Genomic DNA, 43,881 nt, shown 5'->3' on the forward strand with positions numbered 1-43,881 from the left:
TTCGTGGTGGTTGAGGTGAAATGTAGCTTAGATATGTCTTTATTTTATCGTAAGACAAGGGGTCTTGTGAACAGGAGTGTCCACAAGACCCCAACATTTATTATAGAACCAAAATTTAGAGGCAAATTTTTGAACGTGTAAATCGGTACCGTAGGGGCTGCACGCCGGGCAGCCCGCCAAAACGTCGATTATCTGCGCATTTTGCGGGGCGCCGAGCCTGCGCCCCCTACGGTTATATACAATAAGAAGAAACTGGCCGAAGGACAGGTTCTATCCAGTGGCCCGAGACTCATGACTCGAGACCCGAGACCTGAAGCAGCGGCGGATAGATACCAGATGCGGGGGCATCTGCTTTTGAAGTTGCGGCCCTTTGGGCGGCCGGGACGGGCTTGCCTGCGGCGAGCCCCTACATCGTTGGGGTCATTGATTGCAACGGAAACCACAGGAACGGGATTGTCGATGGATCCGTTCCTGGGACCACTGGCTCTATAGCCCGACAAAAACGTGGTAGGGGCGTGCCGGAGACCCGCCCTTCCCGGCCGCCTATTTTTTTTATTCAAAATCAATGAAGTCATGGGACGGAAACCCAAGATTGTGGCCATGCACGGAGGCCTGGAAACCGGTTTCTTCTATAAGGCCAATCCCAAACTGGATCTGGTCAGCGTGGGGCCCAATACTCACGCCATCCACAGCGCCGATGAATCGGTGGAACTGGAAAGTACTGCCAAGGTGGCCCGGATCATCGCCGGGACATTGACGGAATTGACGAAATAAAAAAGGGGCTGCTGCGTTCGCAACAGCCCCTTCTTCAGGTCTCGAGACTCGAGACCGAGCCGCTATGCGGCTCATGAGGCAGGGGTGTTGCACATAACGTGCAACACCCCTCTTATTTTCTATTGGCTATCTTCACCAGGCTCAGCATCACCGGCACTTCCGTCAGGACACCGACGGTGGTGGCCAGGGCGGCGGGGCTGGTGACTCCGAACAGGGCAATGGCCACGGCTACGGCCAGTTCAAAGAAGTTGGAGGCACCGATCATGCCAGCCGGGGCCGCAATGCTGTGGGGCAGGTGGAGAAGATTGCTGGCTCCATAGGCAATGGCAAAGATCAGATAGGTCTGGAGCACCAGGGGAATGGCAATCAGCAGGATATGGAAGGGATTGGAGAGAATCACCTGGGCTTGGGAACTGAAGATGATGCACAGGGTCAGCAGCAGGCCCCAGGTGGTGGCCTGATCGAATTTGTGGACAAAGACCTGGTTGAAATAGGTTTCCCCTTTCCGGCGGATCACTGTGATCCGGGTCAGGATCCCTCCCGCCAGGGGAATCACCACAAACAGGAAGATGCTCAGGAACAGCACACTGTAGGGCACCGTTACATGGGATACGCCAAGCAGATATTTGACAATGGGCACGAAGGCCACCAGGATGATCAGATCATTGGTAGCCACCTGGACCACCGTATAGGCCGGATCTCCCTTGGTCAGAGTACTCCAGACAAAGACCATGGCAGTGCAGGGAGCGGCCCCCAGGAGTACGGCTCCTGCCAGATACTGGGTAGCCAGGTCCCGGGGAATGAAAGCCTGGAACACCTGATAAAAGAAGAAGGCGGCCAGGCCGTACATGGTAAAGGGTTTGATCAGCCAGTTGGTGACCCAGGTGACAAAAAGTCCCTTGGGATGCCGGCCCACTTCCCGGATGCTCTGGAAATCCACCTTCATCATCATGGGGTAGATCATGATCCAGATCAGGATGGCAATGGGAATGGAAATCCCGTCAATCTGCATCCGGTCCAGGAACCGGGGAACCGCCGGCAGGAAATGGCCCACCAGTACACCGGCCGCCATACAAAGGAAAACCCACAGGGAAAGATACCGCTGGAACGGGCTGATGCCCGGATTTTTGACGTCCGTCATTTTGCGGCCACTCCTTTCAGCTGATCCCGGAGGGCCAGTACCTGGGCCCGGATGGTTTTCATAATGGACCGGAACTCCGGATCCGGTTTCCCGGCCGGGTCAGGGATTTCCCAGGCCAGGGCCTTCACCCCAGGCAGTACCGGACAGCGGACCCCGCAGCCCATGGTGACCACCATGTCCACCGTCGGGAGGGCTTCCAGCTTTTTGGGGAACTGGCCTTCTTTTTCCATGTCGATCCCGTACAGGTCCTGCATCAGCCGCTGAACAGAGGGATTGATCCGGTCCGCCGGGCAGGTGCCGGCAGAACGGCTGACAAACACATCTTCTGCCAGGTGACGGCCAAAGGCTTCGGCCATCTGGCTCCGGCAGGAGTTTTGGATACAGAGAAAAGCAACAACAGGTTTTCGGTTCATAGGGTTTCAAGCACCTTTCCTTTGATTTCCGACTGCTTCCAGGAAATCACCGCTGCATGGCCGCCGGAGTGGGCTGCCACCTGGTTGATCCAGGGAATCTCCCGGTCCGCTTTGGCCTTCAGCAGAGGGCTTTGGGCGGCAGTCTGGCTGAAGCAACGGTTGATGATCCACCAACGGCTGCACAGCCGGGTCCGTTTCAGATCCTCTTCCAGACGCAGGGCTTCATACACCGGAGTGGCTTCCGGCAGGGTGACGATTACTACTTCCGTCTCCGGCCCCTTCAGCCTGGGCAGCAGCTGCTGGACGGCAGGAGGGACACTGCCCCGGGTCCGGCGGATCTCCCGGTCGTAGTTTTCCGTGGATTCCAGGAGCAGCAGGGTATGGCCAGTAGGGGCGGTGTCGATGATGACGATCCGGTCCCCGGCCCGGGCAACGATTTCTGCAAAGGCCCGGAACACGGCGATTTCCTGGGTGCAGGGGGAACGGAGGTCTTCTTCGATGTAAGCCAGGTCTCCTTCCTTCAGTCCGTTTTTCCGGGCCTGGTCCAGGACTTCCTGCTGATACCGGCGGAGCTCGTCCTGTTCGTCGATCTGACACAGCTGGATCCGGTCCGTCTGTTTCAGGATTTCCTGGAGATGGCCGGCCGGGTCGGTGGTGGTCAGCAGCACCTGGTGCCCCTTCTGAGCCAGCCGGAGAGCCAGGGATGCAGCCACGGTGGTTTTCCCCACGCCGCCTTTGCCCATGGTGAAGATAACCTTCCGATGGTGCTGCTCCAGATCTTCTGCCACCTCCTGGAGGGTATGGACGGGAGCCTGCTGTTCCCGGCTGGCGGCAGGGGCAACTTCTCCCTTCAGGAGAGCCCGGACATGGTCCAGGCCGGTAACATTGTAGCTCCGGAAGGGAATCTGCCAGCAGGGCAGTTCTTTCAGACATTGGGGCATTTCTTCCAGAGCTGCCTGCTGTTTGGCAAAAAGTTCCCCGGTGACCGGGTCATCGGTTTTTTCCAGCAGTACGTTGATGATCAGCTGCTGGCTGCCGATGCCCAGTTTGGCAAGTTCCCGGGAGGCCCGGTCCGCTTCCAGCAGCGGGGGCCGGTCAGGACGGGCTACCAGGAGCAGGGTGGTGCGGCCAGGGTCCGCCAGGGTTTCCACGGCCTGCCGGTACAGGGCTTTCCGGCTTTCCAGACCGGACAGCTGTCCCAGACAGGAGGCACCATGGGTACTGGTGCTGATGAACTGGCTCCAGGCAGAAGGCAGTTGGAGCATCCGCAGGGTATGGCCGGTAGGGGCCGTATCAAAAAGGATCTTGTCATAGGCCGCTGCGGTTTCCGGATCCGTAAGGAAATCCGTAAAGGCATTGAAGGCGGCGATTTCGATGGTACAGCAGCCGGACAGCTGTTCTTCCATGTTCCGCAGGGCGGCTTCCGGCAAAAGCCCCCGGTAGGGGCCCACCACGCTTTCCCGGTAGGCGGCTGCGGCCTTTACCGGATCCAGGTTGGCTGCTTCCAGGCCGGGGACACCGGGAATGGGGGTTGGCCTTTCTTCCAGTTCCAGAGAAAAGATGTCCTGGAGATTGGAGGCCGGGTCCGTACTGACCAGCAGCACCTTCTGACCGGCATCGGCCAGGGCCACCGCTGTGGCACAGGCTGTGGAAGTCTTTCCCACCCCGCCTTTGCCGGTAAAGAACACATACTGGGTCCGGATGGCGGCAAAAGGATCATACAGTTCCATAAGGGGCCTCCTTCTTTACTGACAGCAGCTGGAAGAACCGGAACCGCAGCAGGGACTGGAATCCCCGCTGTTTTCTTTTTCTCCGCAGCAGGAGGAGGAGGATTCGGCAGCCGGTTCTTCACTGTCGCCGCAGCAGCAGGAACCGGTTTCTTCCGCTCTGCTGTCCTGTTGGGCAGAGGCTTCGTCCAACAGGGACGGATCAAAATCCAGCATCCGGGCGAATTCTTCATTGGTGGGGTAACGGCCGGCCATCCAGAGCTTTCCATCTGCCAGGATCAGGGGCAGTTCCTCCGGCCCATGGTGCTGCAGGAATTCCGCTGCCGCCGGGGTCTGAATGAATTTGAGGGGCGCATTGCTCAGATTGTACCGTTCCACCAGGATACCGTGTTTTTCCAGGGTGTCCAGTACGGCGGAAATCCGCAGCAGTTCCGGATCGATGGAGGGACCGCAAAGTCCTGTAGGGCAGCACATGGCCTGTTCAAAAATCTGTACCTGTTTTCTTTCCATAATAGCTTCCTCTCCAAAAATAAATTTATAGATTGAAATTTATCAATTTAATAACGCAAAAAATTTTACGGGCATCTGGGACAGCTGCAGTCCGCCGGCTTGAAGGACGGGGTTTCCCGGAACAGTTCCCGGATCAGGGCTTCCAGTTCCCGGGCTGTTTCCCGGTTCAGGGTATAGTAGACCCATTTGCCTTCTTTCCGGCCGATGACCAGCCCTGCGTCACACAGAATCTTCATATGATGGGAAAGGGTGGGCTGGGACAGATGGAGATTTTCCAGCAGTACGCAGGCACACCGTTCCCCGCCCTGGAGCAGTTCCAGGATGTGGAGCCGGTTTTCATCGCCCAGGGCCTTGAACAAACGGGCTTTAAAAGCAAGATTTTCCATCTGACAGCCTCCTTTCATATTGATAAATTTAAATCTGTTATCTGCAGTATAGAGCTTTTCTCCAGAAGTGTCAAGATGCAGGAAGAGGATACTGCTTCCTTGTTGCTTTTTATTCTTTTGGTCAGTATACTGTTTTCGTATAAAATCCCATGACCATAAAGTATTTGTATTGTGGCGGCCATTCTTTTATGCTATAGACAGGCAAGTACAAAACTAAAGGAGTGAAAAGTGCGGTGAAGAAGAACGTTTCCATAAAAAAGAGCCGGATCCTTATGGGGTTCCTGGCGCTGGCGGTGGCCCTGGTGGCCGGTGTCTGGCATTTTTCTCCCTGGTTCCGGACCTGGGCCCTGGGAAAAGTGGACCAGGCCCGGGGAGCGGCCATCCATTATGATCTGTTGGACCAGGTGGAGGCCCGGAACATCCGGCAGGTGATGACGGCGGATCCCTCCCGGAGCCGGGTGATCCAGTGGCAGTCGGATTATCCGGTGAAAGAAGAACCGGTGCTGGAATACCGGAAGGCCGGAGAAAGTTCCCTGACAGCCGCTTCGGTGAAAGAAGAAAAATTCACGGACGGAGGCAAGGACACCTGGATTTATACGGCCCGGCTGGAACAGCTGGAACCGGGACAGGCCTATGAGTACCGGATCCGGGCGGGAAAGAAGGCCACGGAGTGGATGCCTCTGAAAGCCTTTGCCGGCAATACCTTCAAGGCCCTGATCTTCCCGGATTCCCAGTCGGCGGATTACAGCGTGTGGAAGGCTGCCGCCCAGCCTGCCTGGCAGCGGAACCCGGACGCCAGTTTCTTTGTGAACATGGGTGACCTGGTGGACAACGGGGAAGACAGCAGCCAGTGGAACGCCTGGTTCGGGGTGGTGGAACCCATGGCGGAAAAAATCCCGGTGGCGCCTCTGATGGGGAACCATGAAACCTACGACCTGAACTGGAAGGTGCGGATGCCGGAAGGGTATCTCCACCGGTTCGCCCTGCCGGATAACGGACGGGAAAAATACCGGAACCAGTTCTATTCCTTTACCGTGGGGGATGTGCATTTTGTGGTGCTGAACACCCAGAACGAGGAACTGAAGGAATGGGAACCGGATCTGGCCCGGGACCAGGAGGCCTGGTTCCAGGAAGATATGGCACGGAACCAGGGCAAATGGAATATTGTGCTGATGCACAAGGACCCCCTCCAGTATGCCTTTGATCCGGCAACCCGGCCGGGACGGGACCGGGCGGAAGGGTTCTCTCCGGAAGGACGGGAATGGATGCCCCTCTTTGATCGGTACGGGGTGGACCTGGTGCTCAGTGCCCATCTCCATACCTATCGGAATCGGGGAAGGATCTACGATTTCCAGCGGGCAGATCACGGACCTTCTTACATCATTACCGGCGTGGCTGGAGACGTGCGGTATCCCAGCCTCTGGAAGCGCCATGCCCTGGATGTGACCCTGGCCCCCCAGCCGGAAACGGACAACTACCTGGTACTGGAAAAACAGGAAGACCAGCTCCGGATCCAGTGCTTCCTGCCCGACGGGACCCTGGTGGATACGGTGACTATTGGGAAAAGTGAAGAGTGAAGAGAATGGAGGAAATCAGGTGGCTCAATTTGACGGAAAGACCTATGACTGCCCCTTTGATTGTTTTCTGGCAGTCCTGAAGGGAAAATGGCGTACTGATCTGCTGCTGGCTCTGGCCGACCATCCCAGCCATTTCCGGGAACTCCAACGGACCCTGACGGGCATCAGCGCCAAAGTCCTTACGGAAAATCTCCGGGGCCTGGAACGGAATCATCTGGTGGAACGGCAGGAGCAGGATGATCCTGCCGGAATGGTGGAATACCGTCTTTCTTCGGAAGGAGAACAGCTCATCCAGGTTATGGAGCAGATCAACCATTGGGTGGGGCGCTGGCTGGCATAAAAAAGGCTGTTGCCTGGTGATTTTGATGTGACCCCAAAAAGTTAGACCTTAGTAACGAGATGGTTTTTACTGTCTCGTTACTTTTTTATGCTGCCTGCAAAGAAAGCCTGTATTGAACAGGACTTTTCCAGCCCAGTTTTTCCTTGATTCTTTGCTCATTATAATATTTGATGTATCGTTCAATAGCGGCTTTTAGTTCTTCGTAGCTGTAGTAGATCACTCCATAATACATTTCCTGCTTCATTAAACCGAAGAAGTTCTCCATTACAGCGTTATCATGACAGTTACCCTTTCGAGACATGCTCTGAAAAATTCGTTCTTTTTTTAGTTTCCTGGTATAGGACTTCATTTGGTATGCCCAGCCCTGATCAGAGTGAAACGTTCTTCGATATGGACAATCAGCAGTAATTTCGATTGCTTCAGCTTAAGCTTCCAGTATGCTTTCAGCCGAAGGACGTTTGGCTATTCCATAGCTGATGATTTCATCATCGAACATGTCCAGGAAAGGATCCAGATAAAGCTTGTGCAGGGTCAGATGTCCCTGTGTATCTACTTCATAATATTTGAATTCTGAAGTATCGGTCGTAATCTTCTGATGTGGGATATTCGTCTCAAAACGACGATGTATTCTATTCGGAGCAATGGTCCCTACCTTACCCCTATAGGAACTGTATTTACGGCTTTTCCGGGTAAAGGATGTTACCTGAAGGCTCAGTTTCTGCATGATACGTTGAACTTTCTTCTTGTTCACGCAAATCCCTTGATTCTTCAGCTCACCGGTCATGCGCCGATATCCATAATCTTTATGCTGGCTGCGGATTTCCTGTATTTTGTCCTCTACTTCCTGGTCTGGATTCACGCGGTCAAACCGTTTCTGCCAGTACATATAAGTCGCTTTAGGCATTTGAGTATAGGAAAGAAGGTCTTTCAATTTGAATGATCTTCGGAGACTGGAGATGATTTTCGCAACTCTCTCATTTTTGCTTCGTCCTCTAAACGCAGTCTCCTCAGTTCTTTTAAAAAAGCATTCTCTATACGGAGTTTAAGATTTTCATCCTCTAACTCCTGGACATGTTCCACACTGATGTCGACCATCGGCTGCTGAACCTGGGGATCTGTTTTTTTGGTTTTAGATTTGTTCAAAGTTATCTTCCTGCCTTTTTTATGTGACCGTAACGCTTCCGGCCCCGCAATCTTGAATTCGTTGACCCATCTGGCAATCATGGATGGATTATTGATTCCTACTTGAATTGCCAGTTCCTGATATGAGATTTCATTTGTTAAGTAAGACTCTACCACAGAAAGTTTTTCTTTGAAAGAGTATATTTTTTGAGAGCGGGATCTCTTCAGTCCATTATCTCCAAATGCCTTGTAAGCAGCAACCCACTTTAGCAGCTGGCTACTGCTTGTCATCCCATATTTACGTGAAATAGAAATACACCCTTCGTCACTGTTCAAATATTCCAGTACCATTTTTTTCTTAAATTCATAGCTGTGTTTTGCCATAAAAAACTGACCCCCAATTGTTAGATTTTTGGTCTAACAATTGGGGGTCAGCTCATTTCTCTCTCAGGCAACAGCTTTTTTTAAAACATGGTGTTGGTGTTTTCCGCTTTTTCCGGAATATCCTGGATTACGTCCCAGTGTTCCACGATCTTCCCGTTTTCGACCCGGAAGATATCTACGGCGGCCTGGCCACGGTCCTTGGCGTTCAGTTTAATGTGGTTATGGATGAATACCAAATCTCCGTCCGCCCCCAGATGCTTGATCTCTGCGGTGCTTTCCGGAAACTCTTTCAGGAAACCGGCAATGCCCTCCTTGAAGGCCTGCTTTCCATCTTTGAATCCGGGACTGTGCTGGATATAGGTATCTCCTGTCAGTTCGTCAATAACGGCTGTGTGATGCTCGTTGAAGATCTGGTCCCAGAAATAGGCAGCCAGTTCCTTGTTGTTCTTGAACTGGGGAGCAGCACCGGCCGTCCCCGATACTATCCCGCACAGCAGCAAGCCCAGGGAAAGGGTCAGTAATTTTTTTTTGAACATAATAGAACGACCTCCTTTGTCTTAAGTTAGTTTAACATAACTAAAATAAAAGAGAAAGAAGGTACTTTCAGGTAACCTTCACTTTTCATCCTAAGACGCAGGCCTTATTGTTTAATTTTTGGGGACAAGTGCAGCAGAAAAACTTTCATGATATAATAAGAAATCAAGCGAAAATGAGGGGGAAGACTCCATGAAAATGAAATTTACCAAAATGCACGGCTGCGGCAACGACTATGTTTATGTGGACTGCATGGACCGGATGCTGCCAAATCCGGGGAAAATCTCTGAATATGTGAGCCGCCGGCGGTTCGGCATCGGTTCTGATGGACTGATCTGCATCTGTCCGTCGGACAAGGCGGATTTCCGGATGCGGATGTTCAATGCGGATGCTTCCGAAGGGAAAATGTGCGGGAACGGGTCCCGATGCATTGCCAAATATGTCTATGACAAAGGGCTCACCCACAAGGATACCATCACCCTGGATACCCTGGGGGGCATCAAGACCATCCACATGACCGTGGAAAACGGGAAGGTGGTCCTGGCGGAAGTGGATATGGGTAAAGCGGAGACCCGGGTGGCCGCCATTCCCATGGACTGGCCCGGAGAAACCTGTGTGGACCAGCCGGTGACCTTCACCCGTTCGGACGGAACGGAAATCACCGTCCAAGGCACTGCCGTTTCCATGGGGAACCCCCATTTTGTCACCTTTGTGGAGGACGTGGAAACGGTACCGGTGGAAGCGGTAGGCCGGGTCATCGAGACTTCGCCTCTTTTCCCGGAGCGGACCAATGTGGAATTTGTCCAGGTGGTGGATGAAAACTATGTGAAGTTCCGGGTGTGGGAACGGGGCAGCGGGGAAACCTGGGCCTGCGGTACCGGCGCATGTGCCGTAGGGTATGCCTGCGTGGCCCTGGGCAAAGCCGGCAGACGGAATGAATTCCTGAAGGTGGAAGCCAAAGGGGGCCTGCTCCAGGTCCGTACCGGGGAAGGGGACCTGATGACCCTGAAGGGACCGGCGGTAACGGTTTATGAGGGGGAAATCGAAATTCCGGAAGAAATTTTGGAAGAAAGTTTGAAATAATTGACTTTCCTCCAGGGCTACTTTACAATAAATAAAGGTTCCTAAGAGGAATACATTCTTTTGCATTAAAGGAGAGTCAGATATGGCGTTAGTGAATGGGAATTTTGCGAAGTTAAAGGAAAGCTATCTGTTTTCGGATATTGCTGCACGGGTGAAGGCTTTTACCGAAGCCCATCCGGAAAAAAAGCTCATTAAAATGGGCATCGGGGATGTTACCCTGCCCCTGGCTCCTTCTGTGGTGGAAGCCATGACCAAGGCCGTCCAGGAAATGGGCCACAAGGAAACCTTCCGGGGCTATGGTCCCGAACAGGGTTATGAATTCCTTCACGAAGCCATTGCCAAATACTATGCCCGTCACGGGGTCCAGCTGGAAACCAAGGAAATCTTCGTCAGCGACGGGGCCAAAAGCGACTGCGGAAACATCACTGACCTGTTCGATGACAGCAATGTGATCCTGGTTCCGGATCCGGTGTACCCGGTATATGTGGACACCAACGTGATGCGGGACCGGAAGATCCTGTACATGAACGGGACTCCGGAAAACGACTTCCTGCCCATGCCGGATCCGGCTGTGAAGGCGGACATCATCTATCTGTGTTCCCCCAACAACCCCACCGGGGCTGCCTACAACAAGGAACAGCTGAAGGAATGGGTGGACTACGCTCTGAAGAACGACGCCATCATCCTGTATGATGCGGCTTACGAAGCCTTCATCACCAACCCGGATATGCCCCGGAGCATCTACACCATCCCTGGCGCCAAGGATTGCGCCATTGAATTCTGCTCCTTCTCCAAGACTGCAGGGTTCACCGGTACCCGCTGCGGCTACACGGTGGTGCCTCTCCAGCTGACCCGGAAATCTCCGGAAGGGAAGGAAATGAGCCTGAACAAAATGTGGCTCCGCCGGCAGACCACCAAGTTCAACGGTGTGAACTACATTGTCCAAAGAGGGGCGGAAGCTGCCATGTCTCCTGTGGGCGAAAAGGAATGCGGGGATATGCTGGCCTACTACCGGGAAAACGCCCGGATGATGATGGAAACCTTCGACAAGAAGGGCTACAAATACTATGGGGGCGTGTATTCTCCCTATGTATGGATGAAGTGCCCCAATGGCATGGGCAGCTGGGAATATTTTGACCACCTGCTGAACGACCTGGCCATTGTAGGGACCCCCGGTGCCGGTTTCGGCACCATGGGCGAAGGGTATCTGCGGCTCAGTGCTTTCGGTACTCACGAAGGCACCAAAGAAGCCATGGAACGGATCGAAAAAGACAATATCTGATAAAAAGAAGGGTTGGATCCAACATGAAAAAAATCATTCTGATGCTGACGGCAGTCCTGTCTCTGGGTATGGCCAGCCTGGGCTTTGCCAGCCCGGCCAGCGACCTGCTGGCTCAGGAAGAAACTACTACCAGCAATGTCATCAAACTGATCCAGGGGAAAGGCCAGCTGGCGGAAGTGTCCACCGGTTTCTCTCCGGCTCTCCAGAAGAACTTCAACGCTGCCGCACTGGACAACATGAAAAAAGGTGTAACGGAACAGCTGGGTGGCATCAGCAATCTGAAACTGGTCCGTCTGGACAAATTTGCTGACGCAGACCGTCTGGTGTATATCGGCGATGCCAAAAAGGCTCCCAATGTGCAGATGACCTTCGTGTTCAGCGTCAAAGGCAAAAAAGCCGAACTCCAGGGCCTGAACCTGATCCCTGTGGAAGTGAAACAGGTACAGAACAGCCAGAAAGAACAGGCAAAATAATAGGTGCCGCATAAGCGGCACGTGACAAAAAGGGACTGTGAAAAAATGATTTCTCATTTTTTCACAGTCCCTTTTCCTTTACCGTATCGTTTTCAGTTCTGTCCAGTACTTGTCATACAGGGTGATCCCGTCCCCCAGGTCGTGGAGCCATTCGCCCTCTTTCAGGTGGGTGATGGCGGTGTTCAGCATGGGGTCTGCCAGGTATTCTTTGGAATGGTACTTCCGGGCATTGCTGTTGGGATCGTTGTAGCCGATGGCTTCGTAGTTTTTGGCACTGACCTCCGGATCAAACAGGAAGTTGATGAATTTCTCCGCCAGTTCCTTGTGTTTGGCCCCTTTGGGAATGGCCAGGGTATCCGCCCACACCAGGGTCCCTTCCTTGGGGATCACGAACCCCAGGTTGGGGTTCTCCCGGTAGCTGAAGGAGGCATCCCCGGACCACATGGTGCCGATCCAGCCTTCTTCGGCAATGAATTTCTGCTTCAGGCTGTCCGTATCGTAAGCCAGCACATCGGGGGCCAGGGCCTTCAAATCCTGGAAAGCCTTGGCCAGCTGGGCGGGATCCGTGGAGTTGTTGGACCAGCCGTTCTTCTTCAGGGCCATGCCGAACACTTCCCGGCTGTCGTTGAGCAGGATTACCCGGCCCTTGTAGGCGGGATCCCACAGATCGTTCCAGGAGGTGGGCGGGGTTTTGATGTATTTCTTGTTGTAGACGATTCCGGTCATACCCCAGGTGTAGACCACGGAATAGTCTCCCTTAGGATCGAACTGGGGATGCTGGAGGGTGTCCATCATGTTCCGGGTATTGGGGATGGCGTCCTTATCCAGCTTTTCCAGCATGTTCAGTTTGATCATGGTGGACACCATATAGTCGGAAGGCTGGATCAGATCGTACTGGGCGCCCCCGGCCTGGAGTTTGGCCAGAAGCTCCTCGTTGTTGGCGAACACGTCGTAGTTCACCCTGCAGTTATATTTTTGTTCAAAGGCTTTGATCATGTCCGGGTCGAAATTGTCCGCCCAGCTGAAAATGTTCAGCACCTGTTTCCCGTCATCGGCGGGCTTTTTTTCACTGCTGCAGCCGGTAAGAGCAAGCACCAGGGGCACCAGACACAGGACCAGGAGCCAGGAAAGTTTTTTCACGCAGCATCAGTCCTTTCGGGAAGAATGGTAGCCCTTTTTCTGCAGCAGCTGGGAAATCACCACCAGGGAGACGGTGACCAGCATCATGCAGGTGGACAGGGCGTTGATCTGGGGAGAAATCCCCCGTTTGACCATGGCGTAAATGTACAGGGGCAGGGTGGTGGAATTGGGCCCGGCCACAAAGAAGCTGATCACGAAATCGTCGATGGACAGGGTGAAGGCCATCAGGGCACCGGCCACCACCCCGGGCAGGATCATGGGGAAGGTTATATACCGGAAGGCCTGCCAGGGAGTGGCATACAGATCGCTGGCCGCTTCTTCCAGGTCCTGCCGGCAGCCTTCCAGCCGGGCTCCCACGGTGATGATCACAAAGGAGAGGCAGAAGGTGATGTGGGCGATGATCAGGGTGGTTTTCCCCAGGGGGATCCCGGTCTGGGAGAACAGCACCAGCAGGGACAGCCCCATGACGATTTCCGGGATCAGGATGGGCAGGTACAGCAGGCTGTTGATGAGAAATTTGCATTTGTACTGGTACCGGTGGAGGGCCAGGGCCGCCAGGGTTCCCATGACGGTGGTGACCACTGTGGTGATGGAGGCGATGAGCAGGCTGTTTTCCAGGGCTTCCAGCACCCGGTCATTCTGGAGCAGGGATGCGTACCATTTCAGGGTGAACCCTGTCCACACCGCATTGATCCGGGAATCGTTGAAAGAGTACAGGGACAGGATCAGAAGGGGCAGGTACAAAAAGGCCAGGATGGCCAGGGAATAGGACAGGAGGGTGGCGTTACGCCAGCTTTTCTGCATGGGACTTCCCTCCTTTCTGGGCTTCCAGGGCTTTGTAGTACAGGGCAATCATCACCAGGGAGAGCAGCGCCAGGATAATGGACAGGGCGGATCCGAAAGGCCAGTCCCGGGCAGCCAGGAACTGGTTCTGGATCACGTTTCCCATCAGGGCGCTTTTGGCACCTCCCATAATGTCCGGCACCACGAACATCCCCAGGGAGGAAATGAACACCAGGATGGAACCAGCGGCCACCCCCGGCAGGGTGAGAGGCAGGGTGATCTTACGAAAAGCGGTGAAGGGAGCGGCCCCCAGGTCACTGGCGGCTTCCAGCAGCCGCTTGTCCATCTGTTCCAGAGAAACGTAGATGGGCAGTACCATAAAGGGCAGCAGGGCGTAGACCATTCCCAGCATCACGGCATAGTTGTTGTAGAGCAGGGTCATGGGTACCTGGATCACTCCCAGGTGGAGGAGGAAGGTGTTCACCAGCCCCTGGGCCCGGAGGATGATCACCCAGGAATAGGAACGGATCAGGAAGTTGATCCAGAAGGGGATCATTACCAGGATGATCCCGGCCTGCTGCCATTTTTTGGGCAGCACCATGGCGATGGTATAGGCCACCGGATAGCCCATGGCAAAGGTGAACAGAGTGGTGATGAGCGCCGTGGCCAGGGTGGAGACGAAAATCATCAGGTACAGAGGTTCCAGGAACCGGGTATAGTTGGTCAGGGTCCACTGGAACACCACCTGTCCGTAGGCTGTGCGGGAGGCAAAAGATACGCCCACCACGATCAAAAGGGGCAGGGCAAAGAACAGGGTCAGCCACCCCATGGCCGGCAGCACCAGCAGTTTCCCCCGCTTCATTTCGTCACCTGGACGCCGTCTTTGGCGTCCCAGCTGATGGCCACCCGGTCATCCACTTCCCATTTCCGGTATTCATCATAATATTGGTAGGCAGTGATGATTTCCCGGGTGGAATCCAGCCGGATGAACAGCTTGTCCAGGGTGCCGCAGAACTGGATCTGTTCCACCGTGCCGGTGTGGGCAGGCTGGGTTCCGGCAGCTGCGGCTTCTTCCAGGCTCCGGACATTGATGAACTGGGGCCGGACGGAAAGGAGACGGCTGTCATCCCCGGGCACCGGGAAGAAGTTGTTCTCCCCGATGAAACTGGCGGCAAACCGGCTCCGGGGATACTGGTAGATCCGGGCCGGGGGATCGTCCTGTTCGATCTTCCCGCCGTTGACGATGATGACCCGGTCGCTCATGGTGAGAGCTTCCTCCTGGTCATGGGTCACATAGATGAAGGTGATGCCCAGCCGCTGCTGGAGGTTCTTCAGTTCCAGCTGCATGGTTTTCCGGAGCTTGTAGTCCAGGGCACCCAATGGTTCGTCCAAAAGGAGCACTTTGGGGTTGTTCACCAGGGCGCGGGCAATGGCCACCCGCTGCTGCTGACCGCCGCTCATCTGCTGGGGCCGGCGGTAGCGCAGCTCTTCCAGTTGAGTCAGCTGGAGCACTTCGGACACCCGTTTCTGCTGTTCTTTCTGAGGGACTTTCTTCATCATCAGCCCGAAGCGGATATTTTCCTCCACGGTCATATGAGGGAACAGGGCATAGTGCTGGAACACCATATTCACGTTTCGTTTATAGGGAGCCAGACGGGTTACGTCTTCGTTGTCCAAAAAAATATGGCCCGCCGTAGGCGTCTCCAGACCGGCGATCATGCGCAGCATGGTGGTTTTCCCACAGCCGGAAGGGCCTAGAAGGGTCACGAATTCCCCGTCATAGATTGTCAGGTTCAGGGTAGGGATGATCAGGTTGTTTTCAAATTCCTTGGTGATTCCAACCAGACGAATCATTTCTTTCATCTTTGATTCTCACGACCTTTCTGCAGTTTGCAATCTAATAATTATAGCATGTTTCCTTTCTGAGGAATACAGGAAAAACAGGAAATTTCCCCGGAAAAAACGGGGAGAAACGGGAAAAAACTTGCGTTTTTTTCCGTTTTGTAGTAAACTATCAAGGCTGAATGTGAATTTAGCACTACCGCCCGGAGAGGTTCCCAAAAACTCCGGAAGGAGTTACCGTATTCGGCGAGTCTTGGAATGAGGGAGGTGCAGAATATGTACGCTATTATCCGTACAGGTGGCAAACAGTACCGCGTCAGCGAAGGCGATGTACTGAACGTTGAAAAACTGAACGTTGAAGAAGGCCAGGAAGTCGTTTTTGACGAAGTTCTGACTGTTGTCAACGATGGCGATGTGAAAGTAGGGGCTCCTACCGTAGCCGGCGCCAAGGTAACCGCCAAGGTTGCCAAACAGGGCAAAGCTGATAAGATCTTTGTTTTCAAATACAGAGCTAAATCCAACTATCGGAAACGTCAGGGTCATCGTCAGCCGTTCACCCAGGTTGAAATCACTTCTATCGAAGCCTAAGCCATGATTGCCGTAGACATTTACTACAACAGCCGTGGCAGAATCAGACGGTACAGGGTATCGGGGCATGCGGAGTACAGCCCGGATGGGTTCGACGAAGTGTGCTATGCTGTATCGCTGAATACTCAGGTGGCCGCCAATGGCCTCAATGAAGTCCTCCATCGGAAGGTGGACTACTCCATTGACCAGGAAGACGGCAGCCTGGCTGTAAGACTGGTGGATGAGCCTGATGCGAAGACGGATGCAGTGCTGAAGACCATGGTCTGCGGCCTGCGCCATCTGCAGAAGACCTATTCCCAGGATTATCTCATGATCAAGGAACACAGGAGGTGAACATCGTGTTCGAATTAATCCTTCAATTACACGCTCATAAGAAAGGGTCCGGTTCTACCCACAACGGCCGTGATTCCAACGCACAGCGCATGGGGACCAAAGCCCATGACGGTCAGCTGGTAACCGCAGGTTCCATCATCGTCCGTCAGCGCGGCACCCGTTTCCATATGGGCCAGAACGTTGGCATGGGCAAGGACTACACCATCTATGCGAAAGTGGCCGGCAAGGTTGCTTTTGAAAGATGGGGCAAAGGCCGCCGTACCATCAGCGTTTACCCGGTGGAAGCCGAAGCTTAAAGACCAGAAGGGCTGCCGCATTGCGGCAGCCCTTTTTTTCATGGAAGGACGGGAGAACATGGAGGAAGCCCTGCGGGAACAGGTCCGGGACTTTGCGGCCCGGGGCCTGAAAAGCCTGGAACAGGAAGACATGCCCGATGCCCGGGGAAATCTGGCATTCACCCGGGAAGCCCTCCGGGACCGGAAGGCGGCTGAAAGCAGCTGCAGCCGGGAGGAAATGGCAGTCCTGGACCGGGTGCTGAAGGAAGTGGAAGCCTTCCCCAAACTGGCGGCCAATGCCCGGGATTCCCTCCTGGACCTGGAAGGAGTCCGGTGCTTCGGGGCCGGCCGGTTCCTGATTTTCTACCGGTACAATTCCAATTACGGGCTGGTGACGGTGATCCGGCTGGCCCTGGACCGACCGGAGTGGAAGGAACTGATCCGGGACGGGAAAAAATTCCATTAAAAAAGTTTCACAAAAAAATCATAAATAAATTTGGCGATAGCCCTTATATTATGGTATAATTATTGTCCATGAAGTTTGCTAAAGCAGGATTATATAGGTTTCGCGAGTGCTCAGTGGTTGGACATCGCGTTCCCGCTCAAGTGAGGAGAGGAGCACGAAATGCTGACTGAGAGACATTGCAGGATACAAGGCTGATCAATCTTGATTGTGTTGACTGCCTTGTTTTTTTTGTGTGATAGATTTCTTGGTACTTTCTTCGAAATACCTGCCTAGAGAAAAGGAGTGAGAGACCACATGTTTAAGCCGGTACATAATGGCGACCGCATCCGGTACAGTTATGCTCGGATCAAAGAAGTCCTGAAGATGCCGCATCTGATCGACCTGCAGAGAAAATCTTATGAGTGGTTCATAAGAGAAGGGCTGCACGACGTTTTCAAGGATGTTTCTCCCATCAAGGATTTTACGGACAACCTGGAACTGAGTTTTGAAAACTTCACCATCGGGGATCCCAAATACGATATCGAAACCTGCAAGGAAAAGGATGCCACCTATGCGGCGCCTCTGAACGTGGATGTACGGCTGCTGTACAAGGACACCGGGGAAATCAAGGAATCCACCGTGTTCATGGGGGATTTCCCTCTGATGACCGATACCGGCACCTTTGTGATCAACGGGGCGGAACGTGTCATCGTCAGCCAGCTGGTCCGGTCTCCCGGTGTCTATTACGCCAAGGACATGGATCCCATGGGGAAATTCCTCTACGGGACCACGGTGATCCCCAACCGGGGCGCCTGGATCGAATATGAAACCGATCTGAACGACATTATCTACGCCCGTGTGGACCGGACCCGGAAACTGCCGGCTACGGCACTGCTCCGTGTAATGGGCCTGCCCACCAACGACGACATCATCCAGACCTTCGGGGAACATCCTTTCCTGATGGCTACCCTGGCCAAGGATACCACCAAAAACGAAGAAGATGCCCTGCTGGAAATCTACCGGAAACTGCGTCCCGGCGAACCGGCCAACCTGGAAAACGCCGCCCAGCTGATCAAGAACATCTTCTCTGACAACCGGCGGTATGACCTGGCCAATGTGGGCCGTTACAAGGTCAACAAGAAACTGGGCTGGCGCCAGCGCCTGCTGGGCAAGGAACTGACTTCTCCCATTGCCTTCGAAAATCCCGACGGAACCCGGGGCGAAGTGGTCCTGCCGGCCGGCACCATCATCGGTGACGATGAAATCGATAAAATCGAACAAAGCGGCATTTACAGCGAACCGGGCTATGCGGAAGTCTGGGTGAAATACCAGGAAAAACCGGAACGGATCATTGTGACCAAGGACATCGACGCATCCGTACGGGTGATCACTCCCGCTGATGTAATCGCCTCCTTTGCGTACCTGCTGAACGTAATCGACGGCATGGAAGGCAAGGACGACATCGACCATCTGGGCAACCGGCGTGTCCGCTGCGTAGGGGAACTGCTCCAGAACCAGTTCCGGATCGGCCTGAGCCGTATGGAACGGGTGATCCGGGAACGGATGACTCTCCAGGATGCTGATGTGATCACGCCTCAGGCTCTGATTAACATCCGTCCTGTGGTGGCCGCTGTGAAGGAATTCTTCGGCAGCAGCCAGCTGTCCCAGTTCATGGACCAGAATAACCCTCTGGCTGAACTGACCCATAAACGCCGTCTGTCCGCTCTGGGGCCCGGCGGTCTGTCCCGGGAAAGAGCCGGTTACGAAGTCCGTGACGTGCACGTTTCCCACTACGGCCGTATGTGTCCTATTGAAACCCCTGAAGGCCCCAACATCGGTCTGATCGGGTCTCTGGCCGCCTACGGGGTGGTAAACCGGTACGGCTTCATTGAAACTCCTTATCGGAAAGTGGACAAGAAGACCGGCAAGGTTACCAACGAAATCGTTTACATGACCGCCGACGAAGAAGACAACTACATCGTGGCACAGGCCAACGAACCTTTGAACGATGACGGGTCCTTCGTGAACAGCCATGTAACCTGCCGGGAACGGAACGACGTGCTGTCCATTCCTCCCACCCGGGTGGATTTCATGGACGTATCCCCGAAACAGGTTATGTCCATTGCAGCAGCCCTGATTCCTTTCCTGGAAAACGATGACGCCAACCGGGCTCTGATGGGTGCCAACATGCAGCGTCAGGCTGTGCCTCTGCTGAACCCCAAGGCTCCTGTAGTAGGGACCGGGATGGAATACAAAGTGGCCGTGGACTCCGGCGTGTGCATCCTGGCCAAACATGCCGGGACGGTGAAATACGTCAGCGGCGACAAGATCATCGTGACCCGGGCCGACGGTGCCGGCATCGATGAATACAACGTGCTGAAATTCAAACGCTCCAACCAGAGCACCTGCGTGAACCAGCGCCCCATCGTCTTCAAGGGAGACAAGGTGGAAGAAGGCCAGGTACTGGCTGACGGTCCTGCTACGGACCATGGCGAACTGGCTCTGGGCCGCAATGCCATTGCCGCCTACATGCCCTGGGAAGGCTACAACTACGAAGACGCCGTACTCCTCAGCGAAGACCTGGTGAAGGAAGATGTCTTCACCTCCATCCATATCGAAGAATACAACTGCGACGCCCGGGATACCAAACTGGGGCCTGAAGAAATCACCCGGGACATCCCCAACGTTTCTGAAGAAGCCCTGAAGGACCTGGACGAAGACGGGATCATCCGCATCGGTGCGGAAGTCCGCCCTGGGGATATCCTGGTAGGGAAAGTCACCCCCAAAGGGGAAACGGAACTGAGCGCAGAAGAACGGCTGATCCGGGCCATCTTTGCTGAAAAGGCACGGGAAGTCCGGGACAGCTCCCTGCGGGTACCCCATGGGGAATCCGGGATCATCGTCAGCGTACAGATCTTCACCCGTGAAAACGGGGATGAACTTCCCCCTGGCGTAAGCAAACAGGTCCGCGTCCATATTGTCCAGAAACGGAAGATCAGTGAAGGGGACAAGATGGCAGGCCGTCACGGGAACAAGGGTGTTGTTTCCCGGATCATGCCTCGGGAAGACATGCCGTTCCTGCCCAATGGGGAACCGGTCCAGATCGTGCTGAACCCTCTGGGCGTACCTTCCCGTATGAACATCGGGCAAATCCTGGAAGCCCATCTGGGCTGGGCTGCCTGCGCCCTGGGGATGCGGATCGAATCCGGAGACCCCAAACTGGCAGGCGAACTGAAGGAAGCCGGCTACGATGTGGATAAATACGGCATGCCGGAAACCGTGGACCATGCAGTGCCGGTGGCTGTGCCCGTGTTCGATTCCGCCCGGGAAGACGACATGGAAAAGACCCTGAAGCTGGCTGGTGTGGATCCCAGCGGGAAGACCACTCTGTACGACGGCCGTACCGGGGAACCTTTCGACAACCCGGTTACCGTAGGCTGCATCTACTACTTGAAACTCCACCATCTGGTTGCGGACAAGATCCATGCCCGTTCCACCGGTCCGTACTCCCTGGTTACCCAGCAGCCTCTGGGTGGTAAAGCCCAGTTCGGCGGCCAGAGATTCGGGGAAATGGAAGTGTGGGCCCTGGAAGCTTACGGGGCTGCCTACACTCTGCAGGAAATCCTCACTGTCAAGTCCGATGACGTGGTGGGCCGTGTAAAAGCCTACGAAGCCATCGTGAAGGGCGAAAACATCCCTGAACCGGGTGTGCCTGAATCCTTCAAGGTACTGGTGAAGGAAATGCAGAGCATCGGTCTGGATATCCAGGTACTGGATGAAGACGATGACGAAATCGATCTGGATGATGAAGACGAAGATATCGGAATGGGCGACATCGCCAGAGAGCTGGATATGGACATGGCCAACAAGGCTCCCCATACCGCAGCCAATGTAGGTGAAGAAACCCCGGCCCAGTCCAGTGAAGAAGAACTGAGCCCTGACGAAGACCAGCCGGAAGGCAGCGACTTCGACGTGATTGCCGATATCGGGAACATGAATCTGGATGATTCCCACGACAACGGCGATGACAACGGGTCTGATGCAGAGTAGGAAGGAGTGAGTGCTCTTGTTGGACGTAAATAAATTTCATTCTATGAGAATCGGTCTGGCCTCTCCGGAGAAGATCAGAGCCTGGTCCCACGGGGAAGTGACCAAACCGGAAACCATCAACTATAGAACCCTGAAACCGGAACGGGACGGCCTGTTCTGTGAACGGATCTTTGGGCCCACCAAAGACTGGGAATGCCACTGCGGCAAGTACAAACGCATCCGCTACAAGGGTGTGGTCTGCGACAAATGCGGCGTGGAAGTCACCCGTTCCAAGGTCCGCCGTGACCGGATGGGATCCATCGAACTGGCCGCTCCTGTCTCTCACATCTGGTACTTCAAAGGGATTCCCTGCCGGATGGGCGCCATCCTGGACATCGGCCAGAGAGCTCTGGAAAAAGTCCTGTACTTTGCCAGCTACATCGTCCTGGATCCAGGGGATACCAACCTGACCAAGAAACAGCTGCTTACCGAAGCGGAATACCAGGAAAAACTGGATGAATACGGTCCCACTTTCCGGGTGGGCATGGGCGCAGAAGCCATTAAGGAACTGCTCCATGAAATCAACGTGGAAGAACTGACCAAGGAACTGCGGGCAGCTCTGAAGACGGAAACCAGCCTCCAGAAAAGACGGAACATCGTCCGCCGTCTGGACGTGTGTGAAGCCTTTCTGAAGAGCGGCAACAAGCCGGAATGGATGATCATGGATGTAATCCCGGTCATCCCTCCCGACCTGCGCCCCATGGTCCAGCTGGACGGTGGCCGGTTTGCCACCAGTGACCTGAACGACCTGTACCGTCGGGTAATCAACCGGAACAACCGTCTGAAACGGCTCCAGGAACTCCAGGCTCCGGACATCATCGTCCGGAACGAAAAACGGATGCTCCAGGAAGCCGTGGATGCCCTCATCGACAACGGCCGTCGGGGCCGTGCCGTAACGGGCCCTGGCACCCGTCCTCTGAAATCCCTGTCCGATATGCTGAAAGGGAAACAGGGCCGGTTCCGTCAGAACCTGCTGGGGAAACGGGTTGACTATTCCGGCCGTAGCGTAATCGTGGTAGGGCCTGAAATGAAAATGCACCAGTGCGGTCTGCCGAAAGAAATGGCACTGGAACTGTTCAAGCCCTTTGTGATGAAGCGCCTGGTGGAAACCGGCGCCGCCACCAACATCAAGAGCGCCAAACGGATGGTGGAACGGGCTACCAACGCTGTATGGGATGTACTGGAAGACGTAATCAAAGAACATCCCGTACTGCTGAACCGTGCCCCGACCCTGCACAGACTGGGTATCCAGGCTTTCGAACCGATCCTGTCCGAAGGCCGGGCCATCAAGCTGCATCCTCTGGTCTGCACTCCTTACAACGCCGACTTCGACGGGGACCAGATGGCTGTCCATCTGCCTCTGTCTGCGGAAGCCCAGGCTGAAGCACGGGTGCTGATGATGTCCGTCAACAACATCCTGGCACCCAAAGACGGGAAACCCATTACCGTTCCTACCCAGGATATGGTACTGGGGGCCTACTACCTGACCATCTTCAAGGATGGAGCCAAAGGGGAAGGCCGCCGGTTCATCAGCTTCGACGAAGCCCGTCTGGCTTACTTCAACCATGTGATCGACCTCCAGGCCCGGATCAAGGTGAAGGTTCCCAATGCGGAAATCTTCCCGGAACCCTCCGACAAGGGCGAAAGCCTGGTTACCACCTCCATGGGCAACATCATCTACAACTCTGAACTGCCTGTGGAAATGCGGTATTACTCCAAACAGGAAGACGGCACCTGGCTCCTGGGCAAACTGATCGACAAGAAGGAACTGGGCCGTCTGGTTGCCAAGGCCCACAAGCTGTACGGCAACTTCGGTACCGCCCGGGTACTGGATATCGTCAAGAAACTGGGCTATGACAACGCCTGCAAATCCGGTCTGTCCATTGCCGCTTCCGATATCAAGATCCCGAAAGAAAAAGCTTCCATCCTGGCTGCTGCTGAAAAGCAGGTAGACAAAGTGGAAACCATCTTCAACCGCGGTCTCATGAGCGATGACGAACGGTACCGCAAGGTTATCGCCATCTGGGACAAGGCTACCGAAGACGTGGCCAATGCCCTGATGAAACACACCATGGACCCCTTCAACCCTGTATACATGATGGCCAACTCCGGTGCCCGTGGTAACGTGCAGCAAATCCGTCAGCTGGCCGGCATGCGCGGTCTGATGGCTGACCCTTCCGGCCGGATCATCGACCGACCCATCAAATCCAACTTCCGTGAAGGCCTGACCATTCTGGAATACTTCATTTCTTCCCACGGCGCCCGGAAAGGTCTGACCGATACCGCACTGCGTACCGCAGACTCCGGTTACCTGACCCGCCGTCTGGTAGACGTGGCCCAGGATGTTATCGTCCGGGAAGACGACTGCGACGTAACGGGTATGAACCTGGTTCGGGAACGGGCACGGTTCTGCAAGGCTGTCCTGGGTTCCAGCCAGCACAAGCTGAAGGATTACGTGATCGGCCGCACCCTGGCTGCCGGCGTCATGAATCCGGAAGATGACTCTCTGCTGGCGGAAGCCGACACGGTGGTCACCGAAGAAGTCTACGACCGTCTCATGGCCGCCCATATCCTGGAAATCAGCCTGTATCCGGCTGATGAGGAAAGCGGCGAAGAACCGGAAACCGTGGCCATCAACGTGCCGGAAGAAAAGGTGAAAGCCGCCTTCCGGGAACACATGACCCATCATTTCCTGGACAAACAGGTGGAAGAAGACATTGTCAACGAAAAGGACGAAGTCCTGGCCAAGGCCGGAGACAAGTTCACCGCTGACGTGATCGAAAAGATCCTGGCTGACGGGACTGTAAAGGAACTGAAGATCCGGAACAACGAAGTGGACGGCGTCTATGTGGAAGCCATCACTTCCGGGAAGAACAAGAGCACGGTACTGGAATCTCTCCGTGACCGTCTGGTGGGTCGTACCCTGGCGGAAGACATTGCTGACAAAGACGGCAAGGTCATTTACCACATCAACGACTACATCACCGAAGATATGGCTGATGTGATTGCTGATCTCCGGGAAAAAGTCAAGATCCGTTCCGTACTGACCTGCAAATCCCACTTCGGGGTGTGCCGTGCCTGCTATGGCCGGAACCTGGCTACCGCAAAGAAGGTGGAAGTGGGCGAAGCCGTCGGCACCATTGCTGCCCAGGCCATTGGCGAACCGGGTACCCAGCTGACCATGAGAACCTTCCACACCGGCGGTGTTGCCGGTGCTGACGATATCACCCAGGGTCTTCCCCGTGTAGAAGAACTGTTCGAAGCACGGAAACCGAAACACCCTGGCATCCTGACCGAAGTAGCCGGGACGGTGGAAATCCAGGAAAAGGACGATGGCCGTTTCGTGGTGATCCACAAGGAAGACGGTACGGATGAATCCTACCATATTCCGTACGGCGCTAAGATCCATGTAGCTGAAGGGGACAAAGTGGAAGTGGGCGACCGGCTCACCGAAGGGTCCCTGAACCCCCACGACATCCTGCGGATTTCCGGTCCTGCCGCCACCCGGCATTACCTGGTGCAGCAGGTCCTGGGCGTTTACAAATCCCAGGGCGTGGAAATCAACGACAAGCACGTGGAAGTCATGGTCCGTCAGATGATGCGGAAGTACAAGATCGACGAAGCCGGCGACACCAATATGCTGCCGGGCTCCGTAGTGGATATCGCTCAGTTTGAAGACGAAAACGATGAAGTCCTGGCCGAAGGGAAACAGCCGGCTACCGGCCATCCCATCCTGCTGGGGATCACCAAGGCTTCTCTGGCCACCGATTCCTTCCTGTCCGCCGCTTCCTTCCAGGAAACCACCCGGAACCTCACCGATGCCGCCATCAAAGGCAAGGTGGATCCGCTGCTGGGTCTGAAAGAAAACGTCATCATCGGGAAACTGATCCCTGCCGGGACTGGTATGCCCAAGTACCGGAACATCCAGCTGAAGATCCATCGTCCGGCAGAAGCCGCCGAGGAAACTCCCGCTGCGACCGAAGCACCTGCAGCAGACAACACTGCAGAAGCACCGGTGGAAGAATAAATAAAAATGGGGTGCTGCACATTTCGTGCAGCACCCTATTTTTAGTCGCGACCGGGGGTGTGAATCCTTTCACATCCCCTTTTATTTCATCCCCGCCAGGATCTCCTGGCGCTTTTTTTCTGTGATGGGCTCCAGGTTCCTTGTCCGGATCCACTTTTTCAGTTCCGGCAGGCTCAAGGCGTGGGCCCGGGAGGCTTCGTCCAGCTGGAACACGGGGTCTGCATAATTATCCGCTCCAATGATAAAAGTATGGATGGGTAAAAGGGGACTGTGGGCCGTTTCCAGCGATTTTGTCAGTTTTTCCCGTTCTTTCTCCAGAAGTGGCAGGGGATTGGGAATTTCGGTAATTCCAGAATTGTCTTTCAACTTCCATTGTTCGTCCCGTTCCGAACTTTGTATTCTGTATCCATGATACACTACCCGAAGCAGCAGGATGTCATGGGGAAGGAGGATACAGATGGAATCTGGTGAAAAAGTGAATGGAAAAGGAGAAACTTCAATAAAATCATCCCGAGAACCAGATTTTACAGCTTTTAACACCCGTTTTCTTCCGCCTGCAAAAGTCCGGTTCTTCTTCATCTTCCGGATCCAAAAATAGAATACCAGGACCCCGGTCAGAAGCACAAGAAAGAAAATCAGGTATTCTTTCAGGGAATGTAGCTTCCATACGGTCATATTGGGGAAAATCTGTATCACAACTTCTTCCATTTTTTCTTTCAATCCTTTCCTGTTACAAAATCATAAGGTAAAACTTGTACAGATTATAACATATGGAAAGTATACACGTCCAGAGGAAAGAAAAACTGGACAAGGGTAGGAAAATAATGGTATTATATAAACAATTCCTTTGGAAAGAATGAGAATGTTTGATATTTTGGCTCCAATGCAGTTTTTGATATACTGCATTCAGCATACAATACTTTCTTTGAAGGGGGTTGTCATTCAATGGTCGCAAAAAACGCAGCAAAACAAACTTGGGTGGACCGTTTCCTGAACACCATCGAAACGGTGTGCAACAAATTGCCGCCGCCCGCCATTCTGTTCGTGGTCTTATTTCTTATTACTGCTGTGATTGGTGCCGGATTGACCAGCACGGGCTTCAGCCTGACCAACCCGGCAACGGGGAAGGCCGTTGTTTCTCAGAATCTGTTTTCCAAGGCAGGGGTCCAGTGGCTGCTGACCAATTTGGTGAAGAACTTCACCGGATTTGCTCCTCTGGGTCTGGTAATCACCATGACCATGGCCATCGGGTTCTGTGAAGAATCCGGTCTCCTGGTGGCTCTGCTGAGACGTTCTCTGAAGAATGTGCCTCCAGGAGTGGTTCCTTATCTGATCGCTTTCCTGGGGACTTGCGGGAACATTGCATCTGATACGGCGATGATCGTGATTCCCCCTCTGGCCGCCATTGTGTACATCGGGGTCAAGAAACACCCGGTGGTAGGCATGATGGTAGGGTATGCCGGGGCACAGGCCGGGTTCACTGCCAACCTGATGGTGGCCGGGACTGACTCCCTGCTCCAGGGGCTCACCAACCAGGCCATCGATGCGTTCCTGGGCGCTCCTGGGCTGTTTGCAGTGGATGTGACCTGTAACTGGTACTTCCTGTTTGTATCCACCTTCCTCTGCGGTGCTGTCATCGGCTGGGTGTCCATCCACATCATTGAACCCCGGTTCCCTCAATATGAAGGATCCGAAGAAGAAGCGCTGCTGGAAGAAGTGACTCCCCTGGAAATCAAGGGGCTGCACAATGCCGGCCTGGCCTGCCTGCTCTACATCGCCATTGTGATTTTGGGCTTCAAGATGCAGATCCTGTCCAAGGACGGGGTGACCGTAGTGGGATCCCTGATGCTGAAAGGCCTGATCCCTCTGCTGTTCTTCCTGTTCAGCATTGCGGGCATTGTTTATGGGAAGACCACCGGAAAATTCACCACGGTGAAGAGCATCAACTCTGCCATGGTGAAGCAGATGAGCGGCATGGGCGCCTATGTGGTGTTCTGCTTCTTCTGCGGCCAGTTCCAGGGTCTGTTCAACTGGACCAAGCTGGGGACCCTGCTGGCCATCAGCGGGGCCAACTTCCTAAAGGGTGTAGGCTTTACCGGGATTCCCATGTGCATCGCCTTCATCCTGATTTCCGCGTTCGTCAACATCTTCGTGTCTTCCGGCTCTGCTAAATGGGCCATTTTCGCGCCGATTTTCGTTCCCATGTTCATGCTGCTGGGCTACCATCCTGGCTTTACCCAGCTGTTGTACCGGCTGGGTGACTCTCCGGGGAACTGCTTCACTCCCATGAGTCCCTACATCTGGATGATCCTCAGTGTGGCCCAGGAAAAATACATGCCGGACTGCGCCATCGGGACCCTGATTTCCAACATGATCCCCATTGCCGTTGTCCTGCAGATTGCCTGGATTATCTTCCTGGTGATCTGGATGACCTTGGGTGTGCCTTTTGGACCGGGCGTGGGCATTGCCCTGCCGGCCGGAGTGCTGTAAGTTTTGTGTGCCGCCTGGCGGCACACGGTCTCGGGTCTCGAGTCTCGGGCCGATGGATAGAACCCGTCCCAAACGGACGGGTTCTTTTTTATTGGGGAATACGGCAGTTGAAAGGAGGGCATCCGAACGATACTTCTCATTGTCAGTGCCAGTAAGGAATCCGGATAGAAAGGGCAGGGACGGTGCAGGCGGATGGGGCTGTTCTGTTTTGGAGATGGGGGAATACACTTTAGTATGGAAAAGAAAGAATCTGCAATTTTCTGTTAAAATCAGCAAACTATGTTCTTGCTGCAGAACCAAGGAGACTGGAACGAATTGGAGTGGAAAGTCGGAACAAAAAATGAAAAATATCCCGAGAATGTCCGTATGAAATGGACTTTTCTTCAGAAAATTATTTTAAATTCAACAATTTTGTCCTGGTTTCTGATATAATATGGGAGAAATCTTGTAATATTCTTGACAATGTCTCTGAATTTCTTTTCAGAGAACATCCGGATCCTTTTGGAAAAAGAAAAATATTGTCTCTTTCCAGTGGAACCGAAACAAAGGAGGACTCTCAATGGAAACCAAGAACGCAACAAAAAACAGTCTGTTGGACCGCTTCCTGAATACGGTAGAGCGGGTCTGCAACAAACTGCCGCCCCCGGCCATTCTGTTCTGCATCCTGTTTGTAATCACCGCCGTGGTGGGGGCCATCTGCACCCAGGCAGGCTTCGCTCTGGAAAACCCTGCTTCCCACAAAATCGTAACCTCCCAGAACTTCTTCACCACCGCCGGCATCCAGTGGCTGCTGACTACCCTGGTGAAGAACTTCACCGGATTCGCTCCTTTGGGCCTGGTAATCACCATGACCCTGGCCATCGGATTCTGTGAAGAATCCGGTATGTTGGCGGCTCTCCTCCGCCGGTGCATGAAAGGGGTGCCTCCGTCCCTGGTGCCCTTTATTGTGGCCTTCCTGGGGGTCTGCGGCAACATCGCCTCTGATACGGCCATGGTGGTAATCCCGCCCCTGGCGGCTGTGGCCTATATCGGGGTCCGGAAACATCCTGTAGTGGGGATGATGGTGGGCTTTGCCGGTGCGGAAGCCGGTTTCGGGGCCAACCTGATGATTGCCGGCACCGACTCCCTGCTCCAGGGGCTCACCAACCAGGCCATTGACGGGTTCTTCGGCAAGGCCGGGGTCTTTGCGGTGGATGTGACCTGCAACTGGTACTTTATGTTTGCCTCCACCTTCCTGTGCGCTTTTATCATCGCTCTGGTTTCCATCAAGATCGTGGAACCCCGGTTCGGGGTCTATGACGGTCCGGGAGCCGATGAGGAACTGGGAGAAGTGAAGCCCATCGAAGTGAAGGGGCTGAACCGGGCCGCTTTGGTTGTGGTGGCCTACATCCTGGTGCTGGTGGCCGGATTCTTCGCCGGAGTCCTGTCCAAGGACGGGCACACCTTCGTAGGATCCCCTCTGCTGAAAGGGCTGATTCCCCTGCTGTTCGTCATGTTCAGCCTGGCCGGGCTCACTTACGGGTTCACCACCGGGTCCTTCAAGACCATCAAGGATGTAAACAAGGCCATGGTCCATCAGATGAGCGGCATGGGCGCCTTTGTGGTGTTCTGCTTCTTCTGCGGCCAGTTCCAGGCCCTGTTCAGCTGGACCCATCTGGGGACCCTGCTGGCCATCGGTGGGGCTGACTTCCTGAAGAATGTGGGCTTTACGGGCCTGCCCATGTGCGTGCTGTTTGTATTGATTACCAGCCTGGTGAACATCTTCATGTCCTCCGGGTCCGCCAAGTGGGCCATCTTTGCCCCCATCTTCATTCCCATGTTCATGCTGCTGGGGTATCATCCCGGCTTTACCCAGCTGCTGTACCGGTTGGGGGATTCTCCCACCAACTGCTTTACCCCTATGAATCCCTATCTGTGGATGATCCTCAGTGTGGCTCAGGAAAAATACATGCCTAAGGCGGCCATCGGCACCCTGGTGTCCAACCTGATCCCCATTGCCGTCTGCCTGCAGATTGCCTGGATCATCTTCCTGATTGGCTGGATGACCCTGGGGCTGCCCATCGGGCCGGGGGTGGAAATGGCCCTGCCGGCGGGAGTGCTGTAAGAATAGAAAAAATGCTGTACCGTTGATGGGGGCTGTTGCATGCGCAACAGCCCCTTAGTCTGAAGTATGAAGTCGGAAGTCTCAGGACAGGATCCGTCTGGCTGGACGGATCCTTTTGATTCTGTAAAACCAGAATTGCAATCAATCTGAGAGATCATTTCGTCCAAAGGTTCTACACATTCAAAAAATTTGCCTGCAAATTTAACCTTCGGCTCCAGACTTCAGACTCCAGACTTGAGCCGCTATGCGGCTCTACAGCTAAGGGGGTGTTGCACGGAACGTGCGACACCCCCCTTTATTATTGACTGATTCCGGTAAACAAAGCTATAATTTAACTTTATGGAGGAAGTTATGGAACCGATCATTGAAACGAAAAATCTCACCCATACCTATGTGGATGGGCAAAATCAGGAAATGACCGCGCTCCAGGGTATCGATCTGTCCATTGCCCCCGGCGAATTTGTCGCCATTATCGGGACCAACGGCAGCGGCAAGTCCACCCTGGCCCGTCATTTCAACGGTCTCCTGACCCCTACCAGCGGACATTGTCTGGTGGGCGGTCTGGATACCGCCATAGAAGAAAATCTCTGGCCGGTGCGCCAGACGGTGGGCATGGTGTTCCAGAACCCGGACAACCAGATTGTGGCAGCCATTGTGGAGGAAGATGTGGCTTTCGGGCTGGAGAACATCGGTGTCCCCGGGCCGGAAATCCGTCCCCGGGTGGAAAAAGCCCTGGCGGCCGTGGATATGTTGGATTATGCCAAACGGGCCCCTCACCGGTTGTCCGGGGGCCAGAAACAGCGGGTGGCCATTGCCGGGGTACTGGCCCTGGAACCCCGGTGCATCGTCTTTGACGAGCCCACCGCCATGCTGGATCCCAAGGGACGGAAGGAAATCGTCTCCACGGTGCTGAAGCTGAACAAAGAAAAGCATATCACCATTGTGTACATTACCCATAAAATGGAAGAGGCCATCCTGGCCGACCGGATCATCGCCATGGAAAAAGGGAAGATCGTCCTGGAAGGGACACCCAAGGAAGTATTCACCCAGGTGGACCGGATCCGGGGCCTGGGGCTGGAATGCCCCCTGGCGGCGGAAGTGGCGGATGCCCTGGACAAACAGGGCCACCGGCTGCCGCCCATCATTACCCATAAGGAGTTGTGTGAAGCATTATGTCCATCCAAGTAGACCATATCTCCTATACCTATATGACCCATACCAGCCTGGAAAAGAAGGCCCTGGATGATGTGAGCTTCACCCTGGAAAAAGGGGAGTTCGTGGCTCTCATCGGCCATACCGGCAGCGGCAAATCCACCCTGGCGGAGCATCTCAACGGACTGCTCCATCCCATGGCGGGGAAGGTGCTGGTGGACGGGGTGGACCTGGCGGCAAAGACTCCGGAAGCCAAGACGGCCCGGAACCGGGTGGGCATGGTGTTCCAGTATCCGGAACACCAGCTGTTTGCGGAAACCATCTACGAAGACATCGCTTTCGGGCCCCGGAACCAGGGAAAGTCCGAACCGGAGGTGGAAGAAGCGGTGCGCAGCGCCATGGAATTCGTAGACCTGGATTTCGACACCTTCGCCCAGCGGTCACCCTTCCAGCTTTCCGGGGGGCAGATGCGCCGGGTGGCCATTGCCGGGGTGGTGGCCATGGAACCGGATTACCTGATCATGGACGAACCCAGTGCCGGGCTGGATCCCATCAGCCGGGACAGCATCTTCGGCCAGTTGCGGAAAATCTTCGAGAAACGGAAAATGGGGGTGCTGCTGATCACCCACAGCATGGAAGAAGCCGCCCAGTACGCCAGCCGGCTCCTGGTCATGAGTGACAGCCGTCTCCAGCTGGACGGTCCGGCCCGGGAGCTGTTCACCCATGAACGGGAAAAACTGGAATCCCTTTCCGTGGACGTGCCGGAAAGCGTGAAACTGGCGGAAGAACTCCGGAACCAGGGCCTGCCCATTGAAGGGACGCCCCTCACCAAAGAAGAACTGATCCGGGCCATTGACAAAGCAAAGGGGTGGAAAACATGCTGACAGACATTACCCTGGGACAGTACTATCCCGGGAATTCCTGCATCCACCGGCTGGATCCCCGGACCAAGATCCTGGCGGTGCTGTTCTATATGGTCATGGTGTTCCTGGCCAATTCGCCCCTTTCCTACGGGATCCTCATCGGGTTCATCGTGCTGGGGGCTGCCCTGGCAAAACTGCCGGCAGGACTGCTGCTCCGGTCCATCAAGCCCCTGTGGATCATCATCCTGCTGACTATGGTGATCCATTTTGTCACGGATCCGGGGGAAGCCCTGTGGCACTGGAAGTTCATCACCGTCACCAGAGAAGGGATCGTGCTGGGGGTGAAGATGTCCCTGCGGCTGGTCCTGCTGCTCCTGGTGTCTTCCCTGATGACCTTCACCACGTCTCCCATTGTGCTGACCGACGGCATTGAATCCCTGCTCCGTCCCTTCAAAAAAATCGGGGTGCCGGCCCACGAACTGGCCATGATGATGACCATCGCCCTCCGGTTCATTCCCACCCTGCTGGAGGAAACAGACCGGATCATGAAGGCCCAGATGTCCCGGGGGGCGGATTTTTCCTCCGGGAACATCATGAAGCGGGCCAAAAACATGCTGCCCATCCTGATTCCCCTGTTCATCTCCTCCTTCCGCCGGGCGGACGAACTGGCTCTGGCCATGGAAGCCCGGTGCTACCGGGGCGGGGAAGGACGGACCCGGATGCATGAACTGGTCTACGGCAAAGCCGATGCCCTGACCGGGCTGGTGATGCTGGCCCTGTTTGCCCTGCTGGCCTTCCTGCGCTGGGGGATCCCCGCATGATCCGGACCATTAAAGCCACAGTGGCCTATGACGGAACCCGTTACCAGGGGTTCCAGCGGCAGAAAAACGGGGTGGGGGTCCAGCAGGTGCTGGAAAAGGCCCTGACGGAAGTGCTGAAGGAACCCATCCTGATCAAGGCCGCCGGACGGACCGATGCAGGGGTCCACGCCCTGGGCCAGGTGATTTCCTTTGCCACCAGTTCCCGGATCCCGCCGGAAAACTACCGCCGGGCACTGGAACCCCATCTGCCGCCGGACATTGCTATCCGGGAAGCGGAAGTGGTCCGGGATGATTTCCACGCCCGGTTCGACGCGGTGGACAAGACCTACCAGTATAAAATCTATTATTCCCCCCTGCCGGATCCAACCCAGCGGAACACCACCTGGGAGATCCGGGAGAAACTGGATGTGGAGGCCATGAACCGGGCGGCGGCCCTGCTCCTGGGAAAGCATGACTTCACCTCCTTCAAGAACCAGGGAAGCCAGGATACCTCGCCGGTGCGGACCCTGACCGAAGCCCGGTGGGTCCAGGACGGAGATCTGTACACCTTCACCATCACCGGGGACGGATTCCTGTACCGGATGGTCCGGAACATCGTGGGCTGCCTGGTCCGGGTGGGCACGGGCCAGTGGAATGAAGAAGATTTCGCCCGGGTGATGGCGGCCAAAAACCGGAAACAGGCCGGTATGGCCGCCCCGGCCCAGGGGCTGTATCTGATGAGGGTGAGGTATTAGGGCGCTGTGAAAAAATCATCCACAGCGCCTTTATTTCGCTTGCGTCAGCTGGCTTCCATCGGCTAGAGACTAGAGACTAGAGACTAGTGACGGGGTGTGAAAAAGCATTTTTTCACACCCCCTTTTGCTATAGCCTTAATCTATATCACTCCATAACTCCCCCCTATTTGCCGAATTTCCTTTTTTACAGTACACTGTTAGGTGAACATTTTGTAAAGAGGAAAGGAAGTTTTAGGATGAAAAACGTGTGGAACAGGAAATTGACAGGGGCTGTGCTGACGGCAGTGGTCCTGGGGAGCCCTGCAGCAGCCTGGGCAGCGGATGCCCCTGTGGAAGGCAAAGACGAAACCATCGTGATCACCGCCAACCGGCTGAAGAACACCAAAGCGGATACGCCGGCGGATGTGACCGTGATCACCAGCCAGCAGATCTCCGACCGGGGCTACCGGACGGTCACCGATGCCCTGGAGGATGTGCCGGGGGCGCGGGTCTTGGATGCCAGTGGTCCGGCTTTTGAACGGCGGGTGATCCTGAACGGGGACGACCGGGTGGTCGTGATGGTGGATGGCCGCCGGATCAACTACAGCATGGGCTCCACCAATGGGAAATCCACTTTTGACGCCAATACCCTTCCCGGGGTCAGCATGATCGACCGGATCGAAGTGGTGAAAGGCGGGGCTTCCACCCTGTACGGGGCAGATGCCGTAGGCGGCGTGATCAACATCATCACCAAGACTCCCGAAGAGACCACCGGCACAGTCCATGTGGGCTATGGCTCCTGGGGTACCCAGGCCCTGGGCCTGTCTTTCGGCGGAAAGCAGAATAAAACCGGGTTCCAGGTAGGAGTGAACCGGAACAAGGCTTCTTATCTGAAGTATAAGGATACCAACGGGGATACCAAAAGATGGGACGGCCAGTCCGACTACACCCAGGATGCCATTTCCCTGAAACTGACCCAGGACTTCACCAAAAGTGACGGCCTGACGGTGAACTACGATTACTCCAATCTGGATGGGAATTTCCATTCCGGGCTGTACACCTATGGCATGCCCAATATGGACCAGCGTCATGCAACGAAAAAGACCAACAATGTGGGCGTGCGGTATGACTGGAACCGGGATGCCGGGAACTCCGGCTATGTGCAGGCTTACAGAAATTACTACGCATACAGCAATTTCGGGACATTCTCTTATAATGACGGGGATATGAATGAAACGGACTGGGGTCTGGAAGGACAGCAGAATTTCGTCCTCAGCGATACCAATACCCTGGTGGCTGGGCTGGAATACCGGAATGCCAAAGTGGACCACGTGGGCATCTATACGGATGGGAAATACAACAACAAAGCCGTATTCCTCCAGGATCAGTGGAAATTTGCTCCCACCTGGCAGCTGAACACCGGCGTCCGGTATGATGACCACAGCAAAGCCGGCAACCGGACCACTGGCAGTGTGGCCGTGAACAAAAAGTTCAGCAAGGACAGCAATGCCTATATCAGCTGGAATTCCGTGTTCAGAGCCCCGACCACCGATGATCTGTTCTATCGGGATTCTTATGATTTCATGCGGGGAAATGAAAACCTGAAGCCGGAAACCGGGAATGTGTGGAGTGCCGGGTACAACTTCAAAATCGATCCAAAAACCGATGTGGGCATCACCGGCTTCTACAGCCAGCTGAATGACGCCATTCGGTGGGCCGACTATGGGTACTACTGGCAGGCGGAAAACATCAACAAGCAGAAGAAACGGGGCATGAGCCTGTCCGTGACCCACCACCTGAACAAGCTGTGGGAACTGAATGCCGCTTACACCTATGTGAAGGTGGAAGACGACAAGAACGACGGCAAGGGCTATGTGAAGGATGTAAGCTATGCACCCAACTACTACCAGGCCGGTGTCCGGTACCATGACACCAAATGGAATGTGTCCCTGACCGGCCGGGGTGGTTCCGGTCTGTCCGGCGAAAAGTACGGGGAACACAATTATTTCACCCTGGACCTGGCTGCCCGGTACAAGTTCACCCACAACTGGACCGGCTTTGCCAACTTCTACAACCTGAACAACGCAGCCTATGCAGAATACAGCGGTGTATTCAACAACCAGGATATCTATCCCATGCTCGGCCGTCGGATCATTGTAGGGGCGGAATATTCGTTCTGACAACAAAAAAGGAAGAATGCAGAGTGAAGAGTGCAGAGCGGGACGGAAGGAATTAACGGTCCATTGCTGAAATTTGCCTGCAAATTTTTCCTTTGGCTGGAGACGAAAGACTGGTGCAAGAAGGGGGCCACTCTGTGGCCCCCTTCTTGCATTCCCTCCCAGATATGATATAATAATCCCGAAACAACAGCATAAGTTTTGTCTTTGGGGAGGGGTGCGATTCCCTACCGGCGGTAAAGTCCGCGAGCCTCGGCACGAATCGGTGGAATTCCGATACCGACAGTACAGTCTGGATGAGAAAAGACAGTTTCGGAAAAGTGTATTTGCCGTGCTATCCTCCCCTGGATGGCATGGCTTTTGTTTTTACTGTAATCTTGAAAGCGGGTGAACCTGTGACAGACGAAGAATATATGCAGATGGCCCTGGATCTGGCGGAAAAAGCCCGGGGCTGCACCAGTCCCAATCCCCTTGTAGGCTGCGTCATCGTAAACCCGGAAGGGAAGATCGTAGGGAAGGGCTACCATCACAAGGCCGGCCAGCCCCATGCGGAAATCATGGCCATGCGGGATGCGGGAGACCAGGTGGAAGGCTGCACCGCCTATGTGACCCTGGAGCCCTGTTCCCATTACGGCCGCACCGGCCCCTGCTGTGAAGCCCTGATCAAGGCGGGCATCAAAAAAGTGGTGGCCGCCGCTGATGATCCCAACCCGAAAGTGTCCGGACGGGGCTTTGCCCGGCTCCGGGAAGCAGGGGTGGAAGTGGTCCGGGGGGTGCTGGCGGACAAAGCCAACCGGCAGAACGAGGTGTTCATGCACTGGATGAAGACGGGACGCCCTTTTGTGGCCCTGAAATACGCCATGACCCTGGACGGAAAGATCGCCACGGCTTCCGGGGATTCCAAATGGATCTCCAATGAACAGTCCCGGACTTATGCCCATCGGCTACGGAGCATCTACGACTGCATCCTGGTGGGCAAGAACACGGTGCTCAACGACGATCCTTCCCTGACCTGCCGTCTGGTGGAAGGGAAGAATCCCCTTCGGATTGTCCTGGACAGCCATTGCCAGCTGCCCATGGACCGGAAGGTGTTCACCGACGGAGCAGCCAAGACCCTCCTGGTCACCTCCCTGAAGGCGGACCGGGAAAAGGTGGCGGCCTTCCAGGCCCTGGACCAGGTGACCGTATGGCAGATCCCGGAAAAACACGGGGCCCTGGATCTGGGGATCCTGTTGGACAGACTGGGCCAGCAGGAAAAGACCAGCCTCCTGGTGGAAGGGGGCAGCCAGGTCCACGGTGCCTTCTTTGATGAGAAACTGGCCCAGCGGATCTATGCCTTCATCGCTCCCTGCCTGATCGGGGGAAAACGGAACCTGAGCCCCATCGGAGGCCGGGGCGCCCGGAACATGGACCTCCGGGTGACCCTCCTGGAACCTCACTACGAGGCCTTCGGCACGGACCTGATGGTCACCGGTCTGTTGGAAAGGAGCTGATCCCATGTTTACGGGACTCATTGCGGAACTGGGCAAGGTGGAGGACCTGCGCCGGGAACAGAATTCCTACCGGCTGACCATTGCCGCCCAGACCATCCCACCCCTTCTGAAAATCGGGGAAAGCGTCTGCTGCAACGGGGCCTGCCTGACGGTGACGAAATTCGACAGCCAGCGGTTCACGGTGGACGTAATGCCGGAAACCGCCCGCCGGACCACCATCGGTTCCCTGAAGAAGGGGGACCGGATCAACCTGGAACGGACCCTCCATGTAGGGGACGGACTGGATGGGCACATTGTCAGCGGCCATGTGGACGGGGTAGGGACCATTGTGAAGATCCGTCCTGAAGGGATCGCCAAGGTCACCACCATCAGCTGCAGCCCGGACCTGCTCCGGGGCATGGTCACCAAAGGCTCCATCGCCATCGACGGCATCAGCCTGACCATTACGGAAGTGACGGACACCACGTTTTCCGTTTCCCTGATTCCCCTTACCGTCCAGTTCACCACCCTGGGCTTCAAAAAGACCGGAGACCAGGTGAACCTGGAAACGGACATTTTGGGGAAATATGTGGAACGGATGCTGGAAACCAGAAAAACCGGGGGCCTTACCAAGGAAACCCTTTTCGAAAATGGATTTTTTTAAGGAGTGAAAACCATGGATAAAAAATTTCAGTTTGATTCCATCGAACAGGCCATTGCGGACATCCGTGCCGGCAAAATGGTTCTGGTCACCGATGACCCCGACCGGGAAAACGAAGGGGATCTGATCATGAGCGCGGAGTATGTGACTCCCGACGACATCAACTTCATGGCCACCCATGCCAAGGGCCTGATCTGCATGCCCTGTGACGGGGCCATCCTGGACCGGCTCCAGATGGAACCCATGGTGGCCAACAACACGGACAACCATGAAACCGCCTTTACCGTATCCATCGATCACAAGGACACCACCACCGGGATCTCCGCCGTGGAACGGGCCTACACCATCAAGAAATGCGCCGACGAAAGCGCCAAACCGGAAGACTTCCGGCGGCCGGGACATGTATTCCCCCTCCGCAGCCGGGAAGGCGGGGTGCTCCGGCGTACGGGCCATACGGAAACCACCACGGACCTGTGCCGTCTGGCAGGGCTGAAACCGGTGGGCATCTGCTGCGAAATCATGAGCGATGACGGCACCATGGCCCGGACTCCGGAACTGATGGAATTTGCCAAGAAGTTCAATCTGACCTTCATCACCGTGGCGGATCTGATCGCCTATCGGAAAAAAACGGAAAAAATGGTCCACCGGATCGCCAATGTGGCCCTGCCCAGCAAATACGGCACCTTCCGGGCCATCGGCTATGAAAACGACCTGGACGACAAATGCCATGTGGCCATCATCAAAGGGGATGTGGCCGGCAAGAAGAATGTGCTGGTCCGGGTCCATTCCGAATGCCTCACCGGGGACGCCCTGGGATCCCTCCGCTGCGACTGCGGGGACCAGCTGGCCACCAGCCTGAAGATGATCGAAAAGGAAGGCTGCGGGGTAGTGCTGTACATGCAGCAGGAAGGCCGGGGCATCGGCCTGGCCAACAAGCTCCGGGCCTATGAACTCCAGGATCAGGGACTGGATACGGTGGACGCCAATGTGAAGTTGGGCTTCAAACCGGATATGCGGGATTACGGCATCGGGGCACAGATCCTGGCGGACCTGGGGCTCACCAGCATCCGGCTGATGACCAACAACCCGGCCAAACGGGCAGGCCTTTCCGGCTATGGAATCACCATTACGGAAACAGTGCCCATCATCATGAAAGACAACTGCTACAACCATCGGTACATGGTCACCAAACAGGTGCGTATGGGCCATGAATTACATGAAGATGTGGAGGATGTAAAATGAAAATTCTGGAAGGACAACTGTTAGCGGAAGGTCTGAAAATCGGGATCGTGGTATCCCGTTTCAACGAATTCATCACCAGCAAGCTGCTCAGCGGTGCGGAAGACACCCTGCGCCGGCATGGGGCCAATGGGGATGACATTACCGTGGCCTGGGTGCCCGGGGCTTTTGAAATCCCTCTGATCGCCAAGAAAATGGCCAAAAGCGGCAAGTATGACGGAATCATCGCCCTGGGGGCTGTGATCCGGGGTGCCACCAGCCATTACGACTATGTGTGCAACGAAGTATCCAAGGGGATTGCCCTGGTGAACATGGAAACGGAAGTGCCCACTGCCTTCGGGGTGGTCACTACGGAAAACATCGAACAGGCCGTGGAACGGGCCGGCACCAAAGCCGGGAATAAGGGCTCCGATGCGGCCATGGCCGTGATCGAAATGGTCAACCTGGCCAAACAGCTGTAAGAGGTGCCTATGGAAGATGTGTTAGTCAAGGCCACTGCCGGGGATGCCCGGATCTATGCCGTGACCACCACCCACCTGACCCAGCACATGAATGAGATCCACCACTGCAGCCCTCTGGCAGCGGCGGCCCTGGGCCGTACCGCCGCCGGAGCCCTGCTGCTGGCGGCCACCATGAAGGCCGGGGAAGCGGTGACGGTCCGGTTCAAGGGGGACGGCCCCCTGGGCCAGGTGATGGCCGATGCCCGGGATTATCAGGTCCGGGGTTTTGTGATGCACCCGGAAGTGATGCTGCCTCTGAAAAACGGCAAGCTGGATGTAGGCGGCGGGGTAGGCCATTACGGGGTGGTCACCGTTACCCGGTGCCCTCTCCAGGGAGAACCTTTCACCGGGGTCTCCACCCTGAAAAGCGGGGAAATCGCCGCGGATCTTACCCGGTACCTGGTGGTATCGGAACAGACCCCTTCCAGCGTGGCCCTGGGGGTACTCATTGAGAAGGACGGCTCCGTGGCTGTTTCCGGCGGATACTTTGTCCAGCTGCTCCCTGATGCTTCAGAAGAGACCATCAAGACCCTGGAAGACAACATCCTGACTCTGCCCTATGTGACGGAACTGCTCCAGACCGGTCTGGATGCCGAAGGAATGATCCGGAAGGTGGCCAAGGGACTGCCTGTGGAGATCCTGGAATCCCATCCGGTTTCCTTCCACTGCGGCTGCAGCCGGGACAAAGTGGCGGGCATGCTCTGCGGCCTGCCCAAAAAGGATTTCGAAGAAATCCTCCAGGACCCTCAGACCGAGGTCCACTGCCAGTACTGCAACAAATCCTACGTGTTTACCCAGCAGGAATTGAAAGATCTCCCCAGAAAACCTTGACTTTACGAACAAATGTTTATATACTAAATAGAAGCAACTGCAGTACAAGGAGATGATACCATGAGTTTGGATGCGGATAAGAATAAAGCGTTGGATGCGGCTCTGAAACAGATTGAAAAGGACTTTGGCAAAGGGTCCATCATGAAGCTGGGGGCTGCCAGCGCCAAAATGAACATTGAAACCATTCCCACCGGGGCCCTGTCCCTGGATATTGCGCTGGGGGTAGGGGGGATTCCCCGGGGCCGGATCATCGAGATCTACGGACCGGAATCTTCCGGCAAGACCACCGTGGCCCTGCACATGATCGCCGAGGCCCAGAAACGGGGCGGCTACGCGGCTTTCATTGACGCGGAACATGCCCTGGATCCGGAATATGCCCGGCACCTGGGCGTGGATATCGACAACCTGCTGATTTCCCAGCCGGATACCGGGGAACAGGCCCTGGAAATCTGTGACGCACTGGTGCGCAGCGGTGCCATCGACATTATCGTCATCGACTCCGTAGCGGCCCTGGTGCCCAAAGCGGAAATCGAAGGGGATATGGGGGATTCCCATGTAGGGCTCCAGGCCCGGCTTATGAGCCAGGCCCTCCGGAAGCTCACCGGGGTCATTGCCAAGTCCCGTACAGCGACCGTGTTCATCAACCAGATCCGTGAAAAGGTGGGGGTCATGTTCGGGAATCCGGAAGTGACCACCGGGGGCCGTGCCCTGAAGTTCTACTCCACCATCCGGATGGATGTGCGCCGGGTGGAAAGCCTGAAGAGCGGCAACGACATCATCGGGAACCATACCCGGGTGAAAGTGGTGAAAAACAAGGTGGCGCCTCCCTTTAAACAGGCGGAATTCGACATTATGTATGGGGAAGGGATTTCTCATGAAGGATGCCTGGTGGACCTGGGTGTCCAGTACAACATCCTGAACAAGAGCGGTGCCTGGTATTCCTACGGAGACCAGCGGATCGGTCAGGGGCGGGAAAACACCAAGACCTTCCTGAAGGAACATCCGGATATGGCTGCTGAAGTGGAAGCCCGGATCCGGGCAGCAGCCGGCCTGCCGGCAGACGGCAAACCGGTCCAGGTCCAGGAAACGGCCCAGGAACCGGAAGAACTGGTCATGACTCCGGAAACGGACGGAGACCATGTGGAGTAAATCCAAAAAGCTGCTGACCACCCATGCGGAAGCCTACAACTTCTGCCTGGACAAGCTGGCCCTCCGGGACCACAGTACCCGGGAGCTGCGGCAGAAGCTGGGGGAACGGGGCTGCCCGGAAGAACTCCAGGACCAGGTGCTCCAGAAACTGGCGGACCATCACTTTGTGGATGATGCCCGGTGTGCCCGGTCGGTGCTGGATGCCTGGCGGCGGAAGAAGTTCTACGGAAAGCAGTATCTCCGGCTGATGCTCACCCGCCGGTGCCTGTCCGGAGAGGACGCTCGGGAGGCATTGGGGGAAGTCACCGAAGAGGAAGAAACGGACCGGGCCCTGGCCCTGGCCCAGGCCCAGGGGGACAAGATCCGGCGGAAATATCCGGAAGACCCCAGAAAGGCCAAAGCCGCTCTGGCCCGGATGCTGGCCAGCCGGGGCTTCGGCACCGGCCCCATCGCCATGGCCCTGGAAGATTTTTCAATGGAATCCCAGGAACCCGAGACCGGGTTCCCTCCACTGGCTAGAGACTAGGGACTAGTGATTAGAGACTAAAAAGGGACTGTCGCCCAGGCAACAGCCCCTTTTTATTGACACCTCTGTGAAAATACTATAAAATATTTCTGTCCAATCGCGTTCATTGGGTATTAAGGCGACCTCTGGTTGCCTTATTTGTTGTATGAGTAGGGTTTTATGAAAAATTCGCAAAAGAGGAGGTGCTCATCATAGATCCCATGAGTGTAGTTATTGCTGTAGTCCTTTGTTTATTAGGCGTTGGAGGCGGATATCTGGCTCGTAAAAATGTAGCTGAAGGGAAAATCGGCTCTGCAGAAGAGACAGCCAAACAGATCCTGGAAGATGCCAAGAAAGCAGGCGATGCCAAGAAGAAGGAAGCGCTGCTGGAAGCCAAGGAAGAAATCCACCGTCTCCGGTCCGAAATGGAACGGGAAAATAAAGAAAGAAGAGCGGAACTCAGCAAAAATGAACGGCGTCTGGTCCAGAAGGAAGAAAACGTCGACAAAAAAATGGATGCTTATGAAAAGAAGGAAGAAAAACTTCTGGAACAAAGCAACCGCCTGCGGGAAGCCCAGGCCAAAGTCGATGCCCTGTACGACCAGCAGATGGTGGAACTGGAACGGATTTCCGGTCTCACCAGTGAAGAAGCCAAGCAGGAACTCCTGGACAATGTCCGGGAGGAAGTCAAACATGACAAAGCCCGCCTGATCAAGGAAATGGAACAGGAAGCCAAGGATACCGCAGACCAGAAGGCCCGGGAAATCATTTCCCTGGCCATCCAGCGGTGCGCTGCCGACCAAGTGGCGGAAACCACGGTCACTGTGGTGCCCCTGCCCAACGATGAGATGAAAGGCCGGATCATCGGCCGGGAAGGCCGGAACATCCGGACCCTGGAAACTCTCACCGGTATCGATCTGATCATCGACGACACGCCGGAAGCGGTGATCATTTCCGGCTTCGACCCGGTACGCCGGGAAGTGGCCCGGATCGCCCTGGAGAAACTGATCAACGACGGCCGGATCCATCCGGCCCGGATCGAGGAAATGGTGGAAAAAGCCCAGAAGGAACTGGATCAGAAGATCAAGGAAGCCGGGGAACAGGCTACCTTCGAAGTGGGTGTCCACGGCATCCATCCGGAACTGATCAAGCTGCTGGGCCGTCTGAAATACCGGACCAGCTACGGACAGAACGTGCTGAAACATTCCACCGAAGTGGCTCACCTGGCCGGCCTGATGGCCGCCGAACTGGGGGTGGACGTGAACTCGGCCAAACGGGCCGGGCTGCTCCACGATATCGGCAAGGCCGTGGACCACGAAGTGGAAGGGTCCCATGTGGACCTGGGGGCGGAAGTGGCCAAACGGTATCACGAATCCGATATCGTCATCAACACCATCATGTCCCACCACGGAGACTGCGAACCCACATCCGTCCAGGCAGTGCTGGTTTCCGCCGCCGATGCCATTTCTGCGGCACGGCCGGGAGCCCGTCGGGAGACCCTGGAAACCTATCTGAAACGGCTGACGCGGTTGGAAGAAATCGCCGAGTCCTTCGACGGCGTGGAGAAATGCTATGCTGTCCAGGCCGGCCGGGAAATCCGCATCATGGTGAAACCGGAAAAGGTGGACGACGATGCCGCCACCATCCTGGCCCACGATGTGGCCAAGAAGATCGAAGAGGATATGGAATATCCGGGACAGATCAAAGTGGTCATCGTCCGGGAAACCCGGGCAGTGGATTACGCGAAGTAATAAAAAAGAAGCCTGTATCCCTAGTGGATACGGGCTTTCTTCATGTAACGGCAGAAATACGGCAAAAATATTTAGGTTCTATAATAAATGTTGGGGTCTTGTGGACACTCCTGTTCACAAGACCCCTTGTCTTACGATAAAATAAAGACATATCTAAGCTACATTTCACCTCAACCACCACGAAG

38 protein-coding genes, 1 pseudogene and 1 riboswitch are annotated in these 43,881 nt (G+C 55.3%); of the genes and pseudogenes, 27 read left to right on the forward strand and 12 right to left on the reverse strand.

Going from position 1 to position 43,881, the window contains the following annotated elements; genetic code table 11:
• Nucleotides 1–573 precede the first annotated feature (573 nt).
• Nucleotides 574–774, forward strand: a complete 201-nt coding sequence (locus ACTQY1_RS10405; protein ID WP_154488675.1) for a hypothetical protein — start codon at nucleotides 574–576, stop codon at nucleotides 772–774.
• 112 nt (nucleotides 775–886) lie between these two features.
• Here the strand turns inward: ACTQY1_RS10405 and arsB are convergent, their stop codons facing one another.
• From arsB to ACTQY1_RS10430, 5 genes are all read right to left on the reverse strand, one after another.
• Complete coding sequence (arsB, locus tag ACTQY1_RS10410) at nucleotides 887–1,915, reverse strand: ACR3 family arsenite efflux transporter (RefSeq protein WP_154488676.1); 1,029 nt, start codon at nucleotides 1,913–1,915, stop codon at nucleotides 887–889.
• A complete protein-coding gene (locus ACTQY1_RS10415; RefSeq protein WP_154488677.1) occupies nucleotides 1,912–2,328 on the reverse strand; it encodes an arsenate reductase ArsC in 417 nt (138 codons plus the stop codon). Before ACTQY1_RS10415 ends, arsB begins: the two co-directional genes overlap by 4 nt.
• Nucleotides 2,325–4,058, reverse strand: a complete 1,734-nt coding sequence (gene arsA, locus ACTQY1_RS10420) for an arsenical pump-driving ATPase (RefSeq protein ID WP_441374176.1) — start codon at nucleotides 4,056–4,058, stop codon at nucleotides 2,325–2,327. The genes ACTQY1_RS10415 and arsA overlap by 4 nt, the downstream gene beginning before the upstream one ends.
• A gap of 15 nt (nucleotides 4,059–4,073) precedes the next feature.
• Nucleotides 4,074–4,565 carry an arsenite efflux transporter metallochaperone ArsD gene (gene arsD / locus ACTQY1_RS10425; protein WP_154488679.1) on the reverse strand — a complete coding sequence of 164 codons (492 nt, stop codon included), beginning with the start codon at nucleotides 4,563–4,565 and terminating at the stop codon, nucleotides 4,074–4,076.
• Nucleotides 4,566–4,630: 65 nt separating this feature from the next.
• On the reverse strand, nucleotides 4,631–4,951 hold the full coding sequence (locus ACTQY1_RS10430; RefSeq protein ID WP_154488680.1) for an ArsR/SmtB family transcription factor: 321 nt from the start codon (nucleotides 4,949–4,951) through the stop codon (nucleotides 4,631–4,633).
• Nucleotides 4,952–5,184: 233 nt separating this feature from the next.
• On the opposite strand from ACTQY1_RS10430, the gene ACTQY1_RS10435 reads away from it, so the two are divergent.
• Both ACTQY1_RS10435 and ACTQY1_RS10440 read left to right on the forward strand, forming a co-directional pair.
• Nucleotides 5,185–6,528, forward strand: a complete 1,344-nt coding sequence (locus ACTQY1_RS10435; protein WP_308664492.1) for a metallophosphoesterase family protein — start codon at nucleotides 5,185–5,187, stop codon at nucleotides 6,526–6,528.
• Between the two features lie 19 nt (nucleotides 6,529–6,547).
• The gene (locus tag ACTQY1_RS10440; RefSeq protein ID WP_022487140.1) at nucleotides 6,548–6,868 is read left to right on the forward strand and encodes a winged helix-turn-helix transcriptional regulator; all 321 of its coding nucleotides are present in this window, start codon (nucleotides 6,548–6,550) and stop codon (nucleotides 6,866–6,868) included.
• Nucleotides 6,869–6,953: 85 nt separating this feature from the next.
• On the opposite strand, the pseudogene ACTQY1_RS10445 reads toward ACTQY1_RS10440, so the two are convergent.
• Both ACTQY1_RS10445 and ACTQY1_RS10450 read right to left on the reverse strand, forming a co-directional pair.
• Nucleotides 6,954–8,374, reverse strand: a pseudogene (locus ACTQY1_RS10445) (IS3 family transposase).
• A gap of 80 nt (nucleotides 8,375–8,454) precedes the next feature.
• Nucleotides 8,455–8,910 (reverse strand): nuclear transport factor 2 family protein, encoded by a 456-nt coding sequence (locus ACTQY1_RS10450; RefSeq protein ID WP_022487141.1) that lies wholly within the window; start codon nucleotides 8,908–8,910, stop codon nucleotides 8,455–8,457.
• Between the two features lie 196 nt (nucleotides 8,911–9,106).
• Here ACTQY1_RS10450 and dapF point away from each other — a divergent pair, with 196 nt between their 5' ends.
• The 3 genes from dapF to ACTQY1_RS10465 all read left to right on the forward strand — a co-directional run bounded on the left by dapF (nucleotide 9,107) and on the right by ACTQY1_RS10465 (nucleotide 11,746).
• Nucleotides 9,107–9,991 (forward strand): diaminopimelate epimerase, encoded by an 885-nt coding sequence (gene dapF / locus ACTQY1_RS10455; RefSeq protein ID WP_353844373.1) that lies wholly within the window; start codon nucleotides 9,107–9,109, stop codon nucleotides 9,989–9,991.
• 82 nt (nucleotides 9,992–10,073) lie between these two features.
• Nucleotides 10,074–11,273 (forward strand): LL-diaminopimelate aminotransferase, encoded by a 1,200-nt coding sequence (locus ACTQY1_RS10460; protein ID WP_022487143.1) that lies wholly within the window; start codon nucleotides 10,074–10,076, stop codon nucleotides 11,271–11,273.
• A gap of 23 nt (nucleotides 11,274–11,296) precedes the next feature.
• Entirely contained in the window at nucleotides 11,297–11,746 is a 450-nt protein-coding gene (locus ACTQY1_RS10465; protein ID WP_022487144.1) for a hypothetical protein, read from the forward strand.
• A 78-nt stretch (nucleotides 11,747–11,824) separates the two neighbouring features.
• Here ACTQY1_RS10465 and ACTQY1_RS10470 read toward each other — a convergent pair whose 3' ends face one another.
• The 4 genes from ACTQY1_RS10470 to ACTQY1_RS10485 are packed head-to-tail and all read right to left on the reverse strand — an operon-like array spanning nucleotide 11,825 to nucleotide 15,532.
• A complete protein-coding gene (locus tag ACTQY1_RS10470) occupies nucleotides 11,825–12,886 on the reverse strand; it encodes a polyamine ABC transporter substrate-binding protein (RefSeq protein WP_022487145.1) in 1,062 nt (353 codons plus the stop codon).
• Between the two features lie 6 nt (nucleotides 12,887–12,892).
• Complete coding sequence (locus ACTQY1_RS10475) at nucleotides 12,893–13,690, reverse strand: ABC transporter permease (RefSeq protein ID WP_022487146.1); 798 nt, start codon at nucleotides 13,688–13,690, stop codon at nucleotides 12,893–12,895.
• On the reverse strand, nucleotides 13,671–14,531 hold the full coding sequence (locus ACTQY1_RS10480; RefSeq protein WP_022487147.1) for an ABC transporter permease: 861 nt from the start codon (nucleotides 14,529–14,531) through the stop codon (nucleotides 13,671–13,673). Before ACTQY1_RS10480 ends, ACTQY1_RS10475 begins: the two co-directional genes overlap by 20 nt.
• The gene (locus ACTQY1_RS10485) at nucleotides 14,528–15,532 is read right to left on the reverse strand and encodes an ABC transporter ATP-binding protein (RefSeq protein WP_308664488.1); all 1,005 of its coding nucleotides are present in this window, start codon (nucleotides 15,530–15,532) and stop codon (nucleotides 14,528–14,530) included. Before ACTQY1_RS10485 ends, ACTQY1_RS10480 begins: the two co-directional genes overlap by 4 nt.
• 255 nt (nucleotides 15,533–15,787) lie before the next feature.
• Between ACTQY1_RS10485 and rplU the strand changes: the two genes are divergently transcribed.
• The 6 genes from rplU to rpoC all read left to right on the forward strand — a co-directional run bounded on the left by rplU (nucleotide 15,788) and on the right by rpoC (nucleotide 25,268).
• Nucleotides 15,788–16,099, forward strand: coding sequence for a 50S ribosomal protein L21 (rplU, locus tag ACTQY1_RS10490; protein ID WP_012937735.1), 312 nt, complete (start codon nucleotides 15,788–15,790; stop codon nucleotides 16,097–16,099).
• A gap of 3 nt (nucleotides 16,100–16,102) precedes the next feature.
• Nucleotides 16,103–16,432 (forward strand): ribosomal-processing cysteine protease Prp, encoded by a 330-nt coding sequence (locus ACTQY1_RS10495; RefSeq protein ID WP_022487149.1) that lies wholly within the window; start codon nucleotides 16,103–16,105, stop codon nucleotides 16,430–16,432.
• A gap of 5 nt (nucleotides 16,433–16,437) precedes the next feature.
• Nucleotides 16,438–16,728: a 50S ribosomal protein L27 gene (rpmA, locus tag ACTQY1_RS10500; protein WP_441374177.1), complete on the forward strand. Its 291-nt coding sequence runs from the start codon at nucleotides 16,438–16,440 to the stop codon at nucleotides 16,726–16,728.
• Nucleotides 16,729–16,786: 58 nt separating this feature from the next.
• On the forward strand, nucleotides 16,787–17,173 hold the full coding sequence (locus ACTQY1_RS10505) for a hypothetical protein (protein WP_022487150.1): 387 nt from the start codon (nucleotides 16,787–16,789) through the stop codon (nucleotides 17,171–17,173).
• 294 nt (nucleotides 17,174–17,467) lie between these two features.
• Nucleotides 17,468–21,202, forward strand: a complete 3,735-nt coding sequence (gene rpoB, locus ACTQY1_RS10510) for a DNA-directed RNA polymerase subunit beta (protein ID WP_288311020.1) — start codon at nucleotides 17,468–17,470, stop codon at nucleotides 21,200–21,202.
• A 16-nt stretch (nucleotides 21,203–21,218) separates the two neighbouring features.
• Nucleotides 21,219–25,268: a DNA-directed RNA polymerase subunit beta' gene (rpoC, locus tag ACTQY1_RS10515; protein ID WP_329777835.1), complete on the forward strand. Its 4,050-nt coding sequence runs from the start codon at nucleotides 21,219–21,221 to the stop codon at nucleotides 25,266–25,268.
• Nucleotides 25,269–25,349: 81 nt separating this feature from the next.
• Here rpoC and ACTQY1_RS10520 read toward each other — a convergent pair whose 3' ends face one another.
• Entirely contained in the window at nucleotides 25,350–25,847 is a 498-nt protein-coding gene (locus tag ACTQY1_RS10520; RefSeq protein WP_441374178.1) for a hypothetical protein, read from the reverse strand.
• Between the two features lie 366 nt (nucleotides 25,848–26,213).
• Between ACTQY1_RS10520 and ACTQY1_RS10525 the strand changes: the two genes are divergently transcribed.
• From ACTQY1_RS10525 to rny, 15 genes are all read left to right on the forward strand, one after another.
• Nucleotides 26,214–27,758 (forward strand): AbgT family transporter, encoded by a 1,545-nt coding sequence (locus ACTQY1_RS10525; protein WP_022487154.1) that lies wholly within the window; start codon nucleotides 26,214–26,216, stop codon nucleotides 27,756–27,758.
• 559 nt (nucleotides 27,759–28,317) lie between these two features.
• Nucleotides 28,318–29,862, forward strand: a complete 1,545-nt coding sequence (locus tag ACTQY1_RS10530; RefSeq protein ID WP_154487694.1) for an AbgT family transporter — start codon at nucleotides 28,318–28,320, stop codon at nucleotides 29,860–29,862.
• 351 nt (nucleotides 29,863–30,213) lie between these two features.
• The gene (locus tag ACTQY1_RS10535) at nucleotides 30,214–31,050 is read left to right on the forward strand and encodes an energy-coupling factor transporter ATPase (protein WP_012937744.1); all 837 of its coding nucleotides are present in this window, start codon (nucleotides 30,214–30,216) and stop codon (nucleotides 31,048–31,050) included.
• Nucleotides 31,035–31,898, forward strand: a complete 864-nt coding sequence (locus ACTQY1_RS10540; RefSeq protein WP_012937745.1) for an energy-coupling factor transporter ATPase — start codon at nucleotides 31,035–31,037, stop codon at nucleotides 31,896–31,898. The genes ACTQY1_RS10535 and ACTQY1_RS10540 overlap by 16 nt, the downstream gene beginning before the upstream one ends.
• Nucleotides 31,892–32,698, forward strand: coding sequence for an energy-coupling factor transporter transmembrane component T family protein (locus ACTQY1_RS10545; RefSeq protein ID WP_427774485.1), 807 nt, complete (start codon nucleotides 31,892–31,894; stop codon nucleotides 32,696–32,698). Before ACTQY1_RS10540 ends, ACTQY1_RS10545 begins: the two co-directional genes overlap by 7 nt.
• Nucleotides 32,695–33,432, forward strand: coding sequence for a tRNA pseudouridine(38-40) synthase TruA (gene truA, locus ACTQY1_RS10550; RefSeq protein WP_441374179.1), 738 nt, complete (start codon nucleotides 32,695–32,697; stop codon nucleotides 33,430–33,432). The genes ACTQY1_RS10545 and truA overlap by 4 nt, the downstream gene beginning before the upstream one ends.
• 236 nt (nucleotides 33,433–33,668) lie before the next feature.
• On the forward strand, nucleotides 33,669–35,591 hold the full coding sequence (locus ACTQY1_RS10555) for a TonB-dependent receptor plug domain-containing protein (RefSeq protein WP_441374180.1): 1,923 nt from the start codon (nucleotides 33,669–33,671) through the stop codon (nucleotides 35,589–35,591).
• A 196-nt stretch (nucleotides 35,592–35,787) separates the two neighbouring features.
• A riboswitch (FMN riboswitch) is annotated at nucleotides 35,788–35,900 on the forward strand.
• An 83-nt stretch (nucleotides 35,901–35,983) separates the two neighbouring features.
• The gene (gene ribD / locus ACTQY1_RS10560; protein WP_288311012.1) at nucleotides 35,984–37,081 is read left to right on the forward strand and encodes a bifunctional diaminohydroxyphosphoribosylaminopyrimidine deaminase/5-amino-6-(5-phosphoribosylamino)uracil reductase RibD; all 1,098 of its coding nucleotides are present in this window, start codon (nucleotides 35,984–35,986) and stop codon (nucleotides 37,079–37,081) included.
• A gap of 4 nt (nucleotides 37,082–37,085) precedes the next feature.
• A complete protein-coding gene (locus ACTQY1_RS10565) occupies nucleotides 37,086–37,724 on the forward strand; it encodes a riboflavin synthase (protein ID WP_288311011.1) in 639 nt (212 codons plus the stop codon).
• 12 nt (nucleotides 37,725–37,736) lie between these two features.
• On the forward strand, nucleotides 37,737–38,963 hold the full coding sequence (locus ACTQY1_RS10570) for a bifunctional 3,4-dihydroxy-2-butanone-4-phosphate synthase/GTP cyclohydrolase II (protein ID WP_279126747.1): 1,227 nt from the start codon (nucleotides 37,737–37,739) through the stop codon (nucleotides 38,961–38,963).
• A complete protein-coding gene (gene ribH / locus ACTQY1_RS10575) occupies nucleotides 38,960–39,421 on the forward strand; it encodes a 6,7-dimethyl-8-ribityllumazine synthase (protein ID WP_022487164.1) in 462 nt (153 codons plus the stop codon). Before ACTQY1_RS10570 ends, ribH begins: the two co-directional genes overlap by 4 nt.
• Nucleotides 39,422–39,430: 9 nt before the next feature.
• Complete coding sequence (gene hslO / locus ACTQY1_RS10580) at nucleotides 39,431–40,291, forward strand: Hsp33 family molecular chaperone HslO (protein ID WP_288311010.1); 861 nt, start codon at nucleotides 39,431–39,433, stop codon at nucleotides 40,289–40,291.
• Between the two features lie 60 nt (nucleotides 40,292–40,351).
• Nucleotides 40,352–41,440 (forward strand): recombinase RecA, encoded by a 1,089-nt coding sequence (recA, locus tag ACTQY1_RS10585; protein ID WP_288311009.1) that lies wholly within the window; start codon nucleotides 40,352–40,354, stop codon nucleotides 41,438–41,440.
• Nucleotides 41,430–41,966 carry a regulatory protein RecX gene (locus ACTQY1_RS10590; RefSeq protein WP_022487167.1) on the forward strand — a complete coding sequence of 179 codons (537 nt, stop codon included), beginning with the start codon at nucleotides 41,430–41,432 and terminating at the stop codon, nucleotides 41,964–41,966. The genes recA and ACTQY1_RS10590 overlap by 11 nt, the downstream gene beginning before the upstream one ends.
• 200 nt (nucleotides 41,967–42,166) lie before the next feature.
• The gene (gene rny, locus ACTQY1_RS10595; protein ID WP_022487168.1) at nucleotides 42,167–43,696 is read left to right on the forward strand and encodes a ribonuclease Y; all 1,530 of its coding nucleotides are present in this window, start codon (nucleotides 42,167–42,169) and stop codon (nucleotides 43,694–43,696) included.
• Nucleotides 43,697–43,881: the final 185 nt, after the last annotated feature.

The organism is Acidaminococcus sp. HCP3S3_G9_1 (assembly GCF_052122455.1).
GTDB lineage: Bacteria > Bacillota > Negativicutes > Acidaminococcales > Acidaminococcaceae > Acidaminococcus.

What these genes read in the sequence shown, in the direction of transcription:
- ACTQY1_RS10405 (WP_154488675.1), top strand. Translation starts at nt 574, where the DNA reads ATGGGACGGAAACCCAAGATTGTGGCCATGCACGGAGGCCTGGAAACC.
- arsA (WP_441374176.1), bottom strand. Translation starts at nt 4,058, where the DNA reads ATGGAACTGTATGATCCTTTTGCCGCCATCCGGACCCAGTATGTGTTC.
- ACTQY1_RS10570 (WP_279126747.1), top strand. Translation starts at nt 37,737, where the DNA reads ATGGATAAAAAATTTCAGTTTGATTCCATCGAACAGGCCATTGCGGAC.
- ACTQY1_RS10535 (WP_012937744.1), top strand. Translation starts at nt 30,214, where the DNA reads ATGGAACCGATCATTGAAACGAAAAATCTCACCCATACCTATGTGGAT.
- ACTQY1_RS10520 (WP_441374178.1), bottom strand. Translation starts at nt 25,847, where the DNA reads ATGAAGAAGAACCGGACTTTTGCAGGCGGAAGAAAACGGGTGTTAAAA.
- ACTQY1_RS10430 (WP_154488680.1), bottom strand. Translation starts at nt 4,951, where the DNA reads ATGGAAAATCTTGCTTTTAAAGCCCGTTTGTTCAAGGCCCTGGGCGAT.
- arsD (WP_154488679.1), bottom strand. Translation starts at nt 4,565, where the DNA reads ATGGAAAGAAAACAGGTACAGATTTTTGAACAGGCCATGTGCTGCCCT.
- ACTQY1_RS10555 (WP_441374180.1), top strand. Translation starts at nt 33,669, where the DNA reads ATGAAAAACGTGTGGAACAGGAAATTGACAGGGGCTGTGCTGACGGCA.
- ACTQY1_RS10530 (WP_154487694.1), top strand. Translation starts at nt 28,318, where the DNA reads ATGGAAACCAAGAACGCAACAAAAAACAGTCTGTTGGACCGCTTCCTG.
- ACTQY1_RS10465 (WP_022487144.1), top strand. Translation starts at nt 11,297, where the DNA reads ATGAAAAAAATCATTCTGATGCTGACGGCAGTCCTGTCTCTGGGTATG.
- ACTQY1_RS10475 (WP_022487146.1), bottom strand. Translation starts at nt 13,690, where the DNA reads ATGCAGAAAAGCTGGCGTAACGCCACCCTCCTGTCCTATTCCCTGGCC.
- ACTQY1_RS10505 (WP_022487150.1), top strand. Translation starts at nt 16,787, where the DNA reads ATGGAGGAAGCCCTGCGGGAACAGGTCCGGGACTTTGCGGCCCGGGGC.
- ACTQY1_RS10565 (WP_288311011.1), top strand. Translation starts at nt 37,086, where the DNA reads ATGTTTACGGGACTCATTGCGGAACTGGGCAAGGTGGAGGACCTGCGC.
- recA (WP_288311009.1), top strand. Translation starts at nt 40,352, where the DNA reads ATGAGTTTGGATGCGGATAAGAATAAAGCGTTGGATGCGGCTCTGAAA.
- hslO (WP_288311010.1), top strand. Translation starts at nt 39,431, where the DNA reads ATGGAAGATGTGTTAGTCAAGGCCACTGCCGGGGATGCCCGGATCTAT.
- ACTQY1_RS10415 (WP_154488677.1), bottom strand. Translation starts at nt 2,328, where the DNA reads ATGAACCGAAAACCTGTTGTTGCTTTTCTCTGTATCCAAAACTCCTGC.
- rny (WP_022487168.1), top strand. Translation starts at nt 42,167, where the DNA reads ATGAGTGTAGTTATTGCTGTAGTCCTTTGTTTATTAGGCGTTGGAGGC.
- dapF (WP_353844373.1), top strand. Translation starts at nt 9,107, where the DNA reads ATGAAATTTACCAAAATGCACGGCTGCGGCAACGACTATGTTTATGTG.
- ACTQY1_RS10545 (WP_427774485.1), top strand. Translation starts at nt 31,892, where the DNA reads ATGCTGACAGACATTACCCTGGGACAGTACTATCCCGGGAATTCCTGC.
- ACTQY1_RS10460 (WP_022487143.1), top strand. Translation starts at nt 10,074, where the DNA reads ATGGCGTTAGTGAATGGGAATTTTGCGAAGTTAAAGGAAAGCTATCTG.
- ACTQY1_RS10480 (WP_022487147.1), bottom strand. Translation starts at nt 14,531, where the DNA reads ATGAAGCGGGGGAAACTGCTGGTGCTGCCGGCCATGGGGTGGCTGACC.
- ACTQY1_RS10525 (WP_022487154.1), top strand. Translation starts at nt 26,214, where the DNA reads ATGGTCGCAAAAAACGCAGCAAAACAAACTTGGGTGGACCGTTTCCTG.
- ACTQY1_RS10485 (WP_308664488.1), bottom strand. Translation starts at nt 15,532, where the DNA reads ATGAAAGAAATGATTCGTCTGGTTGGAATCACCAAGGAATTTGAAAAC.
- ACTQY1_RS10495 (WP_022487149.1), top strand. Translation starts at nt 16,103, where the DNA reads ATGATTGCCGTAGACATTTACTACAACAGCCGTGGCAGAATCAGACGG.
- rplU (WP_012937735.1), top strand. Translation starts at nt 15,788, where the DNA reads ATGTACGCTATTATCCGTACAGGTGGCAAACAGTACCGCGTCAGCGAA.
- ACTQY1_RS10540 (WP_012937745.1), top strand. Translation starts at nt 31,035, where the DNA reads ATGTCCATCCAAGTAGACCATATCTCCTATACCTATATGACCCATACC.
- ACTQY1_RS10450 (WP_022487141.1), bottom strand. Translation starts at nt 8,910, where the DNA reads ATGTTCAAAAAAAAATTACTGACCCTTTCCCTGGGCTTGCTGCTGTGC.
- truA (WP_441374179.1), top strand. Translation starts at nt 32,695, where the DNA reads ATGATCCGGACCATTAAAGCCACAGTGGCCTATGACGGAACCCGTTAC.
- ribH (WP_022487164.1), top strand. Translation starts at nt 38,960, where the DNA reads ATGAAAATTCTGGAAGGACAACTGTTAGCGGAAGGTCTGAAAATCGGG.
- arsB (WP_154488676.1), bottom strand. Translation starts at nt 1,915, where the DNA reads ATGACGGACGTCAAAAATCCGGGCATCAGCCCGTTCCAGCGGTATCTT.
- rpoB (WP_288311020.1), top strand. Translation starts at nt 17,468, where the DNA reads ATGTTTAAGCCGGTACATAATGGCGACCGCATCCGGTACAGTTATGCT.
- ACTQY1_RS10590 (WP_022487167.1), top strand. Translation starts at nt 41,430, where the DNA reads ATGTGGAGTAAATCCAAAAAGCTGCTGACCACCCATGCGGAAGCCTAC.